The following is a 57,671-nucleotide window of genomic DNA, read 5'->3' on the forward strand; positions in this document are numbered from 1 at the left end:
CGCCACCTTATGCTGCGCCAGCTGCTGGCGAATCTTGAAATAAGGCTCGGCCATATTAATGCCGAGCAGTTTGGCGCTGGCGGAACGGGCGATCACGCAGCCGTCATTGTTGCTCAGCACCACCACCGGCCGGTCGCGCAGTTCGGGCCGGAACACCGTCTCGCAGGAGGCGTAAAACGAGTTGATATCCACCAGGGCGTACATGGTCAGCGCGCCGCATAAATAATGAATGTCACCACGCCAAACACTTCCACCTGATCATTATCCGCCAGCGCAATCGGCGCGTAGGCCGGATTCATCGGCAAGAGCTGCATCAGGGGGTGGAGTTGCAGGCGCTTAACGGTGAAGGCGCCGTCTACGGAGGCAATGACGATATCATGATGCCGGGGTTTGAGTGAGCAGTCCACCACCAGGATGTCCCCTTCGTGGATATTGCCTTCGATCATCGACTCGCCGGTGGCCCGCACAAAGTAGGTGCTGGCCGGATGGCGCACGCAGATATCGTTCAGGTCAATGCGGTTTTCCACATAATCCGCGGCCGGGCTGGGAAACCCGGCGGCCACCCGATCGCCAAACAGCGGCAACGGGATCGCTGCGGGGCATTCCAACGCGGGATATAACTTCATTTCGACCTTCTCCGGATACTGTATTTTTATACAGTATAGGCATTTATGTTGACGCTTGTGAAGGGGAGATAAGATAAGAAGGAGATAAGGAGTTGATTTGATGCAGGTTTAATTTTAGGCGCCGTCCGGCGGGCCGCGCCAGCGGCATGGAGCCGCTATCCCGTTATGGGTTGATCGGCGTTACAAGGTCTGGCCGAAATAGATTTGGTAACTTAAATCAACGTTTTCAACCCCCGGCTTGCCCGCGAGCCTTTTCAGTAATAATTCCGCCGCCGTCTTGCCGATATCAAACCGCGGCGTAATGACGCTGGCCAGTTTTTGCACATTGGCCCGCCCGATATCCAGGCCATGGAACCCCACGATAGCCATCCGCGCCGGGACGTCAATGCCCTGGGACTGGCATTCGAGCAACGCTCCCACCGCTAAATCATCATTAGTGCAAAAAATGGCGTCCACCGCGGGAAACTCCCGCTGCGCGCGGATAAACAGCTGGCTGCCCAACGTGATGGACGAAATGCTTTTCGGCAATAGCCGCATGGGGGTTCTGCCCGCTTCTTGCAGCGCATTGCATACGCCGAGATAGCGGCGGGCGTCCCGGGGATCGTCCATGGAGCCAATGTAAATTATATTCTCCTTACCGCTTTCCAATATGGCCTGGGTCATATCATAGCCGGCTTTTTCATTATCAAAGCCAACCTGGATATCCAAATACTCTTCGGTGAGATCCATTAATTCAGCAATAGGAATATTCGCCATCTGCAAAAATTGTTTTGTCCGATCGGTATGCTGTTTTCCGGTCAAGATAATGGCGTCGATATTATAAGATAACAAATTGATAATTCTTTCTTCTTCGATACCGGCGTCATAGTCATAATTGGCGATAATGGTTTGGTAATGATGGACAGAGGTGACAGATTCAATACCGGCCAATACATCGGAAAATATTTGATTTTTAAACGAAGGAATAAGAATGCCAATACATTTACTTCTTGAATTAAGTAAAATCTCGGGCGCGCGGTTAGGAATATAATTGATACCCTCTAATGCTTTGCCGATAAGCTCCCGATTTTTTTGAGAAACCTGATTGGGATCGCGCAGATAACGGCTGATAGTCATTTTTGTCACACCGGTTAAGGTTGCAATGTCCTGTAGCGTTATCCTGGTGCCTTTCATTCTCATCCCCATCGTTAAAGCATGCGCAATTATACATAACTTTGATGGAGGTGCCTATGATCGCGGGCCGGCGCGTAATGCGCCGGCCCGCTGACCCGCACTTAAGATGCGATACGTTTGCCCAGCGGCTTCGGCGCGGCGTTTTTAGGCGCCACGCGGACTTTCATCATAATTACCACCGACATGAGCAGCGCGGCGGCCATTAAACTATAAGAAATGCTGGGGTTGCCGGTAAGGCCGTTCAGATACCCCACCAGCCAGGCGCCGACAAACGCGCCCAAGGCCCCGACGCTGTTAATCAGGCCCATCGAAACCCCCGCGACATTCTTCGGCAGCAGTTCTGGAATCATGGCGAAGAACGGACCATAAGGCGCATACATACAGGCCGCGGCCACCACTAACAAGGCGTAGGAAAACCAGAAGTGCTCGTTACCGATCATATAAGAGGTAAAGAATGTGGCGGAGGCGATTAATAATAACGGCCAGATAAATAATTTGCGATTTTGTATTTTGTCCGATAACCACGATACGCTAAGCATAGCAATAATAGCGGCCAAATAAGGCAGCGCCGATAGCCAGCCAACGGCGACGATATCCACTGAAGCGGCTGACTTGATAATAGACGGCATCCACATCATAAACCCATAAACGCCGATGCTCCATAACGCATGTACCAAACATAGCATAATGACATTACCGGAGCGCAGGGCTTCGCCGTAATTACGCACCGGCTTGATATTTTGCTGTTCCTGATCCATCACCGCTTGTAAATCGGCTTTTTCCTGCGCGCTCAGCCAGCTAACCTGCGAAGGCTTATCCCTGACCAGAAACCACCAGAACACCGCCCAGATAACCGCGGGGATACCTTCGAAAATAAACATCTCGCGCCAGCCGAAGGCATTAATCAGATAGCCGGAAACGATGGACATCCACAGTACGGTAACCGGATTGCCCAGAATGAGAAACGTATTGGCGCGCGAGCGCTCCTGTTTGGTAAACCAGTTGCTGATATAAATCAGCATCGCCGGCATCACCGCGGCTTCGACCACGCCCAGGGTAAAGCGGATGATCAATAACATGGGTATATTGCTGACATAACCGGTGGCCGCCGCGCAAACGCCCCAAAGAATCAAGCTGCAAAATATCAGCTTTCTTACGCTGCGTTTTACCGCATATATCGCTCCCGGCACCTGGAAAAAAAAGTAGCCGAGGAAAAACAGGGCGCCAATCAGCGAAGAGACACCCTTGGTAATACCGAGGTCTTCTTGTATGCCTGACGCTGCGGCAAAGCCAAAATTCGCCCGATCGAGATACGCCAAGCTATAGGTAATAAATATTATCGGCATTAAATACCACCAGCGCCGAACGGCCAACTTTCTCTGTTGCATGATGCCAGTCCCCTACTCTGAGATAATGATTTTTTCGACGGCTGGAGCAGCCAGCCATCATAATGGAATGATTGTGTTATTATTTTTTATTAGACCGCGGCCAGCATGCCGCCATCGACAAATATAATATGTCCATTTACAAAACTGGACGCGGGCGCGGATAAATAAACGGCCGCGCCAATAAGTTCTTCAGGGTTGCCCCAGCGCGCCGCGGGGGTGCGTTTAAATAACCAATTTGAAAATTCCGTATTATCAACCAAGGCCTTGGTCATGTCGGTGGCAAAATATCCCGGAGCAATACCATTTACCTGGATATCATAGGGCGCCAGTTCAACACACATGCCGCGCGTCAGCATTTTCACCGCGCCTTTGGATGCGGCATAAGGCGTAATCGTTTCGCGGCCAAGTTCGCTTTGCATGGAGCAAATATTAATGATCTTGCCGCTACGGCGCGCCATCATCCTTTTTGCCACTTGCTGGGAAACCAAAAATACCGATTTTTGATTAACGTCGATAATTTTGTCCCACTCGCTTTCCGGGAAATCGACAAAAGGATAGCGGCGCTGGATACCGGCATTATTGATTAAGATATCAATTGGCCCCTGCTCCGCCTCGATTTTCTCAATCGCGGCGCTAATCTCCGCCGAGGAGGTGACGTCAAAACCATAACCCGACGCCTGAATATCCAGATGACGCAGGCTATCCGCCGCCTGATCCGCGCGCTGCTGGGTGATATCGTTGATCACGATACTGGCGCCGGATTCCCCCAGGCCGCGGGCCAAAAGATAGCCTATGCCCTGGGCGGAGCCGGTAATTAATGCGCGCTTGCCCTCAAGATTAAACAAATTTTTCACAAAAACCTCTTTTTCAAAAACTGTTACGCGTAACTTTATATGCGTAACAGTTATTGAAAAAGCGAATTGATCACATTTTTAATAAATTCCTTCTCCGGATAGCACCATTTTGAAGCCGCCATCACGTTCTTGCGCTTACGCACGTTAACCGCCCAGGCGGCGCGCGGCTAATGACGGCAAATTTGTCCGGGGACAATATTCGCTGGTGGTTTTTCATTCATTATCAGGAAGTATTTTGATAACCACAGTAATAATAAGGTTTCATTAGATTCGGCGCGTAGCGACGAGCCATGGTGAGCAATAAAATGGGTGACCGATGAAAAACAAATCATTAACCATGCCGGACTGCCCGCGCATCAGCCGGCGCAATCTGGTAAAAGGCGGCATGGCGGCCGGCGGCCTGCTGCTGGCCAGCCGGGCGCTGGATCTGCCGTTCCGATCGGCTTTCGCCGGGGAGTCGCCGGCGCAACCCATGGCCAACGCCGCCGACAAGCTGGTCTGGAGCATGTGTTCGGTCAACTGCGGCAGCCGCTGCGCCCTGCGTTTGCATGTGCGCGACGATGAGGTGTACTGGGTGGAGACGGATAATACCGGCCAGGATGAATATGGCGACCACCAGGTTCGGGCCTGCCTGCGCGGACGGTCGATCCGCCGCCGGATGAACCATCCCGATCGCCTGAAATATCCGATGAAACGGGTAGGCGAACGCGGGGAAGGTAAATTCCAGCGCATCAGTTGGGACGAGGCCCTGGACATCATCGCCGGTAACCTTAAGCGCATCGTCAAGGACTACGGCAACGAAGCGGTATATATCAATTACTCTTCCGGCGTCACCGGCGCCAATTTCGCCCGCTCGTCACCGTCGGGGTCGCTTATCACGCGCCTGATGAACTGCTACGGCGGCTACCTGAATCAGTACGGCACCTACAGCACCGCCCAGATCAACGCCGCAATGCCCTATACCTACGGTAGCAACGACGGCAATAGCACCTCGGATATCGTCAATACCAAACTGGTGGTAATGTTCGGCAACAATCCGGCGGAAACCCGCATGAGCGGCGCCGGCATCACCTACCATCTTGAACAGGCGCGCGAACGCTCTTCCGCGCGCATGATCGTTATCGATCCGCGCTATACCGATACCGCCGCCGGGCGCGAGGATGAATGGATACCGATTCGTCCCGGTACCGATGCCGCGCTGGTGTCGGCTATCGCCTGGGTGTTGATCACCGAAAACCTGGTGGACCAGGCGTTTCTGGATACCTACTGCGTAGGTTATGATGAAAAAACCCTGCCGGCCGGCGCGCCGGCCAACGGTCATTACAAAGCCTATATCCTTGGCCAGGGCGACGACGCCACCGCCAAAACCCCGCTGTGGGCCGAGAGAATCACCAGTATTCCCCGCGACCGGATCATCAAGCTGGCCCGTGAAATCGGCAGCGCCAAACCGGCGTATATCTGCCAGGGCTGGGGACCGCAGCGCCAGGCCAACGGCGAGCAAACCGCACGCGCCATCGCCATGTTGCCGATCCTGACCGGCAACGTGGGCATCAACGGCGGCAATAGCGGCGCCCGGGAGTCCACCTATACCATTACCATCGAACGGCTGCCGGTATTAACCAATCCGGTGAAAACCCAGATCCCGGTATTCTTGTGGACCGACGCCATCTCCCGCGGCAGGGAAATGACCGCGCTGAAAGACGGGATAAAAGGCAAGGACCGGCTGGACGTACCGATTAAATTCATCTGGAACTACGCCGGCAATACCCTGGTCAACCAGCATTCGGATATCAATCGCACCCACGAGGTCCTGAAAAAAGACCGGGACTGCGAAATGATCGTGGTGATCGAAAACTTTATGACCTCATCGGCGAAATACGCCGATATCCTGTTGCCGGATTTGATGACCACCGAACAGGAAGATATTGTCCCCAACGATTACGCCGCCAATATGGGGTATCTCATTTTCGGCCAGCCCGCCACCACGGCAAAATTCGAGCGCCGCTCGATTTACCAGATCACCAGCGATATCGCGCAGCGCCTCGGTGCGGATGTGGCGCAGAAATTTACCGAAGGGCGCACCCAGTCCGAATGGCTACAGTTTTTATATGCCAAGATGCTGGCCAAGGACCCCCTGCTGCCGTCCTACGAGCAGTTGAAAGCCCAGGGGATTTATAAACGCAAGGACCCCGACGGCCACTTTGTCGCCTACCGTAAATTCCGCGCGGACCCGGCGGCCAATCCGCTGAAGACCCCTTCCGGTAAAATTGAAATCTACTCGGCGGCGCTGGAAGAGCTTGCCGCCACCTGGCAACTCCGGGCGGATGAAAGCATCAGCCCGCTACCCCGGTATGTCCCCACCTTCGAGGGTTGGGACGATCCGCTGCGTGCGCGTTTTCCGCTGCAAATGGCCGGTTTTCACTATAAGGCGCGCACCCATTCCAGCTACGGCAATATCGACGTGCTGCAGGCCGCCTGTCCGCAAGAAGTGTGGATTAACCCTCTCGATGCCGAAACCCGCGGCATTCGCAACGGCGATAAAGTGCGGGTATTCAACGACCGGGGCGAGATCAGGATCGACGCCAAAGTGACGCCGCGCATCCTGCCCGGCGTTACGGCCGTCAGTCAGGGCGCGTGGCATCAGGCCGATATGGCGGGAGACAAAATCGATCATGGCGGCTGTATTAATACCCTGACCACCCAGCGGCCGTCGCCGTTGGCCAAGGGCAATCCGCAGCATACCAATCTGATTCAGATCGAAAAGGCGTAGGAGCGGTAGATGAGTACGCAATATGGTTTTTATATCGATTCAAGCCGCTGTACCGGCTGCAAGACCTGCGAGCTGGCCTGCAAGGACTACAAAAATCTGGGGCCGGACGTCAGTTTCCGCCGCATTTATGAATATGCCGGCGGCAATTGGCAGGCGGACGGCGGGGCTTATCACCAAAATGTTTTTGCCTATTATCTATCGATCGCCTGCAACCACTGCGAGGACCCCGCCTGCGTTAAAGTGTGCCCCAGCGGCGCGATGCACAAAGGCGAAGACGGATTTGTGGTGGTTAATGAAGACATCTGCATCGGCTGCCGCTACTGCCATATGGCCTGCCCCTACGGCGCGCCGCAATTTAACGAAGCCAAAGGACATATGACCAAGTGCGATGGCTGCCATGAGCGCGTGGCGGTGGGGCAAAAACCCATCTGCGTGGAATCCTGCCCGCTGCGCGCGCTGGATTTGGCGCCCATCGGCGATCTGCGGGATAAATACGGCGATCTGGCGGCGGTGGCCCCGCTGCCCGATCCCATGTTCACCCTGCCCAACCTGGTGATCAAACCCAACGCGAACAGCAGGCCGGTGGACGATGCCAGCGGCTTCCTGGCCAATCCGAGGGAGGTGTGAAATGGGTAACGGATGGCATGAATGGCCGCTGATGTTTTTTACCGTCGCGGGCCAAAGCGTAATCGGCGGTTATCTGGTAATGGCCACGGTGCTGTTGGCCGGCCGCCTGACGGCGGAGAGTACCCGCCGGGTGCACCGCGCCATGTTTTTCCTGTGGCTGCTGATGGGGCTGGGGTTTATCGCCTCGATGCTGCACCTGGGCTCGCCCCTGCGCGCCATGAACGCCCTTAATCGCCTGGGCGAGTCGCCGCTCAGCAATGAAATCGCCGCCGGTTCGCTGTTTTTTGCGCTCGGCGGCATTTACTGGCTGCTGGCGGTGCTCAATTACCTGCCGCGGGCGCTGGATAAACTGTGGCTCGCACTGACCGCGTTGTCCGGCCTGGTGTTTCTGTACGCCATGGGCCGGGTCTATATGATAGATACCGTGCCGACCTGGGATAATGTTTATACCCCGCTCGGCTTTGTCTTAACGGTATTTATCGGCGGTCCGCTGCTGGGTTACCTGCTGTTGCGGGTGGCCGGCATTTCCGGGCCGGGCTGGCGCTATCTGCCGTGGGTCAGCGTGATGGCGGTGATGATAAGCGTAGCGGCCATTATGATGCAGGCCGCCGCGCTGGCGGCGATCCACAGCTCGGTGCAACAGGCGTCCGGGCTGGTGCCGGATTACGGACTGCTGATGGCGGGCCGGGTGCTGCTGCTGTCCCTGGGGCTGGCCTGCTGGCTGCTGCCGCTGGTGCGCGGCAAAACGCCGCCGGTGGCCGGCCTGGCGCTGGGGTTGGTGCTGGTGCTCGGCGGCGAGCTGATCGGGCGGGCGATATTTTATGGCCTGCATATGACCGTGGGCATGGCGGTAGCCAGTTGACCCGGGGGACGCCGCGCGGTTTATCCGCGCCGCGGGCCGCCATTTTACCGGAGATGTCATGACCGACGCGACCATTGCGCTTACCGGACGGACCCTGGGAGCATTGCTCTATTATCCGCCCCTGTCGCCGCACAATGCCGGGCTGCTGGAAGCCCTGGCCGGCAGCGACTGGGAGCTGGAGTGGCCGGCGGTGCCGGAGCTCTATGCCGCCGCGGCGTTAATCCGCACGGGGCTGGCCGCCCCCTGGTTTGACGCCCTGGAAGAGACCTGGCAGCGTCTGTTTATCGGCCCGCACGCACTGGCGGCCCCGCCGTGGGGCTCGGTTTACCTGGATCGGGAAGGCGTGGTGTTTGGCGAGTCAACCGTGGCGCTGCGCCGCTGGCTGGGACAACAGGGAATCGCCCCGCAGCGGCAGGACCGGGAACCGGAAGACCATATCGGCCTGCTGCTGATGCTGGCCGCCTGGCTGGCGGAAAATAACGAGGCGCCGCTGGACGACCTGCTGGAGCAACATATCCTGCCCTGGTCGGGGCGTTACCTGACGCTGCTGGCGCAGGGCGCGGATCATCCGTTTTATCAGGGCATCGCGCAACTGGCCCAGGCCACCCTGGATAGCTGGCAGCGCCAGCGCCGGTTAGCGCCGGCGCTGCAACCACTACGGCAGTAATCCCCGCCAGGGCTCATCGCTTTACTTATTCCCCGGACCAATGACATACCCCGTCCGGCGGGATAATCAATCGGATGATGAAACCGCACCGGCTCCACGGTAGTATACGTAACGTATCGGGCGCTTAAGGGCGCCTGTCGTGCGTTATAACGTATAATAACTCCAGGAGAGTGAGGCTTATGGCGTCCCGTTCCGCGCTGCGTGATTTGTCGTTTTCCGCGGTTATCGCCGGATTTATCGCCGTCCTGGTCGGTTATACCAGCTCGGCGGCCATTGTTTTCCAGGCGGCGCAGGCCGCGGGCGCCAGTCTGGCGCAGATCGGCGGCTGGCTGAGCACGCTGGGGCTGGCCATGGGGGTTACCTCGCTGGGATTGTCGCTTTATTACCGCACCCCGATTCTCACCGCCTGGTCGACGCCCGGCGCGGCGCTCTTGGTCACCAGCCTGCCGGGAAGCACGGTCAACGAAGCGATAGGGGTGTTTATTTTCGCCTCGGGGCTGATTTTGCTGTGCGGCGTGACGGGGATATTTTCGCGGCTGATGCAGCATATTCCGCAGGGGATTTCGGCGGCGATGCTGGCGGGCATATTGCTACGCTTCGGCCTGGATGCCTTTGTCTCGCTGCAAAGTCATTTTTCCCTGGCGGCGGCAATGTGCCTGGCGTTTTTTATCGCCCGGCGCCTACTGCCCCGCTATGCGATCCCGGTGGCCTTATGCGCCGGGCTGGCCTGCGCGGGCCTGCAAGGGGATATCGCCCTGGCCGGCAAGCACCTGACCCTCGCCGTGCCGCAGTTTGTCATGCCGCATTTTACCTGGTCCTCGCTGATGGGCGTCGGGATACCCTTTTTCATCGTGACCATGGCCTCGCAGAACGCGCCCGGGGTGGCCACCCTCAAGGCGGCCGGATATGTGGTGCCCACCTCGCCGCTGATGACCTGGACGGCGCTGGTGGCGCTGATTTTAGCACCTTTCGGCGGTTTTTCGGTGTGTATCGCCGCCATTACCGCCGCAATTTGCATGAGCCCGGAAGCGCATCCCGATCCCGCGCGCCGATATATGGCGGCCGCGGCGGCCGGGGTATTTTATCTGCTGGCCGGGATGTTCGGCGGCTCTATCGGCCTGTTGTTCAGCGCCCTGCCCGCCGCGTTTATCCATACCATCGCCGGGCTGGCGCTGCTCAGCACTATCGCCGGCAGCCTGCACCGCGCCCTGGCGGCGGAAATCCACCGGGACGCCGCCATCGTCACGTTCCTGATTACCGCTTCCGGCATAACGCTGCTGGGCGTCGGCAGCGCGTTCTGGGGGCTGATCGGCGGTATCATGGTCTGGGGAATATTGGCGCTGCCGCGACGTCGGCGGGCGGCGAAAGGCTAATCGCGCCCGATATGCACGGGGCAAGCCTTGGTTTTTTTGCAACCGCAGGCGCTTGCGCCCAATGCCCCAGCGGCCGCCGGTTTCACGACGGCCGCCCCTCGCTGGCAAGGCAGTCCCTGATGATTCCCAACAGTTTCCCGGTGCCGCAGCAGGTATCGTCGTAACCGGGCACATGCCGGCGGTTAATCACCCGGTCATGGGGACATCCGCCCCGGCATAGGGCAAACCACGGGCAGTCGCGCATTTTTTCCGCGGCCGCCTTTTCCTCCGCGAGTGCCAGACGATTATGTCGCGACCGCGCCAGCAACTGGGCCAAATCGGTACTCAAGAGCGACCCATAACGGCCGCCGGCGTCACCGACATACTTGTCGCAGGGAGACACATCACCGTTCGGCTCCAGCGTTATCACCTCCTGTGAACAGTTGCCGGCCCAGTAACATGCGGAAAGACGGGTATCGGGTTTGGTCAGTACCTTGATAAAATCCGCAAACAGCGGGATACGCAGGCTGTGGCGATAATCATGCCACCAGATGACGAACGCGACGGATAAAAAAGTGATGAATTCGCCATAGCTGATATAACTTGGGCCGATATCGCCGCCGGGCGGCGTGCGGTTATCCGGTACGATATTCAAAAATTCGATATCCCGAAGCTCTATGCTGATGAAATAGTCGAACATGTTGCGGATATCGGTGTGGAATATCGCGCGGTCCACCACTATCAATGCGCCATAGGCGATCTCGTAGCGCCGCAGCCGCCCGATACTGCGCGCTACCCGTTCGGAGGTGCCCCGGCCGCGATAATCCACCCGCCGCGTATCATTGACGCCGGGAATACCGTCCAGGCTAATGCCGACACTCATGCCTATTCCTTTGATAAACAACAGCCATTCGTCAGAAATATTCACCGCATTGGACTGCATCGAATTGGTAATACGCTGCCCGGGCCGCTTGAATTGCTCCTGTAGCCAGATCAGCTTTTTGAAAAAATCGGGTTTGAGCAGGGTGACCTCGCCGCCGTGCCAGACAAATTCGAAACGGGTGATATTGGGAATCGCCAGAAGCCGGCGCACGCAGCGGATCAGGTTGCGAAATGTCAGCGTTTGGTTGGGGCCTTCCGCCCAGGAATGGCAGTAAGTGCATCTTAAATTACACAGCCGGGTCGCTTTAACCACCACCACCAGCCTGGCAGCGTCGATGGGCGGAGCGAGGATCTCTTGTGCCAGTTCATGATGATAGGTTTTTATTTCATCCTCGTTGAGCAAATTTTCGGCGGGGATGCGGCCGATCAGGCTGGCGCTGAGCTGCCGGTAATCATTAAACGCCAACTGCCGTAGATCCTGCATGCTGACGCCGTCGATGCTGCTGCCATCGATACTTGTCACGGGAATGAGTCCTTTCATTATGTGTCATCCTCTCGGGGGATTAAGTGAGATAACCGTCACGCATAGTTACGATACGGTTGGCGTAATTCGACGCTTCGGGTGAATGCGTCACCATCACCACCGTCGTCCCTGCCGAATTAATGCTGGTCAATTGTTCCAGTACGTCACGGCTATGTTTGCTGTCGAGATTACCCGTGGGTTCATCGGCCAGGATCAGATGCGGGCGCGAAATCATGGCGCGGGCAATGGCCACCCGCTGCTGCTGACCGCCTGAGAGCTGCGCCGGATAGTGGCCCGCGCGGTGCGCCAGGCCGAAGGTATCCAGCGTTTGGTCAACCCGCTGCCTACGCTCGTTTTTAGGTACGCTGCGGTATTTAAGCGGCAGTTCGACATTATCAAATACCGACATATGAGAAATCAGATTAAACGATTGGAATATATAGCCGATAACCTGGCGCCTTAAGGCTATTTTTTGCGCATAGTTGAGAGAGGCCACCGCTTCCCCCGCCAGCGCCAAACTGCCCTGGTCCAGCGATTCAAACATGCCCAGTACGTTTAGCAGCGTGGATTTCCCAGATCCGGAAGGCCCCATGATTGACAGGAAGTCCCCCCGCTCGACGGTGAGATTCACCTGGTTGAGCACCAGGGTCCTGATGGTTTTGGTAGTGTAGGACTTGCCGCCGTTTTCCAGAGTTATCATGTTATTCAAACTCGATGATATTGGGTTTTTCATAGTCATTATCCGCAAAAGCGACCACCTGCTGCCCTTCGGCAAGGCCACTGGTTATTTCTGACTGCGCCGCGCCCTGGCGCTTGATTTGCACCGGGGTTTTTACCGCCCGCCGACCGATTTCGTCATAGGCATACACCAAGGCCTGGCCGTCCTGGAAAAACACCGCCTCCGAAGGGGCTAGCAGCGCCTCCCGGGCAGCATCCAGCGAAACGCGCAGATCGAGGGATTGCCCGCGCTTCAAGGCCAGCTGCTTCGGCTGGGGCGAGGTTAATTTGGCTTTGAATTTGCCGTTATCCACCACCGAGGAGACAGATTCGATGGTCAAGGGGATCTCGATGCCCCCCGATTCCGCCACCACACTCACCTGGGGTTTGATTTTATCGAGGTAGTATTCGCTGAAATCGGCTTCGAAATGGTAAGAATGCGGGTTATCGACGATGGTCACCTTCTCGCCGGGTTTGATTTGCTGGCCGATTTTAATATCCAGCGACGAGAGCGTGCCGTCGATGGGCGACACAATGGTCAACTGCTCCAGCCCGCCCTTGATCAGGTCCATCAACTTGCCGAGGCGCTTGACGGATTCATCGATCTCCATAAACTGCTGGGGCAAAATTTTATCCTGCTGCGCTTCGTGTTCGGCCAAAATGGCGTAGGTCTTTTCCCAGTGCGTTAATTCGTCCAGCAGGTTTTCATATCTGGCTTTTTCAATAATCGCATTTTCATAGAGCTTTTTATTGCGCTTTATCTCTTTGCCGATCTTCAGCAGGTTGTAATGGGATTTCTGCAATTCCACCTTGGTGTCGCGGCTGTTGCGCTCCAACAACATGCGCATATTGCGCAAATTATTAATTTGCTCAGTGGCGTCGGCGATGCGCGACGTAACTTGCAGGACAAAATCATAATTTGACAGCCGGGCGATAACCTCGCCTTTTTTGACAAAATCCGACGATGCCTTGTAAATTTCAAGCACCTTGCCCCCGCGCTCGGAAGAGACGAAAACGCTCTCGTTCGGGATGGCGATGGCGCGGGTTACCAGCGTGTCGGTATAGACCCCCCGTCTAACGGTATGAAACGTCGCGCTGGCCACAGGCAGGGTCAGATAATTATCGGCAGTGGCTAACCGGTACATCACCGCGCACAGCAGGATAAACACCGCCGCGGCAAGCCAGGTGAGCCACTTGGCGCGTAAATGCACCGCCAGTTTTGAGTCGATGTTGACATCCATCGGCTCTACCCGCGCCCGGCGCGAAACGGGACGCGCCTTCCGCCGCCGGCCAGCAGCGCCATGGCCATTACCGCCACCACTACCAGCGCCAACGCAATCAGGGCGCAGCAAGCGTAGGTGTAGGTCAGGCCGGCCACCACGTCATACCGGCCCAGCCAGCGGCGCAATAGCCACAAGCCCAGGCCAAACGACGCCAGCAGCGCCACGACCAGCGGGATAACGTTCTGCCGCAGGAAAAAAACGATGCTGGTATAGACCGAACCGCCCACCGCCTCCATGATTTTAAGGGTATCGTTGAGCCGCCGCGCTTCTGACAGCCCGATAATAATGGCGCTCACCAACATCAGGAACAGCGACAGCGAGACGGACAGCTGGATGATATCCAGCATCAGCAGGCTATTTTTGAAATGTCCGGCGTAAAGCTCGGTCACGGTGCGCATACGCTGATCCTCCAGGCCATAGTCCTTGAGGGCGGTGACAATGCGTTCCCGCTGCTGCTGGCCGGGAAAGGTCAGCGCCGCGTATTTCTCCATGCGGTCATTAATAAAAATCATCAAGGGCTGCGGGATTTTTGTCCGATCGCCCAGATAAAAGTTATCGACGACGCGCAATACGCGCAGGGCGCGCTTGCCGCCGTCGACCTCGGTATAAAATGTCGTATTGAGCACGTCGTCATAGGAGGACCGGCCCATCAGGCCCATAAAGGCCCGGGTAACGATAACGTGGCGAACCCCCGGATCGTTGCTCACCGCGATGGCATTCTCCTTGCCCGCCAGGGTTTCCAGCCCCCAGATCTGCGGGAAATTATGATCGGCGGACAGGACGTTGACGGTCGCATACCGATCCCTGGCCTGCTGCTGCGCATGCTGGATGGACAGCACGCTGCGCGACATATCGAACGGACGCCAGCTGGCCAAGGCAATATTGGAGCTGCCCGCCGTCTCTTTTAGCCGGTTTTGCAGGCCGCGTAGCGCTTCGGTGGAATTAAGCTGCTCGCTGACCTCGAAGGTCAGCAGGTTTTTTTTACGGTAGCCGAAATCGGTGTCCATAATAAAATGGCTTTGCGTCATCACGCCGGCCCAAAGATAAACCATGATGCCGGAGATCAATAACTGCATTACCAGGGTAAAACGATTGATATAATACGCGGTGGTGGTTTCGTGGCGGTTATGCGCCCGCCCCGCCCGGGGGGATAATACCAACCAGTAGAGGCAGGCCAGATGGGACGCCGCCACCGCACAGCCAATCACCAGCGCCACCCCCAGGAATACCGCGGCCACCACTCCGCCGTCCTGGCCGAGCAGCAGTGTGCCGGGGTACCCCGGTACGGCCGCCACCCCCCACAGCATCAACAGCGCCAGCGCGCAGATACTCAGGAACTGCGGGATAATAATTGACGATGCCTCCGCCAGCAGTTGCCCATTGGACGCTCCCAGGCTACGTTTAACGCGCAGGCTGTTTTTCTTCGCCGAGTTAACGATGCCATTCACATTGAAAAAATTCACCACCGTGGTTAACAGTACAAACAGCGCCGCCCCGTACAGGGTGTGCAGCAATGGTTTGGAAATGACGGAGGCGACCTCGTCGGCATATCCCCCGTCGTAATGGATGGCAAGAATATTCTTGGCGCTGAGGTGGATAAATTGTTCGGGGGTGAAGGGCGCGCCGGGGAGCTGCGGCGCATAATTGCGCACCAGCTTGTCCAGCCACCGGTTATCGAACGGCGCCGCGGACGCCGTGCGGATAAATGCGTACAGATGGGTGTCATACCAGTCCCCCCGCTTATCGTGATAACCCGCCACCCTGCCCGGCGAAAAAGCAATCATCGCCGGCAGGTCCAGGCTGCTGTCCTGCCGCGGGTCGAGTACATCCTTGATAATAAAGCGGCCCAGGCGGCCCAAATCGACCGCCTGCCCTTTAGGCGAGGCCATACCCAGATATTGGCGATTAAATGCCGGCGTGATGTATATTTCATTCGCCCCCAGCGGCGAGGGCGACTGCCGGTAGGGATTAAGGCGCGCGAGAAAGTCCTGGCTCACCGCGAATATCGCCACCCTGGGCATGAGACGGCCCTGGCTGCGGACGTCGGCCAGCAGGCGAAAGGCATAACTCACGCTGTCAATGCGGGCGTCTTTTTGCAATGCGTCAATCAGCGGCAGGGGAACCTGGGCCGAACGGATATTATCGCCGTTAGGCAAGACAAAACGCGTTTCGATGCGATACATCCGCTGGGGTTCGGAATAAAACCGGTCGGTATTATAATCGGCCATAAACAGTAATACGATTAGCAGCGTGGTTACCAACCCCAGGGCGGTAATGACAATAGCCAGCAGCGCGGCCAGCGGATTGGATTTTATATCGTTAAAAAAGGCGTCCAGGGGCATCAGCGGGTTATCTCAGGGTGAAAAACAACAAGCCACTATGATCAATAATTATTTTAAAGCCATATAATTCGCAAAATATCCACATGATAAATATCATTTTATTAAAGCAAATAATTGCACAAAGAATAATTACTATTTTTTATAACGATGGTTTCAAAAAACCCGGCTTATATATGCCGCCCAGGATGGTAATTTAAACATAATTACCACCTTAGGCATAAAATACGGCCAGCCGCTAACCAGACCCGGGAGCGGCCCGCAGGAGCGGAGCCGGACCGGGGTATTGACTCGATTATGCCGAGCCAAACCCCTTGGACCAGTTCCATGCCATCATTTCCGGTATGGAATTATTATCTTCCCCCGCTGATTTCAAAGCATTAAGAGTCACAAGAGGAAATTGGCGCGCAAAGGAATTTTGCAGCGCCTGGAGCTTGGCCTGAAGTTCCCGGATACTGGCAGCGCCATGATTAACCGGCGATATCGAGTTCATTATTACCTCCAACCTTTTCAGATAAAATGGATTTATAGGCGAATTAAATGCCTCTCATTTATAGAAAAAACCATCTATCGTTTAATTTAAAGATCTATACAGAAAGCCGTCAATGTACGCTGTTTATTTATTAATCTTATTTAAACTACGTTTAACTTGCGGCTATTTAACCTGAAAGCGCCATGGCATAAAAAAGCCGCCCTGAGGCGGCCCATCATCCGCGGGAAATCACGCCCGTTTTTTGGTCGCCGTATCCATCCATACCGCCAGCAGCAAAATAGCGCCCTTGACGATATATTGCCAGAACGTCGGCACATCCAGCATGCTCATGCCGTTATCCAGCGACGCCATGATAAATGCCCCCATCACCGCCCCGGCCACGCTGCCGACGCCGCCGGCCAGGCTAGTGCCGCCGATGACGCAGGCGGCAATGGCGTCCAGTTCGGCGATATTGCCGGCGGAGGGCGAGCCGGCGCCCAGGCGGGAGCTGAGGATCAGCCCGGCAATGGCTACCATCAGGCCGTTAATGGCGAACACCGCCAGCTTGGTACGCTCCACATTTACGCCGGACAGGCGGGCGGCGTCGATATTACCGCCGATGGCGTAAACCCGGCGGCCAAAGGCGGTACGCGACGCCATAAACAGGCCGCCCAGCATCAGCGCCACCAGAACCAGTACCGGCGTGGGCACGCCCCGGTAGTCGTTGAGCAGATATATCGCGCCCAGCACCACCACGGCGGTAATGGCCTGCCGGGTCATATCGCCGGTGCGGGAGGGCACGGACAGCCCAAGACGCTGGCGGTTGCCCCGCCGGCGCCACTGCCATGCGATAAATAACAGCAGGCTGATAAAACCGATGCCGAACCCCACGCCGCCCGGCAGATAGCTTTGCCCGATCTGCGACATCGCCGGCGAGGTGGGCGAAACCGTGGTACCGTTGGTAACCCCGATCAAAATGCCGCGAAACGCCAGCATCCCGGCCAGGGTGACGATAAACGAGGGCACTTTGCGATAGGCCACCCACCAGCCGTTCCAGGCGCCCAGCAACAATCCCAGCACCAGCGTCACGGCAATGGTCAACGGCAATGGCCATCCCAGCCAGACATCGAAAATCGCCGCGGCGCCCCCCAGCAATCCCATCATGGAACCCACGGACAGATCGATTTCCGCTGAAATAATCACAAAAACCATACCTACCGCCAGAATGCCGGTAATGGCGGTTTGCCGCAGCAAGTTGGAAATATTGCGCGCGCTGAGATAAGAGCCTTCGGTGGTAAACGTGAAAAATAACATGATGACCACAATCGCGGCCAGCATCACAAACACCTGCAAATTCATGGATTTTAGTTTACCGCCGGCGGCGGCGGGCGCCGTGGCGCCGTCGGTTCGCGTGATTTTAGACATTGGAGTCACTCCTGAGCGCCGCTTCCATCACCTGTTCCTGCGTCAGGTCGCGGTTAATAAGATCGGCTTTAATGGCGCCTTGATGCATGGCCAGCACCCGGTCGCTGATACCCAGCACCTCCGGCAGCTCGGATGACACCACGATCACCGCGATTCCCTGCCGCACCAGTTGATTAATCAAACGATAGATCTCCTGTTTGGCCCCGATATCGATGCCGCGGGTCGGCTCATCCAAAATAAGGATGGCGGGATTAAGCAACAGGCATTTCGCCAAAATCGCCTTTTGCTGATTGCCGCCGCTAAGGCGGCCGATGGCCAGTTCCGACGACGACGTTTTCACCTTGAGCCGCTCGATGGCATCGCGGATGGCGGCATGCTCGCCGGCCTCGTCCACGATACCGAACGGGCCGCTAAACTGATTAAGCGCCGCCAGGGTAATATTGGAACCGACGCTCATGACGGGCACAATACCGTCTTTTTTGCGATCCTCCGGCACCATGGCGATGCCCTTGCGCATCGCCTGCCGGCAATTATTGAAACGAACCGGTTCGCCGTTGAGGGTGATACGTCCTTCCCAGCGGCCGGGATAGCTGCCGAACAAACATTGCACCAGTTCGGTACGTCCCGACCCCACCAACCCGGCAATGCCGAGAATTTCCCCTTTATGGAGAGTAAAGCCGGCATTGTTGACCCGCCGGATATGTTGATTAACCGGATGCCAGGCGCTCACGCCTTCGACGCGCAGGATCTCCTCGCCAATCACATGGGGCTCATGGGGATAGAGCTCGGTCAGCTCGCGGCCGACCATCATGGTGATCAGCTCATCCTCGCCGAGTCCTTGCGCCGGCCGCGTGGCGATATGCTTACCGTCGCGGATCACGCAGATCACATCGGAAATGGCTTTCACTTCATTGAGCTTATGGGAAATATAGATGCAGGCGATATCGTGGTTGCGCAGGTCGTCGACGATATCGAGCAGGATCGCGGTTTCGCTTTCGGTAAGCGAAGCGGTGGGCTCATCGAGGATCAGCAGCCGGACCTGCTTGTTCAGCGCCTTGGCGATCTCCACCAGTTGCTGCTGGCCCAGCCCCAGTTCTCCCACCCGGGTATTGGGATCGATATTCAGTTTTACCTGCGCCAGCATGCGCACGCAGCGCAGGTACATATTGTCATAATCCATGACGCCGTATTTGGCCCACTCGGCGCCGAGGAAAATATTTTCCAATACCGTCATTTGCTTCACCAGCGCCAGTTCCTGGTGAATAATCGCAATGCCTTTTTGTTCGGTATCACGCACTCCATGGGCTACCAGGGGTTCGCCGCCAAACAGGATTTCGCCGTCGAAGGTGCCGTGCGGATAGACCGCCGACAGCACTTTCATCAGGGTGGATTTGCCAGAGCCGTTTTCACCGCATAACGATAACACCTGACCGGCTTCCAGGGTCAAAGAGACATTATCCACCGCTTTCACCTGGCCGAACCGCTTGGTGATGTTTTTCATTTCCAACAGATTTAACGCCATGATACTCAACCTCCGCAACCCGGCCGCCCTATCCGGCGGCCAGGTTTAGTTCACGTCACAGATAACAGCCGGCGTTCAGGCGGATTAATTCAGATCGGATTTTTTATGGAAACCATCGGCAATCACGGTGCTGTCTATATTGCTTTTATCCACGGAAATCGGCGTCAGCAAATAAGAAGGAACATCCTTCAGGCCGTTGTTAAGCAAGGCGTTGGATTGCGGTTTTTCCCCCTTGCCCAGTTGCACGGCGATCTCGGCGGCGCTGGTGGCCAATTGTTTAATGGGTTTATAGACCGTCATGGTCTGGGTGCCCTGGACAATACGTTTAATCGCGGCCAAATCAGCATCCTGGCCCGAGATGGACACTTTGCCCGCCAGTCCTTGCGCGGCCAGGGCCTGAATGGCGCCGCCGGCGGTGGCGTCATTGGATGCCACTACCGCATCGATTTTATTGTTATTGGCGGTTAAGGCGTTTTCCATAATTTTCAGGGCATTTTCCGGTAACCACCCGTCGGCCCATTGGTCGCCGACCACTTTTATTTTACCGCTATCAATCAGCGGCTTGAGCACGGTCATTTGCCCGGCGCGGAACATTTTGGCGTTATTATCCACCGGTGAGCCGCCCATCAGGAAATAATTACCCTGCGGCACCAGCTTAACCAGGCTTTGCGCTTGTAATTGGCCGACTTTTTCATTATCAAAAGAGATATAAAAATCTACGTCCGCATTATTTATCATGCGGTCATAGGCTAGAACCTTGATCCCTTCCCGCTTGGCTTCAGCAATTACATTGCTTAAGACTTGCCCGTTGTAGGGAATAATCACCAGCACATCGACGCCGCGATTAATCATATTTTCTATTTGCGACATCTGCGTTTCTTCATTGCCGTTGGAGGACTGCACAAACACATCGGCACCCAAGGACTTCGCTTTGTCGACAAAGATATCGCGATCTTTTTGCCAGCGTTCAAGACGCAGGTCGTCAACCGCCATGCCGATTTTTATTTGTTTGGCCATGCCCGGCTGGCTGGCGATCAGCAGCACCGCGCAGATTGAAAGCAGTAGGGTTTTCAGTTTCATCTTTAATTCCTTATGTTGCTTTTATAAGAACATATTCGGCAATATAATTCGCCGTCAACGGGATAAGAATCAAAACTTTACACAGTAAGATACAAAGGACGCCCGGCGACGCGGCGTATTTAACGTCAATAGTATTAGTAGCGAAAATTATCAGGGGCAATTGCAAATTTTCACAACGCTATTACGATATTTTACTCAAATGTGGGTTCTGTGACCTGCCGCTTATTTTATTCACGGCATGACGCCGTTCCGGGCCCAAAGCTTTAACATTTCCCGTACCGGATAGGTTTTTTTCAGTCATTCCCCGTGATCGCGCGCACAATTAATAATTTCATGAACACCGATGTGAAATAACGTAATTGATCGCGGCGCCGGTTATTACCAGAATCAGTCACAGTTAATTATTTGATGTCCGCCGTCATTACCGGTAGCGGCATTAAATCCTGTCCGCTTCAGAACGGACCCAGTATTTCCAAGGAGCCAGCCACATGTCTCAATTTTTTGATCAAGTCGAAAAAATCCGTTTTGAAGGTCCGCAAAGCACCAATCCCCTGGCGTTCCACCATTACAATCCGGATGAAATCATTCTCGGCAAACGCATGGAAGATCATCTGCGTTTGGCCGTCTGCTACTGGCATACGTTTTGCTGGGGCGGTACCGATATGTTTGGCATCAACGCCTTCGATCGTCCCTGGCAGCGCACGGGTGACGCCAAGGCCCAGGCGCGGTTAAAAGCCGAGGTGGCCTTTGAATTCTTCGGTAAATTAGGGGCGCCTTATTATTGCTTCCACGACACCGACGTGATACCGCAAAGCGATACCGTCAAACAGTATCTCGATAATATGGCCGCCATGACCGAGCTGCTGGCGCAAAAACAGCAGCAAACCGGGACGAAATTACTCTGGGGCACGGCCAACTGCTTTAGCCATCCGCGCTACGGCGCCGGCGCCGCCACCAACCCGAATCCGGAAGTGTTTGCCTGGGCCGCCACCCAGGTTAAAAGCGCCATGGAAACCACCCTGAAGCTGGGCGGGGAAAACTATGTGATGTGGGGCGGGCGCGAAGGCTACGAAACCCTGCTCAATACCGATTTGCGCCAGGAACGGGAACAAATCGGCCGCTTTATGCATATGGTGGTGGAGCATAAACATAAAATAGGCTTCCAGGGCGCGCTGCTGATCGAACCCAAACCCCAGGAGCCCACCAAACACCAATACGATTATGACGTGGCGACCGTCTACGGCTTCCTTAAACAGTTTGGACTGGAAAAGGAAATCCGCGTCAATCTGGAAGCCAATCATGCCACGTTGGCCGGCCATACGTTCCAGCATGAAATCGCCAGCGCCATCGCCCTGGGGATTTTCGGTTCGGTGGATGCCAACCGCGGCGACCCGCAATCCGGCTGGGATACCGATCAGTTCCCCAACAGCGTGGAAGAAAACGCGCTTATCATGTATGAAATCCTCAAGGCCGGCGGATTCACCACCGGCGGGCTGAATTTCGATGCCAAGGTGCGCCGGCAAAGCACCGATAAATACGACCTGTTCCACGGGCATATCGGCGGCATGGACGTTATGGCGCTATCGCTTAAAGTGGCCGCTAAATTGATTGAGGACGGCCGGCTCGATCACATGGTCAAAGCCCGTTACAACGGCTGGAACGGCGATCTGGGGCAGCGCATACTCCAGGGCAATCTCTCCCTGGCCGAACTGGCGCAGTTTACCGAAACACACGCGCTGGCGCCGGAGCACCAAAGCGGACAACAGGAACTGCTGGAAAATATTGTCAATCAGGTATTGTTTCGCTAAACCGGAAGCGGCGGGCAGGGGTCGCCGCCCGCCAGCCGGCGCGATGGCGCCGTGGCATGATTTGATAAGGGATACCTTATGTATATCGGCATTGATTTGGGGACGTCCGGGGTCAAAGCCCTCCTGTTGGACGAGGAACAACATATCCTGGGCAGCCATACGGAACAGCTGCCGATCTCCCGGCCGCAGCCGTTATGGTCGGAGCAGGACCCGGAGCACTGGTGGCAGGCCGCGGACCGGGCCATGCTGGCGCTGGGCGCGCAGCATGGCCTGGGCGCGGTGCGCGCGCTGGGTCTGACCGGCCAGATGCATGGCGCCACCCTGCTGGACCGCCGTCAGCAGGTATTGCGCCCGGCGATCCTGTGGAATGACGGGCGCAGCTTTCCGCAGTGCCAGGCGCTGGAAGCGGAGGTCCCCCGATCGCGGCAGATTACCGGCAATCTGATGATGCCCGGTTTTACCGCGCCCAAGCTGCGCTGGGTGGCCGAGCATGAACCCGGGATCTTCGCCCGGGTGGATAAAGTGCTGCTGCCGAAGGATTACCTGCGCTGGCGCATGACCGGCGATTTCGCCACCGATATGTCCGATGCGGCCGGAACGATGTGGCTGGATGTGGGCCGCCGGGACTGGAGCGATGAATTGCTCGGCGCCTGCGGCTTATCCCGGGCGCAGATGCCCGGCCTGTACGAAGGCAACCAGGCCACCGGCACGCTGTTGCCCGATCTGGCCTCGCGCTGGGGCCTGCCGGCGGTGCCGGTGGTGGCCGGCGGCGGCGATAACGCGGCGGGCGCCATTGGCGTAGGATTATATCGGCAGGGGCAGGCCATGCTGTCGCTGGGCACCTCCGGCGTCTATTTTGCCGTTAGCGACGGTTTTCTCAGCAACCCCGAACGGGCGGTACACAGCTTTTGCCATGCGCTGCCCGGCACTTGGCATCTGATGTCCGTGATGCTGAGCGCCGCGTCCTGCCTGGACTGGGCGGCAAGACTGACCGGGCTGGGCAGCGTACCGGCGCTGCTCGACGCCGCCGCGGCGTGCCGCGCCGACACCCCGCCGGTGTATTTCCTGCCCTATTTATCCGGCGAACGCACGCCTCATAACAATCCTACCGCGGCCGGGGCGTTCTGGGGGTTCACCCATGAACACGGACCGGCGGAATTGGCGCGGGCGGTGGTGGAAGGCGTCAGCTTCGGCCTGGCGGACGGCATGGACGCCCTGCATGATACCGGACTGCGGCCCGACAGCATTACGCTTATCGGCGGCGGCGCGCGCAGCGCCTATTGGCGCCAACTGTTGGCCGATGTCGGCGGACACCCCCTGGACTACCGCACCGGCGGCGATGTGGGGCCGGCGCTGGGGGCGGCGCGGCTGGCGCAAATCAGCTGCCACCCGGGCGTGGCCTGGTCCGAGATGCTGCCCGCCCTGCCGCTGGAAGCCCGTTATATGCCGGATAAAGCCCGGCACGAGGCCTACCGGGAACAGCGTCATTTGTTCCAGCGATTCTACCGCCAGGTGGCGGACCTGGGCCGCTGAGGCGGGCTGGAACTCTCCGCGGCGCGCGCCGTTATACAGGTATGCGGGGACCGTCATGGCCCCGTTTTCCCGGCCGGGTTTTATGGCGAATTTGTTAGCCGGCGCACAGCCCGCTAATTCTTTCTCCAGGTCCAAAGGTATAAGCTGGCCTTCGGCAGAATTCCGTGAGAACCCCTCTATGTTTGAGAAACGTTATCGTATAACTCTATTTTTTAATGCCAATAAAGTATACGACCGCCAGGTTGTCGAGGGGGTGGGCGAATATTTACAGGCATCGCAATGTGATTGGGATATTTTTATCGAAGACGATTTCCGCTGCCGGATTAATCAAATCGACGAGTGGCTGGGAGACGGCGTTATCGCCGATTTTGACGATAAAGAAATGGAGCAATTGCTAAGCGACGTTAAAGTGCCCATCGTCGGCGTCGGCGGCTCTTACCAGCGCAGCGAAGAGTATCCGCCGGTGCATTATATCGCCACCGATAACCATGCGCTGGTGGCCAGCGCCTTTTTGCATTTGAAAGAGAAGGGACTGAACCGTTTTGCCTTCTACGGACTGCCGGCCAGCAGCGGCAAACGCTGGTCCCATGAACGCGAGCAGGCATTTCGCAAGCTGACGGCGGACGAATACTACCAGCCGATTGTCTACCAGGGCGTGGAAACCGCGCTGGATAATTGGCAGCACGCCCAGAACCGGCTGGCCGACTGGCTGCAATCGCTACCGCCGCATACCGGCATCATCGCGGTAACCGACGCGCGCGCCCGCCATTTGCTCCAGGTGTGTGAACATCTCAACATCGCCGTGCCCGAAAAGCTGTGTATTATCGGTATCGATAACGAAGAGCTGGCCCGCTGCCTTTCGCGGGTGGCGTTATCATCGGTGGCCCAGGGCACCCGCCAGATGGGCTACCAGGCCGCCAAATTGCTGCATCAGTTGCTCAATAAAGTCCGCCTGCCGCTACAGCGGATATTGGTTCCGCCCCTCAAGGTCATGGAGCGCCGCTCCACGGATTTCCGCTCGCTGCGCGATCCGGCGGTAATACAGGCGATGCACTATATCCGCTATCACGCCTGCAAAGGCATCAAGGTGGAGCAGGTGCTGGACGTGGTCGGCATGTCGCGCTCAAATCTGGAAAAACGCTTCAAGGACGAGACCAGCAAAACCATCCACAACGTGATTCACGAAGAGAAACTCGAAAGCGCGCGCAATTTACTGACCTCGACTTCCCTGACCATTAATGAAGTCTCGCAAATGTGCGGCTATCCGTCCCTGCAATATTTTTATTCGGTATTTAAAAAAGGGTTTGATATTACGCCCAAGGACTACCGGGAAAAATATGGCGAGATTCCGTTTTAACCGGCCCGCCGGAGCTCGCGCGTCCGCATGATAAGCGGCATGCGGGTTTCAATCCAATCGGTCAGTTGCGTCACTATCGGCCCCACCTCCGTGCCCAGCTCGCTAAGGCTGTATTCAACATGGGGAGGCTTGACCGGAAAGGATTGGCGGATCACCAGCCCATCGTCTTCCAGGCATGCCAGGGTTTGCGCCAGCATTTTTTCGCTGATCCCGCCCACTTTGCGCCGCAGTTCGCTAAAGCGCAGCGTGCCCTGGGCGAGGGCGATAAGCACCAGCACTCCCCAGCGGCTGGTCATATGCTTGAGCACCTCCCTGGAGGGGCAATCGATATTGAACAATTCGCCGCGCTGCATGCGCTGGGCCAGGGACGAATCCTGCACTTGGTTATGTTTCAGATACTTACCTATTTGTTAGTACTTACTTAAAGTAAGTATAGAGGATATGATGGGCCTTCTGAATACCCAAGGAGAATATTTATGATCGTTATTACCGGTGCCACCGGCCAGCTGGGCCGCCTCGTAATTGCAGAGCTGTTAAAAACCCATCCGGCCTCGGAGCTGGTCGCCGCCGTGCGCAGCCCGGAAAAAGCGCGGGATCTCGCGGCGCTGGGCGTAGAAGTGCGCCAGGCCGACTACAGCCAGCCCGCTACGCTGGATATCGCTTTGCGCGGCGCGGAAAAATTATTGCTGATTTCATCAAACGCAGTCGGCGCGCGCGTAGAGCAGCATCGCAATGTTATCGACGCCGCCAAACGGGCGCATGTGAAGCTGCTGGCCTACACCAGCCTGCTGCATGCCGATACGTCCCCGCTGGGATTAAGCAAGGAGCATCTGGCGACGGAAGACCTGCTGGACGAGTCCGGCCTGCCGGTCGTATTGTTGCGTAACGGCTGGTATCACGAGAATTACACCGCCGGTATCCCCACGGCCCTGGCCCATAACGCGCTGGCGGGCTGCGCCGGCGACGGACGCATCGCCTCGGCGTCCCGCACCGACTATGCGGCGGCGGCGGCGGCCGTGCTGTCAAAGGAAAACCAGGCGGGCAAAATTTATGAACTGGCCGGCGACGAAGCCTATACCCTGACCGAGCTGGCGGCTGAAATTACCCGGCAGTCCGGCACCGCCGTCAAATACGTTAATCTGACGCAGCCGGAATACCAGGCCTTATTAAGCCAGGCCGGACTGCCGGATTTCCTGGCGGTGATGCTCTCCGACTCCGAAAGCGGCGCGTCGCAGGGCGGCCTGTTTGACGACGCCCGGCAGTTAAGCCAGCTGATCGGACGCCCGACGCAGCCGTTGGCCCAGGCGGTGGCCGCCGCGCTCAAAGCCGGTTAAAAGACGTCGCCCAGCGGTTTGATAACCACCAGCAGCACGCAGACGATCAGCGCCAGCAGGGTAAACCCGGCGGCATAACGCAGTATGCCCGGGGCCACCGGCCGGGATTGCCCCAGGCTGCGCCGCAGCGACCCCGACTGGATACCGTGCAGCCCCGACAGGGCGAGAACAAACAGGAATTTAACGATCAGATCCATTGACGGCGGCCAGTTGCCCATCATGGTCAGCGCCACGCCGGAGATCCAGGTCAATATCATGGCAGGCAGGGTGACCGTTTGATTCCATCGCTGGATGGCGCTAAAGATCCGCAGGCCGGGGGAAATCTCGGCCTGCGGCATCGTTTTCCATGCGGACATGGCGACCGCCAGCATAAACATGCCGCCGATCCAAACCGCGATGGCCACCAAATGCAGCGCTTTGATCCACATATAGCCCATTATACCTGCTCCTCATTGACCGGTACGTTAGCGACGCCCGGCCCGGCTTCACGCCGTTTGATCATACCCACATTGAAAAAGGTGCCGAAAGGAATAAACGCCAGGATCAACAGCCGCATCACCTGGGCCTTGCGCCACAATCCCGCGGAGGCGCTATTGATAACCATCCAGGCGTAGAACAAAAAGGCCAGGCCATGCACCGGTCCCATGACCGACGAGACCTGCGGAAAACCGCCAAGATGTTTTAGCGGCACGGCGATACACGCCAGAACCACCAGCGTGGTGCCTTCCACCAGCGAAGCGGCATGTAAGCGTTTTAGTAGCGATATATCCTGGCTATCCAGCCCGGGCGGCGCTTGGTGCGGTATGGCCACGTTGACCCTTTGCCGCTGCGGCGGCGAAATACAAAATGTAGGGTTATTCTACCGGCCGGGGGGGTTGGCGGCAAGGGCGCGGGTCAGGACATGGCCGTGTTTGACGGGGTGATATTCCCGTGGGGCGCGGCTATCGCAAATACGCTTATTCAAGAAATTAAAAAAGTAATAATATTATTATATTTCCTAAAAACTATTATTATAATTCAAGTGGTAATCTTGTGAAGAAAATCACGTTAAAATTTTAACTAAATGATGCTTTTTTCACACCGATGGCATAACTTGTACTTCCACACACAAGGAAGAATAAGCTTTATGCTTAACATTATTGATATTAACAATCATGCATCAGAGTTATTAATATCGGGCATAGCCCGAACTTATCATAATAACTTACCCAATAAACTTGAATCGCTATTAGAACTTATTAATAACGAATCGCTTTATAATAATTCGCCCCATGTCTCTTTTATGCCTTCAGCCAGAATTAATTCCGTCAACGAACAGACGGCCTGTCTGGCCATGATGGCCGAGGTGGTCAATTCCGGGCAGTTTGCCGGCGGCGATGCGATTATCCGGCTGGAAAAACTGCTGGAGGAGTATTACCAGGCAACCTCATGCATTGCCACCAGCAGCGGGGCAGATGCGCTGAAAATAGCGCTGGCCGCCATCGGCGTCGGAGCGGGTGATGAAATCATTATTCCACATAACGCTTTTGCGGCTACTGAAAACGCCATTTTTTCCATAGGGGCGAAGCCGGTCTATGCGAATATCGATGAGAGTTTTAATATCAACCCGACGGAGATTGCCCGGCTCGCCACGGATAAAACCAAAGCCGTGCTGGCGGTGTGCCTGTATGGCTCCATACGCAATATGCAGCAAATATCCCGCGAGGCGGAGTGCCACGAGCTGCGGGTCATCATCGATGCGGCGCAATGTTTCGGCATTCCCGAGATTTTGCGCTTCAGCGACGCCGTTGCGTTGAGTTTCAATCCGGTTAAAAATATCGGCGGTTTTGGCAAATCCGGCGCGTTATTGACCTATTCGACGGAGATAGCCAAACGGGCCAGGCAATTTTCTCATCACGGTATCGTCGAAGGCGAAATACACGTCAAAGCCCATGGCCGGGGTTTTAACAGCCGGATGGATAATATCCAGGCCTCGGCGATATTGGCGAAATTTGGGTTTTTTGAAGTGAATGCGCTTAAGCGCGCCTTTTTAGCTTATCGCTATATAAATCAGCTTACGCTGCTGGAGCGGAAAGGCCGGATTATCCTGCCTATCGAGCGGCTGGGAAACACCTGGCATTTATTCCCGATCCGGGTCAATGAGGCTAAACGCGACGAGCTGATACGCTATGCCAAAATAATGAATGTTGAATTCGATATTCACTGTACCCCGCCGGGGCATGGGGACGCGCATGATTATACTCCGCTCCATCGGGATAAAATCAGCTTCCCCATGAGCAGCTTCATTTACTTTTCCGTGCTCCATATCCCCTTGCACAATCATATGTCCCTTGAAGAACAGGATACGGTTATCAAGGTGATTTATGATTTTTTTAAATAAGCTAAACCCGGGCCAAACCAGGCCGGAGGGGCATAAGGCAGAAATGTTATAATTTTCTCAAAAAAACGAGCGGGACGCCCGCGCCCACCCTTTTGCCTGAGGGTCCGGGTGAGCCCCCCCCCCGCCCCGAGCGCCGGCCGGCGATGATTATCCTCTACGCCTCGCCCATAAATGCCTGATATAGTGCAAGGGCGTTGATTAGGCCACCTTTATTGCCTGCGAAACCATTCCCTGCGCAACCGGAGAAAAACGATGCAAACGATAGCCGTTGATATGGACGAGGTCATCGCTGACTTCAACACCAAAATGATTCGCCATTTCAATGCCGAGTTTGGCGAAAATATCGTGCTGGGCGATTTGGCCGGGCAAACCATCCAGCAATTGCGCCCCGCGCTGCGCGAGCAGATCAATCGCATGATCGGTGAACCGGATTTTTTCAGCGATTTGGATGTTATGCCGCATTCGCAGGAGGTAATCGGTCAGCTTACCGCCAAATACCAGGTGTTTATCACCACCGCCGCCATGGAGTTCCCCGCCTCGTTCGGCGCCAAGTTCCAATGGCTGAAAACCCACTTCGGCTTTATGAACCCCATGAATTTTGTGTTTTGCGGCAACAAAAGCATTCTTAACGCCGACTACCTGATCGATGACAATGTCCGTCATTTTACCCATTTTGTCGGCGAAGGCATCCTGTTCACCGCGCCGCACAATATCCACCAGACCGGCTATCGCCGGGTAGACAGCTGGCAAGAGGTCGCCGCGCTGTTTTTATAAACCTGTATTTATAAACCAATGTCAGCAGGGTATTGACTCGTGACCTGGCTCTCAATATAGTTAGCAAACTACCTAATTACATGCTAGCAACTTTGATGCCTATCGCAAAAAATCGTACCCAGGCCCTGATGGCCATTACCGTGGCATTGGGGTTATTACAACGGGGCTATCGGGCCAAAGCGGATAAAATCGTGGCCCCGCTGGGCCTGTCGGCGGCCATGGCCTGGCCGCTGGTGCTGATTGGCCGCCATCCGCAGGGTATCCGCCCGGGCAGTTTATCCGAAGAATTGGGTATCGAAGGACCGTCGCTGGTGCGCTCGTTAAATCAATTGGTCAAAGCGGAACTGGTTATGCGCCAGGAAGACGCGGTGGATAAACGCGCGAAAATTCTGTTTCTGACCCCGGCGGGCAGCGCTATACGTACGCAAATCGAAGCGCTGCTCAATGATTTTCGCGCCGCGCTGTTCGACGGCGTGCCGCCGGCGGATATCGACGCCTGCCTGCGCACGTTCAGCCTGTTGGAACGGCGGCTGGGGATTAATGGATCGTCGGCCATTGATGCCGACTCGGTAGCGATTAACGCGTAAATGGCCCTCACCCTGCCCACGGTGAAGTTATTCACCCGCAACGAGGTAATTTACTCGCTGAAGAGCTTTGCCGCCGCGATGCTGGCCCTATACCTGGCCAGCCGCGCCGGGCTGCCCAACACCTTTTGGTCGCTGCTTACCGTATATGTGGTCAGCCAGCCCCTGGCGGGCATGGTGCGCTCCAAAGCGGTATATCGCCTGTGCGGCACGTTTATCGGCAGCACCGCCACGGTATTTATCATCCCGGCGCTCTCCAACGCGCCCGTATTGCTGTCGCTGGCCATGGCGCTATGGGTCAGTTTCTGCCTGTTTATCTCCTTGTTGGACCGCACGCCGCGATCCTATGCTTTTATGCTGGCCGGCTATACGGCGGCGTTGATCGGTTTTCCTTCCGTGCAGACCCCGGATCTGATTTTTAATACCGCCATTACGCGCGTGGAGGAGATCAGCCTGGGGATTTTATGCGCCACCCTGGTCCATAGCATCGTGCTGCCCGCCGGCCTGTCGGCAAGCGTGATGGGACTGCTGGATAAAACCCTGACCGATACCCGGCGCTGGCTGACGGATATTTTCTCTCCCGCGGCGCCGGCTGAAGACAACGGCGCCCTGTCGGCGGTGCGCCTCAAACTGTCGGTGGATATCACCCAATTGCGCCTGCTGGCCACCCATATTCCTTTTGATACCAGCAACCTGGCCTGGACGACGGCGGCCATCCGCACCATGCAAGACCGGGTGGCGGAGCTGATTCCCACGCTGTCGGCGGTGGAGGATCGCCTGCAGGCCCTGTACCAGGCCGAAGGGGGCTGGAGCCCGGACGTGCTGGCGGTACAGTCGCATATCAACCAATGGCTGGAGGCCAACGCGTCGCTGCTGCCCGATGCCGCGGCGGATATCACGCTGCCGGCCGCCGACGGCGACGATTGGCGCCTGACGCTGCGCCAAGCGGTACAAGCGCTGGCGACCGGCGGCGACGGGACGCCCTGGACCCGTGCGCTGCGCATCTCCCTGGTCACCTATCTGGAAGAGTTGATGCGCCAATGGCAATCCTGCATCACCCTGCGCCAGGATATCAATACCGGTTTACGCGCGGGCGTCATGCCCCGGCGCCGCGGGGCCGCGGTCGGCAACCGCGTACTGCACCGCGATATCGGCATGGCGCTGCTCTCGTCGCTGGCGGCGTTTATCGCCATTGTCCTGTGCTGCCTGTTCTGGGTCCAGACCGGCTGGGCCGACGGAGCGACGGCGGCCATGATGGCGGCGGTGTTTTGCAGCTTTTTCGCCTTTATGGACGACCCGGTGCCCGCCATCAATATGTTTCTGAAATATACTTTTTGGTCGGCGCCGATTTCGGCCCTCTATATTCTGGTCCTGCTGCCCGCGGTGCAGGATTTCGGCATGCTGGCGCTGGTCTGCGCGCCGTTGTTCCTGATCCTCGGCTGCTACAGCGCGCGGCCGGCCAAGTTTATGATCGCCATGCCGCTGCTGTTCGGCGTGGCGGGCACCATGTCGCTGCACGACACCGCCCATGCGGATGTCACCAGTTTTATCAATACCACCACCGCCCAGCTCCTGGGCACGTTTATGGCGGCGCGGGTGACCCGGCTGTTCCGCTCGGTGGGCGCCGACTGGAGCGCGCGGCGCATTCGCAAAGCCATCCGCCGCGACCTGGTGCTGATGTCCAGCGGCGCCAAAGCGCAGCACCTGCAAATCTTCGCCGTCAGGATAGTCGATCGCATCGGGCTGCTGGTGACGCGCATCGCCCAGGGCGAAGTGGCCCGGCATAACAGCATCGCCCGGGAAAGCCTGCGCGATTTACGGCTGGGAACCAATATTATCGTGCTGCAACAGGTGCGCCGCGGCTTTCCGGACATCGCGTTTGAGGTCCTGCTCAGCCAGTTGGCCACGCTGTTCAAGGCCGCGGAAAACCTGCCCCCGGTATCATTGCTCACCACCATTGACGCAGCGCTGACCGCTATTCTGGCGCTGCCGGAAAAAACCGCCCAATGGCGCAACGCCATTACCGCGCTGGTGGGACTGCGCCATAACCTGTTTCCCGACGCCCCCGCCACCCTGACCGCCCCCGGAGAAACAGCATGATTGGCGAAGCCAGTTTTTACGGCCTTTATATCCCCTGGCTGATGTTGCTGGCGATGGCCGCCCTGGCGCTATTCTGGGCCGTGCGGCGTTTGCTGGTCTTCGGCGGTTTTTATCGGTGGGTCTGGCATCCGGCGCTGTTCGATATCGCCGTGTATTTACTTTTACTTTATGGGCTTACCCATGCCACCTATCTTTTACAGCGATAACTTCCGATGAAATCTGAAACCCTGGCTTTGCGCTCACGACAACTCATTCGCATTCTGGTGACCTTGGTGGTAACCCTGGCGGCCATTTGGGCGGTATTGCAATTATGGGATCACTATGAACTGGCGCCCTGGACGCGGGACGGACGGGTGCGCGCCAACGTGGTGGCCATCGCGCCGGATGTTTCAGGGCTGGTTACCGATGTGGCGATACATGACAACCAGCGGGTGGCGGCGGGCGAACTGCTATTCGTGGTGGACCGCACCCGCTACGAGCTGGCGGTGCGCCAGGCGGAAGTGGCGCTCAACTCGCAGCGTATCGCCATCGCCCAGGCCCAGCGCGAAGATAAACGCAACGCCCAGTTGGGCACGCTGATTCCCCAAGAGGAACGCGAACGCACCCGCACCCAGCTCGACCAGGCGCAAAACGGCCTGGCCCAGGCGGAAGTGGCCCTGGACAGCGCCCGGCTAAATCTACAGCGGGCCCAGGTGCGATCGCCGGTGGACGGCATGGTGACCAACCTCGATCTGCGCCAGGGCAGCTATGCCACCACCGGCAAACCGGTACTGGCGCTGGTGGATACCGGATCGTTCTATGTGGAAGGCTACTTTGAGGAAACCAAGCTGCCGCGCATCCACCTTGGCGACCCGGTCAGGGTGATTCCCATGGGCGGCAACGGCCCCTTTACCGGCACGGTGGAAAGCATTGCCGCGGGCATCGCCGAACGCGACCGGTTGACCGGCGATAACCTCCTGCCAAGCGTCAATCCCACCTTTAACTGGGTGCGGCTGGCGCAGCGCGTACCGGTGCGGGTAAAAATCGGCGTCCTGGCGCGGGACCAACGCCTGGTGGCCGGTCAAACCGTCACCGTCGAGGTCACGGCGTCCGCCACCGGCCTGGTGGCAACCAAACCCGCCAGGCAGGAGCCATAACCATGTCGCTGCGCACCGCTATCGTCGTGCTGTCTCAGCGCCTCGGCCTGCGAACCGGGATACTGCTGCTTACCCTGGCCGGACTGACCGCCTGTTCGCTAACCCCCGTCGGACCGGATTACCGACCGCCGTCCTCGGCGACGCTCGGCCGGGCGGCCAGTCTGCCGTTGACCAGCGCGGAGCAAACCCCCACCGCCGGTTCGCAGCCGTTGCCCGACCATTGGTGGCGGCTCTACCAGGATGCGAAACTCGACGCGCTGGTGAGCCGGGCGCTGGCGCACAATACGGATTTACGCGTGGCCATAGCGAATCTGGAACGCGAGCAGGCCCTGCTCAAAGAAGCCGGCAGCGCCCAAAACCCGACGCTGAACGCCAACGCCAAACCCTACTACGGCCACCCGTCGGGACTCTCGACCCTACAGCCCGATTACGTGCCGGATAACGCCTGGCGCTACGATAGCGGCTTGAGTCTCTCTTACCAGCTGGATTTATTCGGACAGATCCAGCGGGCCATCGAGGCTGCCAACGCCGACAGCCAGGCCGCGCAGGCCGCCCTCGATTTGGTGAAAATCAACGTGGCGGCCAACACCGCCCGCGCCTATGCGGAAATCTGCACCACCGGCCTGCGGCTGCAAACCGCCCGCCGCTCCATCGACCTACAGCAACAATCCGTCGAACTCACCAACCGCCTGTTGCAAGCCGGCCGCACCGGCGAACTGGACACCGTACGCGCCCGCGCGCAGCTCGAACAGCTTAAGGCCGCCGTGCCGCCGCTCCAGGCCCAGCGGCAAAATGCGCTTTATCGCCTGTCCACCCTCACCGGCGCCTTGGCGCAGGATTTCCCGCGCGACATCGCCGATTGCGTTACGCCGCCGCATATCGCCCGGATCATCCCCATGGGCGATGGCACCGCCCTGCTGCGCCGCCGGCCAGACATCCGCCAAAACGAACGCCAACTGGCCGCCGCCACCGCCCGCATAGGCGTCGCGATGGGGGATCTCTACCCCAAAATAACCCTCGGCTTATCCGGCAGTTCCGCCGGGCTGATGAACGGCCTCGGCCAAAAAGACACCTACGGCTGGAGCCTCGGCCCGCTCATCTCCTGGACCGTCCCCAACACCGGCGCGGTCCAGGCGCGCATCGAACAGGCGCAGGCCGGCGCCAAAGCCGATCTGGCCCGTTTTGATGGATCGGTACTTACGGCGGTCAGGGAAGTGGAAACCGCCCTGAACAACTACGCCCGAGAATTGGATCGGTACCAGGCGCTGGCCAGCGCGGGGCAAGAGACTCAAGACGTGGCCGGAAAAACCCGCCGGCTCTACGCCAGCGGCAAAATCGGCTACCTGGATGTACTGGACGCCGAACGCGGCCTCGCTTCAAGCAACGCCGCGCTGGCGCAATCGGAAGGCCAACTGGCCGATGACCAGGTCATGCTATTCCTGGCCCTAGGCGGCGGCTGGCAATAACACCCTCCCCGGCGCATATACCCGCCATCACCGAACCCGCAATGAGCTGCATTTGTGTTCAAGGGAAAGCGCGCCGTAGGGGTTGAGGCGGCCATTTCCCGGGCCGTCCGACGCCCCTTGGCGCGCTAAGCCCGCTAGCACCCAAGCCGCCAGCGGACCCTGTTAAAGGGGGAGCATGCCAGTGGGGCCGAAGCAGCCCTTTTTCAGGCTGCCCGAGCGCCCCACGGCATGGTAGACCCGCCATCACCGAACCCGCAATGAGCTGCATTTGTGTTCAAGGGAAAGCGCGCCAGCGCACCGACTTTTACGCCGTTTTTTTCAGCGACGCCATATCAATCACAAAGCGATATTTCACATCGCTTTTCAACATGCGCTCGTACGCCTCATTGATATACTGAATATCGATCATTTCCACATCACACGCGATACCCTTCTCGGCGCAAAAATCCAGCATTTCCTGGGTTTCCTTGATCCCGCCGATCAACGAACCGGCGATGGACTGGCGCCCCATAATCATCGGCCCGGTCTGCACCGGCGGCACCAATGCCCCCAGCAACCCCACCAGCACCAGGGTGCCGTCAAGATTCAGCGTGGACATATAAGGATTAACATCATGCTCGTAAGGCACGGTATCGATAATCAGCTCGAACTGACCGGCCGCGCCTTCCATCTGTGCCGGCACGGTGGACAATACGACATGATCCGCGCCCAGACGGCGCGCCTCGTCCTCTTTACCCGCCGAACGGGTAAACAGCGTAACCTCCGCCCCCATCCCCTTGGCCAGCTTCAATGCCATATGGCCCAAACCGCCGAGTCCAATCACCGCCACCTTGCTACCGGGCTGCACATTCCAATGGCGCAACGGTGAATAGGTGGTAATACCGGCGCACAGCAGCGGGGCGGCCGCCTTGATATCCAGCTTTTCCGGCACCCGCAGCACAAACTTCTCGGAAACGACAATCTTTTCCGAATAACCGCCAAAGGTCGGCGAACCATCATGGCGATCTTTGTCATTGTAGGTCTGGGTCGCGACTTCCTTACAATATTGTTCCAGGTCGTGCTCGCACGACACGCAGTGCTGGCACGAATCCACCAGGCACCCGACGCCGACCAGATCCCCGGCTTTAAACTTCTTCACCCCGGACCCGACGCGCGTCACTTTGCCGATGATCTCATGCCCGGGCACCATGGGAAAAACGCTTACGCCCCAGTCGTTGCGGGTTTGGTGCAAATCGGAATGGCACACGCCGCAATACAGGATATCGATCACGACATCGTCGGCCCGCGGGTCGCGTCTGGCGAAATGATGTTCAGCCAGCTTGGAATCGGCGGATTGCGCCGCATAACCTAAAATTTCTATAGACATGATTTTCTCCAGTTTTTTCCAATCCCCGCACACTCCGGATCGCCGTCAAGCGGGCGCTACCGGAAAAAAGGGGACTGAAACAAAAATTGACCGCGCTGCCGGGGGGCGAAATGGCCTATGTATCGCCATAGCCACCCTCTGGAGCTACCAGCCATTATCCATAACTACCCTCCGGCAAAGCAGGCGCAACGCGATAAGACAGACATAAATAGAGTGCTGTATCTAGGGGACAAGTGTAGAACATAGAACCTGGATGGGAATGATAATGATAAATATTGCTACGGGTAACCCAAAAGATGCGGCGACAATATACGTTATGATATATCATTACATATTCTCTGGTTTGTTCTATACAATAGGGCCATGGATATATTTCACCCCGGCCGGCAGATTGATCGGCCGATGAGGCAAATCATTACCCCGCACGTCAAGGTAGTTTAGCGTCCGCGGGAAATGGGCAGGAAGTTGATTAAAATTATTTTTGGCGATATTAATTGATTCTATACCGGGAGGCAGACCCGTATTGAAGGAATAGATATAATTTTCTTGTGCCGCCAGAATTTTTAACGAGTCCGGCAAAGGAGGCAGATACGTCAATAAATTCTTATTAACCCCGAGAAATCTGAGCTTATGGGGCAAATGATCTGGCAAAATAGACAATAAATTATTATCGGCATAGATATGGGTCATATGGGATGGCAGATTGTCGGGTAAATCGCTCATTAAATTCCCGCCAATTTTAAGCGTTTTTAGCTTGACGGGGAGTGGTGCTCCAATTTCTTTTATTTGATTATTAGTAACATCTAGATAAGTTAAACTCTTGGGCAGATTGTCCGGTAAATTTCTGAAATGGTTGTTAGCAAACGACAGATATTTTAACGAGGGCGGCCACGGCGTGGTCCAATCCGCCAGATGATTAAAATTGGCCTCTAAATACGTTAACGACGATGGCAGGGCCATTGTAAAATGCGTCACCTGATTGTGGTCCAATAGCAGATGATCCAGGCTATTAGGCAGGGCGCTATCCAAAACGGTCAGTTGATTGCCGCTTACATCGAGTCGTTTTAAGTTCTGCGGCAATTTGCCGGGCAGCCCGATCAGGGCATTTTGCCTGACTTCCAAGTCGATAAGAGTATCAGGCAAATTTTCCGGTAATAGCGTCAGCTGGTTATTACTCAGCTTGAGATGCGTTAACTCATGCGGCAAAGAACCGGTAAGAACCCGCAATCGATTGCTGGCGGCGTTCAGCCGGGTGATACCCACCGGCAGCACCGGCAATTCCGTAAGCGACAGAACGCTGAAATTTAGAGATGATTCAAAATGGGAGTAAAAAGCCTTCAATTTTGCTACCGCCATCGATCTACGCTCCATTCCCTCCCCGCCGAGTTGCCAGGCATCCCACAAGGCATAATGCGAGTTCTTTAAAATATCAAATTCCCTCATTGCCAGGTTGCGCATAGTGGTCAATCTTGAATGTTCAAATGCGCCTTCCGGCAACGCGAGCAGCATATTGTTCAACGAACGCGCGTCCAGCGGGCGCAGGATTTCAATTTGCAGCTCAGGCGGTAAGCCATATAAGTAACTCCAGACCGGCTCCGCGGATTGTTGCAGCAGCAGATTGCCGCTATAGGTCAGCGCACCTTCCGGGGTAATATAATAGCGCCAGTTGCTCTCGGCCAGGTTATTTCTGCCCAGGAATTCCGGCAGGCTTAGAGGGGCCTCGCCGAGATGGTTTCGCGTCCATGCCAGCAGTTGATTGGGGGATATCTGCACGCGCGCGGAACTGATTGAGGGCGCGGGCAAGGCCGGCCGGGCGCCCTGCGCGGCCATGGCCCTACCGGCCTTGCCCGCGCCTCTGCCTCCAAGCCCCTCGGTTTGCAAATTCCTTAACTTTTTGGCGAAAGGCAGCGGTACCGGTTGTAAAACGTTAGCGGCGGAAAGCGTATATTTTTTCCCGAAAAGTTGCTGGGTCTCCAAATTGACGCGCACGTATATGTCTTGGCCTTTAAACCTATCCCCGTGCAGTTTGAACACGGGAACATCTTTATCCAACTCGGCCAGCCGCCCCATGGGATAGGTTTCGCTCAGCGGCGCCGGGGCGCGATCCAACAGGCGGCTTTCCAGCTGCGGCAAAACTTTTTGCCAGACCGGCACCCGCGCTTCGATGGTTTTCACTACCCGGACTATTTGCCGTATGGCTTTGGTACCCAGCATCGCCGTCGGCTCTATACCTGGGTCCAGGGTTCTTAGGGCGGCAACGCCGAGTTCGATGAGCGCACCGCGATTGAGCTCTTGCGCCGCCGGCAATATGACATAACGCATGAGATGTCGGCCGCCGAGCTTGAGCGCCGCTCTAAGCGATTGGCGGGCCGCGATGGCGCCCAGGCTGGCTTTAAAAGCCATCGTGCCGCCGCCCAAGCCGATTTCCGCTATCCTGCCGCCGAGGGCAATACCTTTGCCGGCTACGGGCATGAACGAAAACGCATCGAATGAACAGGGAATCAACGCATCGCGGCGCCCGGCCTGAATGCCGATAATACAATCATGAAGAGGGATAAGACCGAGCAAAATTCTTTTGGCTTGCTCACTTGCGGTTTCTTCATAACCATAGTCGTGCAATTGGCGCGAAACTTCTTCCCGGTGTTTTTGTACCAGCTTGCCAACCAGAACGGCAAGTTTATCCGCCGCATGTTTTAACACCGGTACCTCCGGGCCGTCGGCATAGATTTTAAATTTATAGTCTTTATCTTTCTTGCATGTCACGCTGTCGGTCATCAGCGCGTAATAACGTTCTTCATCTTGGTCGACGCGTTCCAAAACATAACCGTCGCTATTTGATTGCAGCGCAAAGATTCTTTTTTCATCCCCGTTTACCGCCAGCAGCAAATCGACATTAGGCAATAATGCTATGGTATAACCCGATCGGGGTACATGCTGGCTAAAACGATAATATTTAATGTGGTCAAACGCTGAAAACGCCGCGGAAATGCGCGTTATCGCAGCATGGAGCAGAAAATTAAATTCGCCGGGGTCCGCCCGCTGCAAAACATCGATTATCATTAATTCGTCCACCACCGCATATTTTTCAGCGATATTGGCGTTTTGCCGGTTAAACAGCTCGTTGATATCAGCGTTCTGGATATCTTGTTGCTCGGCCAGTTTATGGCGTGTCCGATAACCTTGCAGCGCCTCCTGCAAATGATGAAAAGGATTATTGGCGGCCTGGATTTTATCATTGGCGGCAAAAAATGCCTCCAGCGCATATTGACGGTTTTTTTCTTGCTGCAATACATCATACGGCCCAGCGTCAGCCCCGGTTTCCCTATTGAACCTGATGTAATGCAGCTTGGCGGCCAGCTCAAAAAATGCAATATATTCTGTTGAGATCACGCTCTCGCTGAGCATATCGTCCAATGAATGCCCCAGGGCGGCCAGCTCTTGTATGGATAGCTGCTGGCGGCTAATGCCGATGCTATTGGCAAAAAGCAGGCCCGCGTGGAAATACCCCCAATCAATCGTCCCGATGGATAGATACGCCGCGGCATTTCGGTCGCCGTGAAAACGCAGGGTTGGCATTGCGGTAAACACCAGCTCATCAAAAATATAATTTTTTGCCGTTTCACTTAGGGGAGTATTTATTTTAAGGGAAATATCTTCACTTTGTTCCCACGATTTTAACTCGGCGTTGATCCTGGCGTATAAAACCTCAAGGGAATAATCGCTGTCATTATGCGCCGCGTCGCCGTTTTGTAACTGCATCATCACATTGATGACTAATTCATCAACCCCTTGGTTAAATATCATCGAGCTCAGCCAATGATTGATGGTCTGATATTGCCGTTCATGGCTGATAATCTCTTCTTTATAGGAGCCGTATTCCCCGGATGGTTTGATTAATTCCCGGGCGAAAATCGCCAATCCATCGGGAACGGTCATGATAAAGTCGATACTCAGGTTAACCAGGCCGGCTTTAGGCAGTTCGCGCTGCTCCGGTATGCGCTTTTCGTCAATCAGGCCATATTTTATCAACAACCGGACAATACGGCCGGAACGCGCACCGGTCAGCGTTTGCCCGCCGGGCTGCGCTTCGGCCAAGTGCCTCTTGGGTCGCGCAGGTCCAGCGCGGGAAGCGCGGCCCGGAACCGGCCACGATTGATGCTGTTGCACCGGCACCGGCGGTAAATGCCCATGTCGCCGCGCCGGCGGCCGGGCGGCAACGAACGGCGCAAGCATGCCGTTACCCGTTACCGGCGTGGGTAGCCCGATCGGCTGCGGGCTCTCTTTCCGCCGCGGCAACAGGGTTTGCGACGGCAGGTTTTTTTTCGATATAATCGCCGGATCGCCACCTGCCATATTGGAAATAAATAACAGGCTTTGCAGCATTAATTCCGCCCGGGCCCGTTTAACCGGATCGCCTGGAAACCTGGCCATAAGACTGATGAGCCGCCGTTGATTTTTTTGTTCCCACTTATTATCGGTTTCGTTCTGGTAATTTCCAATATTTTTCCTATAGGCTCCAACGGATAGCGGCATGACGGACTCCATCTCAGATTGATGAATTAAATAATTTTACGGTGAAATAATCAATGCTATTAATTTAAAATAATTAATACTTATAGAATGATTGTTTTGTTGAGTGTAATTATTTTTAATATAATTAAAACCCAGACGCAGACCTTCTATATTTACGGACATCGTTATTTATATTTTTTAAAACCCACAATGTCAATTCCTGACGTTCATTAATCCGGTTGGCGCCATGGCGATAATTAAACCATAATAAGGAAATAAAAACGGCCGTGCCGTACGGCCGGCGGGGCTGACAGGGGAATGTATAAAATGGAGCGCATCAGATAACCGCCCGGGCGATAATGTTCGCCTATCGCCCGGGCAGCGGCCTTTATTGGACAGGGAAACGCAGGCTATTGTTGGTTGGCGTCACGCAAACGCTGCTGGCGTTTTTCACCCTGGCGCTCAAGCATCCATCCAGGATATTCAGCCGGCAGCGCGCTGACCTGATCCAACCTGGCCAGCTCATCTCCCGACAAAGAAATGCCGGTAGCCGCAATATTATCGTCCAGCTGTTCGATTTTTTTCGCGCCGATAATCACGCTGGTCACGACCTGCTGGTGCAGCAGCCACGCCAGGGCTATCTGCGCCACCGAGACGCCTTTGGCCGTACCGATCTCACGCATCACATCAATGCAGTCATAAGCGCGATCTTTATTCACCGGCGGAAAATCGAAGGTGGTGCGGCGGCTACCCTCAACCGTTTCGGTGTCACGGCCATACTTGCCGCTGAGCAAACCGCCCGCCAAAGGACTCCAGGTAAGCAGGCCGACATTTTCGCTTTGCAGCAGCGGCACCAGTTCCCGTTCGAGATCGCGGCCGGCGATGGTGTAGTAGGCTTGCAGGGATTCAAACCGCGCCAGGCCCAAACGCTGTGAAATACCCAAAGCCTTCATAATCTGCCAGGCGGCCCAGTTGGAAACCCCGATATAACGCACATGGCCGTGCTGCACCAGATTGTCCAGGGCATACAAGGTTTCTTCGATGGGCGTGGCGGGGTCAAACCCGTGCACTTGATACAAGTCGATATGATCGAGCTGCAGGCGCTTGAGGCTGGCCTTGACGCCTTCCATGATATGGAATCGCGACAGGCCGGACGAATTGACCCCCTGGGTGCCGCTGGCGCCAAACACTTTGGTGGCCACCACCACATCTTCACGGGGCACCTTCAGGTTCTTCAGCGCCTGGCCGGTGATGATTTCCGAACGTCCTTCCGAATAGACATTGGCGGTATCGATGAAATTGATGCCCGCCTCCAGCGAGCGGCCCATCAGCCGTTCCGCCTCCGCCTGCTGTAAATTACCGATTTGTCCCCACATTCCGCCCTCGCCGCCAAACGTCATGGTGCCAAGGCAAAGTTCCGAAACGAATAGGCCGGTATTACCAAATTTGCTATAACGCATAGTTCCTCCAAAATGAATAGTTCTTCCGAAAATGAAATGTCGCACTATCCTTTCCAGGGTCTTTAGCCGCGTTAATTCACCCCTTTAGAAATAATACGGATTATGGGCGGAAAATTCCCCAATCATAGGTATCTAAGTGTTACCTGCGACGCGGGCCCCGGTTGTTAGCAGTGTGACCTCGATCCCTACATTTTCCCTATGATTGCTTATGCTGAAAACACCTGATATTCAAGAGGGTATTTTTTACCCGCAAGGGGTAAGCACCATGCAAAATGTCAAACCCAAGTCCAGCGCACCGCTTCTCTATGTTATTCGCAACGAACGGCTCACGCCGCCGCCCCATCTGCTGGCCGGCGAACGCGTAATGCTGTTTGACGGGGAATGCGTGTTATGCCAGCGATTGATTAGGGTGTTGATTCGCGCGGATCGCGCGAAAAAAATCCATCTGGCCACGGCGCAATCGCCGGCGGGCCAGGACCTTTTGCGCTGGGCGGGTTTACCCACCGATAACTTCAATACCATCGCCTATATCGCCAACGGCGAAGTCTCGGTAAGATCGCAGGCGTTTATCGCAGCTCTGGGACAGCTTGGCTGGCCCTGGCGCGCCCTGAAAATCCTGCGTTTTTTCCCCCGGGCGCTGCGCGACGGCATCTATAACGGCATTGCCCGTAATCGCTACCGGTGGTTCGGCAAGCTGCCGGCGGGCACCCCGCCGCCGCACGACGGCCAGGGGCGGCGGTATCTTGACGGCGGCCAAGGCTGAGCCGGCCCGCCATTGATGTTTAGTAACCCGCGGTAACAGATACAGGCAATTTTTATGAAGGCAAGCTTGGTAGTTTACCTTCATACCTGCTAGTTTTCATTCATGACGATCAATAATAAGCCATCAAACAATCCTGCCAACGCCGGCGCTTTGCTGCTGGCGGGGGAACTGCGCGTACTGCTCGGCCGCTTAAAGCGGCGCCTGCGCGAAGAGACCCATCCCAAGGGGCTGACCGCGGCCCAGATCTCGGTGCTGAGCCATTTATACCGCGAAGGCCCCGCGACGGTAACCGACCTTGCCAAGACCGAAGGGGTGCGCCCGCAGTCCATGGGCGCCACCGTATCCGCCTTGCTGGCGGCCGGATGGGTGAGCGGCGCGGCCGACCCGGCCGACGGGCGCCGAACCATCTTATCCCTCACCGCCGCCTGCCGGGATACGATTGCGGCCAATCTGGCGGCGCGCGAGGATTGGTTATATCACGCCATCGCCAGCCAATTCACCCCGGCCGAGCAGCAGGACATCGCCAATGCCGTAGAACTGCTCAAGCGCCTGGTCAGTCCGTAGCCCCGCGCCGCGTACCCCGGTTCATATCACAGCAGGAGAACGCCATGATCGCTATCGCTTTTGATCCGCACACTGTCCTTGCTGCCGGCTGGCTGCCCAAGGGCATACGCCGATGAATCCCGCGGGCGGTATGCTCAAAGGGATGTTTCGCTCCCTGGGCAATTACAATTACCGGCTCTGGGCCGGCGGGTCGCTGGTATCCAATATCGGCACCTGGATGCAACGCACCGCCCAGGACTGGCTGGTATTGACCCAATTGACCCACAATAATGCCACCGCGGTCGGCGTGGTTACCGCGCTGCAATTTGGACCACAGCTGCTGCTGTTGCCCCTGACCGGCTTTGCGGCCGACTATTTCGATCGCCGTAAACTGCTGATCGCCACCCAGGGAGCCATGGGACTGCTGGCCCTGGGACTGGGCATCCTGACCGTGGCCGGCCTGGCCCAGTTATGGCACGTCTACGTCTTTGCCTTGCTGCTTGGGTGCGTCGGGGCGTTTGACGCGCCCGCGCGCCAGACATTTGTCAGCGAGCTGGTGGCCGAAGCCGATTTATCCAACGCGGTGGCCTTAAACTCCACCTCGTTTAACGCCGCGCGCATGGTGGGCCCGGCCGCCGCCGGCGCGCTGATTGCCGTCGTGGGCTCCGGCTGGTTATTCCTGATTAACGCCGCCTCGTTCGCGGCGGTGATCGCCTCGCTGAAGTTCCTGCGTTTGGATGAATTACATGCCCGCCGCTACGGGGGCAGGGCGGCGGGAAGCCTGGTCGGCGGGTTTCGCTATGTCTGGCAGTATCCGCAACTGAAAACCATTTTGTTGATGATTTTTTTGGTGGGAACCTTCGGCCTTAATTTCCCGATATTTATTTCCGCCATGGCGGTGAAGGTGTTCCATGCCGGGGCCGGCCAATACGGGCTATTGACGTCAATCATGGCCTGCGGCTCGGTGGTCGGCGCGCTGCTCGCCGCCAGACGCACCGCCACCGGCGTGCCCCTGCTGTTCACCAATACGCTACTTTTCAGCCTCGGCCTGGCGCTGGCCGCAATCATGCCCAACTATATCCTGTTCAGCGCCGTGCTGGTGGCCATCGGCATAACGGCCCAGACCTTGACCACCACGGCCATCAGCCTGGTGCAGTTGTCGACCGAACCCGCCATGCGGGGCCGCGTCATGGCGATCTTTCTGGCCGTATCCCTGGGCGGAACCCCCATCGGCGCCCTGATTATCGGCTGGGCCGCGGATAATTACGGCCCGCGCCAGGCCATGGGAATCGGCGCCGCGTCGGGCTTTGCCGCCGTGCTGGTGGGACTGTATTACCTGATAACCTACCGTCATCTGCGCCTGCGCATCGACGCCGGCCGCCTGCGCATTATCCTCGACGGCGGCGATACCCTGACCGATTTGTAGCCAGCCGCCGCGCAGGCAAAATCAATTGCCGGCCAATCAGCGTACCTCGCCGTAGCCTACCGGCGTCCAGCGATAGCCCTGGCGTTGGTCGGCGCTCACATAACCGATACCGGGAAAGGTAATATGGGCGCCGGCGATTAGCGTTTGCTGATGCGCCATGAGTTTTAGCAGCGCGTCGCGGGTTTTGACCGCCTGTACGCCATCGGCGTCAAAACCCACCGCCAGCTCGGGATGGACCAGCTGTAGCGCGGAGTAGTGGACGATATCACCCCAGAATAGAATCCGTTGCCCGCCCTGTTCCAACACAAAACCGGTGTGCCCGGGCGTATGTCCCGGCAAGGCTATAGGCTGCACGCCGGGCAGCAGATCCTTGCCGGCGGTGAAAAACTTGAGTTTACCGGCGTCTTTAAACGGGGTCAGGATATCCCTGGCGCGCTGGAAACCGGCCTGCTGCGCCTTGGGCGCTTTGGCGGCATTGGCCGCTGACAGCCAGTAGTCCGCCTCGGCTTTTGACGTCCAGAGGGTGGCGTTAGGATAAGCCGGCCGGCCGGCCGCGGTAACCAGGCCGCCGATATGATCCCCATGCATATGGGTAAGCAATATGGTATCCACCTGTTCCGGCGAATAGCCGGCGGCCTTGAGGTTGGCCATAACCTGGCCGAATCCCGGCCCAAGCAGTTTGCCGCCGCCGCTATCAATCAGGATCAGATGTTCGCCGGTATTAATCAGGAAGCTATTAACCGAGCCGTTCACCACTTTGGGCGCATTGCCGTTGATCTCCTCGACATAACGGTCAAGGGTCTCGGGCGTGGCGTTTTTAAATAGCGTCAGGGGAAAGGTGGAACTGCCGTCATATAGCGCGGTGACCTCGGCGGTGCCGATCATCATCCGGTAATAGCCAGGCGCCTGGGTCTTGATTTGCGCCGTGGCGGCCGCATGGGCCATAGGCATCACCATCGCGGCGAGCAGCAGCAGGGCGGCGCGGGTGAAGGCTTTAACGATCATGGTTCGTTCTCCGATAAAAAGGTTATGGGGAAACAAGTCTTCCCTACCTTACCTGTAATCGGTCGCTTTTACATCAATACCATGATTTATCAAGAAACTGCCCCTCCTCCGCGCGCGGCGTTAACGCCCGCTGGCGGCAGGGTTTTACCCGCCCAGCAGCCCGGCCGGCGGATTGTCCCGCTGCAATAACCGCGCCGCGCCGTTGATGTCGGGCGCCAGCCAGCGATCGGCCGTATAGGCCGGTATGCCCTGGCGCAATAGCGCCCAGGCGCGCCGCGTGCCGTCGCCGCAGTTGTCCGGCCCGATAAACTCCAGCGCCTGGGCCGCCAGTAAATATTCAATGGCCAGGATTTTTGTCAGGTTCTCCAGCGACCGGTGCAGCTTCAGCGCCGCGCCGGTCCCCATGCTCAGGTGATCCTCCTGCAGGCCGGAAGTGACAAAATTATCCACTACCGCGGGCTGGGCCAACTGCCGGTTTTCGCCGGTCAGGGCGGCCGCCACGTACTGGGCGATCATCATGCCGGAATTGACCCCCGGTTCGCCGACCAGAAACGGCGGCAGTCCGCTGACCAGCGGATTCACTAAACGATCGATACGCCGTTCGGCCACCCCGCCGAATTCAGCGGCGGCCACCGCCAGCAGATCGGCGGCCATGGCCACCGATTCCCCATGGGGATTGGCCTGGGATATCACCCGAAAGTTATCCGGCGTCCCGAGAATCAGCGGATTATCGGTGGCGGAATTCAATTCAATGTCGATATGGCGCTGCGCATGGGCAATCTGGTCGCGGCAGGCGCCGTGTATTTGCGGTATCGAGCGGATGCTTAGCGCGTCCTGGGTGCGCAGACCGCGGCTGGCGGTGATATTTTTGCTGCCGTTAATCATCAGGCGCAGATGCCGCCCCACCAGTTGCATGCCGGGGTGGGGTTTTAACGCCAGAATTTCCGGGTCGAAGGCGTCGGCCTGGCCGCGCAGCGCTTCAAAACTCATGGCGCCGATGACGTCGGCCCAGTCCGCCAGGCGGACGATATCATCCAGCGCCAGGCAGCTCAGACCGGTCATGCAAGGAGTGCCGTTCACCAGGCACAATCCGTCCTTCGCGCCAAGCTGGACCGGCTTTAACCCTTCGGCCGCCAGCGCGTCGGCGGCGGCGCAAATGCCGCCGCGATAGCCCACCTCGCCGATGCCCAGCAGCGCCAGGCCGATATGCGCCATATGGGTCAGATAACCCACCGAACCCTGCGACGGCACCTGCGGCGTAATCTGGTGGTTAAGCAGATCGAGCAACCCCTGGACCACGCCGCGCTGGATACCGGATTTCCCCTGGCTGAAGTTGACCACGGCGGCGCAGATAATGGCGCGGGTCTGGTCCTCGCGCAGCGCCGGCCCCACCCCGCAGGCATGGCTGAGCAGGGTATTGCGCGACAGGGCGCCGAGCTGCTCGTCGCGCAGGGCCACATTGCACAGCGCCCCGAGTCCGGTATTGATGCCGTAAGCCCGCTCGCCGCTGGCCACCACCCGCCCGACGATGGCCCGGGCGTTATCGATCCGCGCCCAGGCGGAATCGGACAGCAAAAACCGCGCGCCGCGCCGCGCGACGGCGCTGACATCCCGCCAGCCCAGCGGCCCGTCGCCGCAGATAATCCTTGATAAAGACATAATGACCCACTCCCCTGCAATCCTGAACGCCGATCGCCTGTTATTGCGCGCGCTGATGGTGGCTGGAAATAAACTGCCGGAAACGATCGGATGAATGATGATTAAACAGATCATCCGGCGTGCCTTGGGCCTCGATATTACCCTGGCGCATAAACACGACCCGATTTGAAACGCCGCGGGCAAAACCCATTTCATGGGTGACCACCAGCATGGTGCGCCCCTCGTCGGCCAGGGCGCGCATCACTTTAAGCACTTCGCCCACCAGCTCCGGGTCCAGGGCGGAAGTGGGTTCGTCGAACAGCATCACTTCCGGGTCCATGGCCAGCGCGCGGGCAATGGCCACCCGCTGCTGCTGGCCGCCCGAGAGCTGCGACGGATAAAAATCGCGCCGGTCATACAGACCCACCTTCGCCAATAGCGCCTCCCCTTGCGCCACGCACTCCCTGCGCGGTCGCTTAAGTACATGGAGCGGGGCTTCAATCACATTTTGCAGCACCGTCAAATGGGACCACAGATTAAAATTCTGGAACACCATGCCGAGCCGGGCGCGAATCTTGTCGATCTGGCGGCGGTCGGCCGGCAGTTGATGGCCCAGGCGGTGGCGTTTCATGACAATGGTTTCACCGCCGATGGCCACCGTGCCTTCGTCCGGGGTCTCCAGCAAATTAATGCAGCGCAAAAACGTACTTTTGCCCGAACCGCTGGCGCCCAATATCGAGATGACGTCTCCTTGCCGGGCATCCAGCGAAATGCCTTTTAATACCAACTGGTCGCCAAAGGATTTGCGAATACCGATCATCGACAAGGTAATGGGGGCCGGTTTAATCACTGTTTATCCCTCAGCATGGTTTCGTCGCCGGGCCCGGAGGCGGACGGCGTAACGGTGGCGGGCGCCAGCGCCGGGCGTGGCCGCAGATGCCGCGAAAGCCGGGTCTCCCAGGCGGCAAACAGGCGCACCAGGATAAAGTTGAGCAGCAGATAAATCAGCGCTGCGCAGACAAACACCTCCATCGTCCGGTAAGTACGCTGGATAATCTGCTGGGCGACCCCGGTAACATCCCAGACGGTGACCAGGCTGGCGAGCGCGGTGGATTTCACCAGCAATATGGCCTCGGTGGAATAGGCCGGCAGCGCATAGCGCAGCGCGATGGGGCCGACAATGCGCCGCAGCAGTACCCAGCGCGACATGCCGTTGGCCATACCCGCCTCAATCTGGCCGTGGGGAATGGACAGCAAACCGCCGCGGATGATCTCGGCGGTATAACCGGCGGTGCATAACGCCAGCGCCAGCACCGCGCACAAATAAGGCGAGCGCAATACCGGCCAGAACAGACTGGCGCGCACCGCCTCAAACTGCCCCAGCCCGTAATAAATCAGGAACATCTGGATCAGCAGCGGCGAACCGCGGAACACCATCATATAACCGCGGCCAAAATAGCTCAGCGCCGGATATTGACTGACGCGCAGGGACACAATCAGCAACGACAGCAGGCCGCCGAGGATTAACGAGCTGAAAAACAGGCCCAGGGTGGTGGGCAGCGCCGCCAATAGCTTAAGCATCGTATCGCTGAGGAACGCAAAATCAATCATAGTGAATTTCCCGGCGGGGATAAGGGTTAGCGGGCGGCAAAATGGGTTTTCCCCGCGCGCCCCAGACGCCTTTCCGCACGATTGAACACGTGATTGGACAGGCCGGTCAAAACCAAATAACACGCGCCGCCAATAATATAAAATGTGAAATAGTGCCGCGTGGACCCCGCCGCCACCTGGCTGGCGCGCAGCAGTTCAACGATGCCGGTCACCGATACCAGCGCCGAATCCTTCAGGCTCATTTGCCAGACATTCGCCAGCCCCGGCAGCGAAAACCGCAGCACCTGGGGAAACAGTATCCGGCGTAAAACTCCCGTCCGGGTCATGCCCATGGCATAACCCGCCTCCAATTCGCCCGGCGCTATCGCCATCACCGCCCCGCGGTACACCTCCCCTTGATAAGACCCGGAAATCATGCCGATGGCCAGGGCGCCGATCAGAAACGCCGGTACCTCGATATACCCATCCGCGCCAAAGGCCTGGCCGATTAAGGTCAGCAGCCCGGAACCGCCGAAATAGAACAAATAAATAATCAACAGCTCGGGAATCCCGCGGAAAACCACCGAATACCCTTCGCCCAACCAGCGCAATACGCGCCGGCGGGACAGCCTGGCGGCGGCCACCAGCGCGCCGAACGCCGCGCCCACCAGCAGCGCGGCCAGGGTCAGGGCAACCGTCGTCAGGGCGGCCAGCAGCAACATACCGCCCCAGCCATGCTCACCGAATCCCAGTGCTTCCAGCATAATGTCAGCCTCTGCTCGCAACCGTCAGGATATACCCCGCGCCGCAATAATCCGGCGGGGGCAGCGATACGTCATGGACTACGGCGTGACGTCGGTTTTAAACCATTTTTCGCTGAGTTTTTTTACCGTGCCGTCGGCCAGGGCGGTTTTAATCGCCGCATCGAATTTGGCTTTTAATTCCGGATCGCGTTTACGTATGCCCAGCGCCTCCCCTTCACCCCAGATAGGGCCGCCGAGCTTGGGCCCGCTAAACCCGAGATTTTTATTTTCCGGACGGGACAAAATGGAGGTAAAGAAAGTCACATCATCAAACACCGCATCGATGCGCCCGGCCTGCAGGTCGAGCACGGCGTCCGCCGACGCGTTATATTCCCGCACGGTGGCGATATCCTTGAAATATTGATCGATAAACGGCGTATAAACCGTGCCTGAGGCGATACCGATGGTCTTGCCCTTTAACGCGGTACGCAAATCCGCGATGGCCGGGTTGATGGCCGCGGGATCGTTTGGCAACTTGATAATGGCGCCTGCGCCGGTGGCCTCGGGCATTAACTTACCCCCCACCGAGACGAAACTGGCGGCGGTAGCGGCATAAGGAACGGTAAAATCAATCACCTGCCGCCGTTCCGGGGTAATCACAATCGCATCCATCAACACGTCGAATTTACCCGCCTGCAGCCCGGCAATCATACCGTCCCAGTTTTGCACCACCAGCTTGCACTGCATCTGCATACGTTCACAAAGAATCGCCATCAACTCCGGTTCAAAACCACTCAACTTACCGCCGGGCAGGGTTAGATTCCACGGCTCATAGCTACCTTCGGTGGCGATGGTAACCTTGGTCCATTCCTTGGCCTGCGCAGGCAGCGCCAGCAAAACGGCCGTGGCGACCAATCCCCCCAACATAAAATTCGCGAACGTTTTTTTATGACGCATCAAGTGGCTCTCCGCAATAAATGGCTGATTATGTACATGTATATACAAGACCAAGCAATTAAAGGGCCAGAAATTAGCCACAGATGAAATTAACCCTTTGTTTACGAGGATCAAGCCATTACCGGCAACGCCGCAATAAGGCGCGCGCCAAAAGCGCGGCGAAAGAACCAAATTGGTGCAGAGGGGCCCTTCACTGCCCCATTTTAACGCCCACAGCTAAACGGCCGCGGCAGGCCCGCCAACACCTGGACCCGCAGCGAACCCTGTTAAAGGGAGACCGCGCCGTCGGGCGCGGCAGGCCCGCCAACACCTGGACCCGCAGCGAACCCTGTTAAAGGGAGACCGCGCCGCAGGACGCGGCAGGCCCGCCAACGTCCGAACCCGCAGCGAGCTCTGTTAAAGGGAGACCGTGCCGTAGGGGTCGAAGCGGCCATGGTTTTCCTGGCCGCCGGAGCACCCCTTGGCGCGGTAGGCCCGCCAACACCTGGACCCGCAGCGAACCCTGTTAAAGGGAGACCGCGCCGTCGGGCGCGGCAGGCCCGCCAACGTCCGAACCCGCAGCGAACCCTGTTAAAGGGAGACCGTGCCGTAGGGGTCGAAGCGGCCATGGTTTTCCTGGCCGCCGGAGCACCCCTTGGCGCGGTAGGCCCGCCAACACCTGGACCCACAGCGAACCCTGTTAAAGGGAGACCGCGCCGTAGGGCGCGGCAGGCCCGCCAACACCTGGACCCACAGCGAACCCCGTTAAAGGGAGACCGCGCCGTAGGGCGCGGCAGGCCCGCCAACACCTGGACCCGCAGCGAACCCTGTTAAAGGGAGACCGCGCCGTCGGGCGCGGCAGGCCCGCCAACACCTGGACCCGCAGCGAACCCTGTTAAAGGGAGACCGCGCCGCAGGACGCGGCAGGCCCGCCAACGTCCGAACCCGCAGCGAGCTCTGTTAAAGGGAGACCGTGCCGTAGGGGTCGAAGCGGCCATGGTTTTCCTGGCCGCCGGAGCACCCCTTGGCGCGGTAGGCCCGCCAACACCTGGACCCGCAGCGAACCCTGTTAAAGGGAGACCGCGCCGTCGGGCGCGGCAGGCCCGCCAACGTCCGAACCCGCAGCGAACCCTGTTAAAGGGAGACCGTGCCGTAGGGGTCGAAGCGGCCATGGTTTTCCTGGCCGCCGGAGCACCCCTTGGCGCGGTAGGCCCGCCAACACCTGGACCCACAGCGAACCCTGTTAAAGGGAGACCGCGCCGTAGGGCGCGGCAGGCCCGCCAACACCTGGACCCACAGCGAACCCCGTTAAAGGGAGACCGCGCCGTAGGGCGCGGCAGGCCCGCCAACACCTGGACCCGCAGCGAACCCTGTTAAAGGGAGACCGTGCCGCAGGGCGCGGCAGGCCCGCCAACGTCCGAACCCGCAGCGAGCTCTGTTAAAGGGAGACCGTGCCGTAGGGGTCGAAGCGGCCATGGTTTTCCTGGCCGCCGGAGCACCCCTTGGCGCGGTAGGCCCGCCAACACCTGGACCCACAGCGAACCCTGTTAAAGGGAGACCGCGCCGTAGGGCGCGGCAGGCCCGCCAACACCTGGACCCGCAGCGAACCCTGTTAAAGGGAGAACGTGCCGCAGGGCGCGGCAGGCCCGCCAACGTCCGAACCCACAGCGAACCCTGTTAAAGGGAGACCGCGCCGCAGGGCGCGGCAGGCCCGCCAACACCTGGACCCGCAGCGAACCCTGTTAAAGGGAGACCGCGCCGCAGGGCGCGGCAGGCCCGCCAACACCCTAACCCGCAGCGAGCCAAGTTAAAGGGAGACCGCGCCTTTCAGCTCATCTGCCGATCGTCGATATATTTACGCTTATCCGCCGGCGGCGGAAAATACTGATACAACCACGTCTCGCTCAATACCTGCCCCTGGGTACGCAAAAACATCCGCAGCTCCACCGGGTCCACCGAATCGCTATCCGGCGTCCAGTCAAACAGGATACGATAACCATCCATCGGCTCGACGAACAAAATCTCAATATTATCGATCTTACCGTGGGAAGGCGTAATCACCGGTTCGATCCCTTTGGGGGCGGCCGCCTTAATCTCGCCGCCGACAAAATCGATGGCGAAGCGGCGCGCCCATTTCTCCGGATAATGCTCGCCCGGCGCCCAACCTTCCGGGAAACCGCCCATGCCGGTACGCGTGGCTTTGACCCGCGCCAGCGGACTGCTGACCGGCGGTTCGCCGCTCCAATAAAGACGGTAGCTATAGCTATACTCCTGCCCCGCCTGGATCGGCTCCGCGGGCTGCCAGAAGCAAACAATATTATCCAGGGTCTCGCCCGTGGTGGGAATTTCCAGCAAATTAACCGACCCCTTACCCCAGGCGCCGGTCGGCTCCACCCACAGACTCGGACGCTTATTGTACCAACCGATCACATCCTGATAATTATCAAAATCATGATCTAATTGCAGCAGGCCGAACCCCTTGGGATTCTCATCGACAAAGGCATTGAACTGCAACTTTTGCGGATTATTGAGCGGGCGGCATACCCATTCGCCATTGCCGCGCCACATGGCCAGGCGGTCGGAGTCGTGGATTTGCGGATGGATAGTGTCGCAAGTGCGCCGCTCATTGGTGCCGCAGCTGAACATGCTGGTTATCGGCGTGATCCCGAGCTGCTTAATCGCCGTGCGCGCATGGATATGTTTTTCGATATCCATCACCACCCGTTCGGCTTCGCAATGAATGACAAACCGGTAAGCGCCGGTGGCGCTGGGGCTATCGAGCAGCGCGTACAGGGTAAACGTCGTATCGGCGGGCTTGGGCTTGTCGAACCAGAACGCCACGAAATCGGGAAACTCCTCGCGCCGGTCGGTAAAGGTGTCGATGGCCAGCCCGCGGGCCGACAGACCATACTGGTAAGTATCATCCACCGCGCGAAAATAGCTGGCCCCGAGAAAGGACACCACATCGCGCCGGGTCAATTCCGGCGCTTTATTTACCTTGAACCCGGCAAAACCCAGGTTATCGCGCCCTTCCAATTGGGCGGTATCCACCCCGGCGTTATGGTAATTGAACAATTCGGGCCGAAAATGGATTTCCTTCGCCGTATGGGCTTCGGGATCGACGGAGTACATGCGTACCCGCCGTTTGAACCCCATGCCCACATGGAACAGATGGACATCCAGCTGCCGCCCGTCCACATCATGCCAAAGCGAATGGCTGGCATCGTACTGGATATCGTTATAGGCCTGCGGCGTCAGTTCGGCGAGGGTCTTGGGCAATTCGGCCGGTGGGCCGCCAAAGGCTTGCCCCGCCAGATTGGCGGCCATGGTTTTCAGCGTGGAGAAATCGAAAGCGCTCGCGCTGCCGTCGGCAACAGTGTCGGCGGCCAGGGCCGAGCGCATAAACAACGAGGCCATGGCAGGGGTGCCGCAGTAAGCGGCCAGCGCCAATGACGCCTTAATAAATGATCTTCGTTCCATGCCGCAAAAGGTTCCTATGACTGGCAAAATTGTATCCGCGCGGAGCCGTTCGCCGGGTAGCGAGGCACCGGACGTCGGACATGATATTCCAACGTGGCTCCATCGGAGTTCGAAATTTTCGACATCGGGCGGCGTTAATAATTCCCCCCAATACCGGTTACAGCCTCAATGAGTTTACGATAACCGCTATCAACTGCAACGGGATTAACACCCGCAACGCTGCGTGTGCCCCGCCCGCCGCGAGAAGCGCCCATAAACCATGGGCGCAGCGGTTCGCCGGGCATACGTTTTTCTTATCACGATAATGGCGTGGCGGGACTACCCCAGGATTTATTTCTGCATTATCCTGAATGTCCGCGTGATTTCATTTATAGGCCAATAACGTGTCCACCCCCATCATCACCCTGACCGACGCCAACGAGGCGGATATGGCCGCCGTGCAGGACATCTATGCCTGGCATGTCCTGCACGGCATCGCCTCATTTGAAACCGAACCGCCAAGCCTTGAAGAAATGTGCCGGCGACGCAGCGCGGTCCTGGCCCACGGTCTGCCCTGGCTGGTGGCGAAGCTGGATGGCCGGGTAGCCGGCTATTGCTACCTGGGGTTATACCGCCCGCGCCATGCCTATCGTTTTACCGTGGAAGACTCGGTCTATATCCACCCGGAAATGGGCGGCCGCGGGCTGGGCTGCATGCTGCTGACCGAAGCGATAAACCGCGCCCAGGCCGACGGCCGGCGCCAGATGCTGGCGGTGATCGGCGACAGTGAAAACCACGCGTCCATCCGCCTGCATGAAAAACTCGGTTTCAGGCTAATCGGCACCCTATACGCCGTAGGGTTTAAACATGGCCGCTGGGTCGATACTTTATTGATGCAACGCCCGCTGGGCGCGGGCCAGGATACGTTACCCGCCGATAACCGGTAGTCTACGGCGGGGGCCCCTGACGCTCGCGGCCGTCGGCTCGCCGCCTTATTGCGCGGTATTATCCAGCAGACCCGGCGCTATCGCCGGCGGCGAGTTTTCAAAGATCATTTTCTGCGGGCTGGACAGCACGATGCCGGCGGCGCGCATCCGCTTAAGCATTTCAAACAGCAGATCGCTTTTGGTGGCGGCCACGATCCTGGGGGTGCTGACAAATCCCGTCACGCTAAGCACGATACCGCTGGGGCCAAGCTGGCTGAAGGTAACCGAAGGCGCGGGCGTCTCCTGGATCAACTCATTATCGCGATAGGTTTCAAGCAGCAGGTTGCGCACCTGTTCGGGATCGATATCCAGCGGGAACGTCAGGGCGATGGTGGCCACGCCTTGGGCATTGCCCATGGTGGCGTTGCGCACATTCTGCGAAATAAACTGTGAATTAGGCACGATGACGGTGGATCTGTCGCCCAGTTGAATCTCCGTCGCCCGGACGTTGATGCGCCGGATATCTCCTTCGACGCCGCTTATCGTGATCAAATCGCCCACTTTCACCGGCCGCTCAATCAGCAATATAATGCCGGAAATAAAGTTCTTCACGATCTCCTGCAAGCCAAAACCGATGCCCACCGACAGGGCGCTGACGATCCAGGCCAGGTTATTCCACTGAATGCCCAGAGTCGACAGCGTCAGCAGGGTGATCAAGACATATCCCAGATTGCTGAACAAGATCACCAGCGAGGCGCGCATGCCGGGTTCCATCATGGTCTTGGGCAGGAAATCCTTATCCAGCCAACGCCTGGCCGAGCGCAGCACATAGATGCCAATCGCCAGGAAAATCAGGGCATTCATCACGTGGGCCGGGACGATATTCAGCTTCTCCAGCCCTTTGCCCCCCCACATATCTATCGCCTTGTTCAACAGCGCCAGCGGGGTGGTGGAACCAAAGGTGCCGTTCAGCAACGCCACCGCCGCCAGCAGGATCAGCACCGTTTTGCCGATGGCCGAGAGCAGCGTCGAGGCCTGGCCCAAATGCCGGTCGTCAAGACCGAGCGAGTGCTTGATACGCTGGCCGACCAGGGTGGCGGGTGAAAACAGGCTGTCGGACAGATCCACCACCAGATGGATCAACAGGTACAGGCAGGACAGGACAATCCCCACCCACACCAGTTCGTAGGTCAGGAACCGGGCCAGGGCGATATAGCCGATCAGCAGCGACAGCAGGATGGCGACGGCGGTAATGGTAATACACAGGTTGATCAGCCCGGCAATCGTGGTGCGGCCTTCCGGCTGCCCGCCTTCGGCCAAGAGTTTGCGCCGGGTACGGTTGGTGCGCAGCGGGCCGTAGCCGGCGGTCAGCGCCACCAACAGCGCCGAGAGGCCGTTGCCGAAAATAGTGGTGGCCACGCTGGTGCCCACCAGGTTGTTCATCTGCTCCACCGCGCCGAAAATCAGGATGAACGAGGCCAGCATCGGCGGCAGGGGGCGCATCGCCAGCGCCACCGGGTCGGCAATGATCGGCAGGCGCCAGGAGGGACGTTTGATAGATAACAACGCCCGCCCAAGCCCGGCTATCAGCGCCGAAAACAGGGTAAGCTTGAATATTTCAATGGTAAAATCCATTACCAGCTGCGATACGTCGGGATGACGAAGAATCAGCAGCAAGATAAACTGCGCCCCCAGCCCGACGCTGAACACCGTGACCAGCGCGCTGGCGCACGCCAGGAAGCTGCGCCGCAGGCGTCCTTCCGGCAAGATATTGATGCTGAACCATGCCAGCAGCCTGTCCAGCAGGCGGGAACCGAACGCCCATACCGCCACCGCCATGATCAACAGCGCGGCGGAACCGAAGCGCCACTCGGGTTCCCAGGCGGCCAGCCACGCCTCTTTGAGCTGTTCGCCGAAGTTATCCAGGCGCCGGGTATCCTCAGGAGCGGTATCGAACAGCGGCGACCAGAAGCTCGCCGTCAGGATACTGCCCGAGTTCAGCGCCATCTGCGTACGCAGCGCATTTCGGCGAATATCGACAATCTGCACCGACAAATTCACGGCGCCGGCGCTGATGGCCTTGGCATGTTCGAGCTGCCCGTCGATTAGCGCCTTGCTTTTGTTGAGGGCGTTACGTTGCTGAGCGACCACGGCGGTTTCAGGCATCGCCCCTTCGGCGGGCGGCGGGCCAAGGATATCCAGCTGCGCCTGGACCTGCGCCCGATCCGGCTGGATGGCGGCCACCAGCGCGTCGGCATCGGCGGCCAGTT

47 protein-coding genes (2 of these 47 cut by a window edge) are annotated in these 57,671 nt (G+C 57.7%); 20 read left to right on the forward strand and 27 right to left on the reverse strand.

Features of this window, described 5'->3' with window-relative positions; genetic code table 11:
- The 5 genes from umuC to idnO form a co-directional block, all read right to left on the reverse strand.
- Positions 1–204, reverse strand: the beginning of a protein-coding gene (gene umuC / locus ACL2XP_RS23185; RefSeq protein WP_413735629.1) for a translesion error-prone DNA polymerase V subunit UmuC. Its footprint begins 1,065 nt before the window's first position; only the first 204 of its 1,269 coding nucleotides appear in the window; it begins with the start codon at positions 202–204; the stop codon falls past the left edge of the window.
- A gap of 2 nt (positions 205–206) precedes the next feature.
- Positions 207–626 carry a translesion error-prone DNA polymerase V autoproteolytic subunit gene (gene umuD / locus ACL2XP_RS23190; protein WP_413735630.1) on the reverse strand — a complete coding sequence of 140 codons (420 nt, stop codon included), beginning with the start codon at positions 624–626 and terminating at the stop codon, positions 207–209.
- Positions 627–806: 180 nt separating this feature from the next.
- Entirely contained in the window at positions 807–1,799 is a 993-nt protein-coding gene (idnR, locus tag ACL2XP_RS23195) for a DNA-binding transcriptional regulator IdnR (RefSeq protein WP_413735631.1), read from the reverse strand.
- Positions 1,800–1,900: 101 nt separating this feature from the next.
- Positions 1,901–3,187: an MFS transporter gene (locus ACL2XP_RS23200; RefSeq protein WP_413735632.1), complete on the reverse strand. Its 1,287-nt coding sequence runs from the start codon at positions 3,185–3,187 to the stop codon at positions 1,901–1,903.
- Positions 3,188–3,276: 89 nt separating this feature from the next.
- The gene (gene idnO / locus ACL2XP_RS23205; RefSeq protein WP_413735633.1) at positions 3,277–4,041 is read right to left on the reverse strand and encodes a gluconate 5-dehydrogenase; all 765 of its coding nucleotides are present in this window, start codon (positions 4,039–4,041) and stop codon (positions 3,277–3,279) included.
- A 337-nt stretch (positions 4,042–4,378) separates the two neighbouring features.
- On the opposite strand from idnO, the gene ACL2XP_RS23210 reads away from it, so the two are divergent.
- The 5 genes from ACL2XP_RS23210 (at position 4,379) to ACL2XP_RS23230 (ending at position 10,340) form a co-directional block, all read left to right on the forward strand.
- Entirely contained in the window at positions 4,379–6,811 is a 2,433-nt protein-coding gene (locus tag ACL2XP_RS23210) for a DmsA/YnfE/YnfF family dimethyl sulfoxide reductase (RefSeq protein WP_413739266.1), read from the forward strand.
- Between the two features lie 9 nt (positions 6,812–6,820).
- Positions 6,821–7,438 (forward strand): DMSO/selenate family reductase complex B subunit, encoded by a 618-nt coding sequence (locus tag ACL2XP_RS23215; RefSeq protein ID WP_413735635.1) that lies wholly within the window; start codon positions 6,821–6,823, stop codon positions 7,436–7,438.
- A gap of 1 nt (position 7,439) precedes the next feature.
- On the forward strand, positions 7,440–8,300 hold the full coding sequence (locus ACL2XP_RS23220; RefSeq protein ID WP_413735636.1) for a DmsC/YnfH family molybdoenzyme membrane anchor subunit: 861 nt from the start codon (positions 7,440–7,442) through the stop codon (positions 8,298–8,300).
- 58 nt (positions 8,301–8,358) lie between these two features.
- The gene (gene dmsD / locus ACL2XP_RS23225; RefSeq protein ID WP_413735637.1) at positions 8,359–8,967 is read left to right on the forward strand and encodes a Tat proofreading chaperone DmsD; all 609 of its coding nucleotides are present in this window, start codon (positions 8,359–8,361) and stop codon (positions 8,965–8,967) included.
- 179 nt (positions 8,968–9,146) lie between these two features.
- Positions 9,147–10,340 (forward strand): benzoate/H(+) symporter BenE family transporter, encoded by a 1,194-nt coding sequence (locus ACL2XP_RS23230; RefSeq protein WP_413735638.1) that lies wholly within the window; start codon positions 9,147–9,149, stop codon positions 10,338–10,340.
- An 82-nt stretch (positions 10,341–10,422) separates the two neighbouring features.
- Here ACL2XP_RS23230 and darE read toward each other — a convergent pair whose 3' ends face one another.
- From darE to xylF, 8 genes are all read right to left on the reverse strand, one after another.
- Positions 10,423–11,742, reverse strand: coding sequence for a darobactin maturation radical SAM/SPASM protein DarE (gene darE / locus ACL2XP_RS23235; protein ID WP_413735640.1), 1,320 nt, complete (start codon positions 11,740–11,742; stop codon positions 10,423–10,425).
- A 22-nt stretch (positions 11,743–11,764) separates the two neighbouring features.
- On the reverse strand, positions 11,765–12,424 hold the full coding sequence (darD, locus tag ACL2XP_RS23240; RefSeq protein ID WP_413739267.1) for a darobactin export ABC transporter ATP-binding protein: 660 nt from the start codon (positions 12,422–12,424) through the stop codon (positions 11,765–11,767).
- Position 12,425: 1 nt separating this feature from the next.
- Positions 12,426–13,682 (reverse strand): darobactin export ABC transporter periplasmic adaptor subunit, encoded by a 1,257-nt coding sequence (gene darC, locus ACL2XP_RS23245; protein ID WP_413735642.1) that lies wholly within the window; start codon positions 13,680–13,682, stop codon positions 12,426–12,428.
- Positions 13,683–13,687: 5 nt separating this feature from the next.
- On the reverse strand, positions 13,688–16,066 hold the full coding sequence (gene darB / locus ACL2XP_RS23250; protein ID WP_413735644.1) for a darobactin export ABC transporter permease subunit: 2,379 nt from the start codon (positions 16,064–16,066) through the stop codon (positions 13,688–13,690).
- Between the two features lie 292 nt (positions 16,067–16,358).
- Positions 16,359–16,556, reverse strand: coding sequence for a hypothetical protein (locus ACL2XP_RS23255; RefSeq protein ID WP_413735645.1), 198 nt, complete (start codon positions 16,554–16,556; stop codon positions 16,359–16,361).
- Between the two features lie 228 nt (positions 16,557–16,784).
- Positions 16,785–17,960, reverse strand: coding sequence for a xylose ABC transporter permease XylH (gene xylH, locus ACL2XP_RS23260; protein WP_413735647.1), 1,176 nt, complete (start codon positions 17,958–17,960; stop codon positions 16,785–16,787).
- Positions 17,953–19,482, reverse strand: a complete 1,530-nt coding sequence (locus ACL2XP_RS23265) for a xylose ABC transporter ATP-binding protein (protein ID WP_413735649.1) — start codon at positions 19,480–19,482, stop codon at positions 17,953–17,955. The genes xylH and ACL2XP_RS23265 overlap by 8 nt, the downstream gene beginning before the upstream one ends.
- An 84-nt stretch (positions 19,483–19,566) precedes the next feature.
- Positions 19,567–20,562, reverse strand: a complete 996-nt coding sequence (gene xylF, locus ACL2XP_RS23270; protein ID WP_413735651.1) for a D-xylose ABC transporter substrate-binding protein — start codon at positions 20,560–20,562, stop codon at positions 19,567–19,569.
- A 488-nt stretch (positions 20,563–21,050) separates the two neighbouring features.
- On the opposite strand from xylF, the gene xylA reads away from it, so the two are divergent.
- The 3 genes from xylA (at position 21,051) to xylR (ending at position 25,260) form a co-directional block, all read left to right on the forward strand.
- The gene (xylA, locus tag ACL2XP_RS23275; protein WP_413735653.1) at positions 21,051–22,370 is read left to right on the forward strand and encodes a xylose isomerase; all 1,320 of its coding nucleotides are present in this window, start codon (positions 21,051–21,053) and stop codon (positions 22,368–22,370) included.
- Positions 22,371–22,448: 78 nt separating this feature from the next.
- Positions 22,449–23,903 (forward strand): xylulokinase, encoded by a 1,455-nt coding sequence (gene xylB, locus ACL2XP_RS23280; protein ID WP_413735655.1) that lies wholly within the window; start codon positions 22,449–22,451, stop codon positions 23,901–23,903.
- A gap of 178 nt (positions 23,904–24,081) precedes the next feature.
- Positions 24,082–25,260, forward strand: a complete 1,179-nt coding sequence (xylR, locus tag ACL2XP_RS23285; RefSeq protein ID WP_413735656.1) for a D-xylose utilization transcriptional activator XylR — start codon at positions 24,082–24,084, stop codon at positions 25,258–25,260.
- Here xylR and ACL2XP_RS23290 read toward each other — a convergent pair.
- The gene (locus tag ACL2XP_RS23290) at positions 25,257–25,613 is read right to left on the reverse strand and encodes a winged helix-turn-helix transcriptional regulator (protein ID WP_413739268.1); all 357 of its coding nucleotides are present in this window, start codon (positions 25,611–25,613) and stop codon (positions 25,257–25,259) included. The two genes, xylR and ACL2XP_RS23290, sit on opposite strands and share 4 nt — an antisense overlap.
- A 123-nt stretch (positions 25,614–25,736) precedes the next feature.
- Between ACL2XP_RS23290 and ACL2XP_RS23295 the strand changes: the two genes are divergently transcribed.
- Entirely contained in the window at positions 25,737–26,594 is an 858-nt protein-coding gene (locus ACL2XP_RS23295; RefSeq protein ID WP_413735658.1) for an SDR family oxidoreductase, read from the forward strand.
- Here ACL2XP_RS23295 and ACL2XP_RS23300 read toward each other — a convergent pair.
- On the reverse strand, positions 26,591–27,031 hold the full coding sequence (locus ACL2XP_RS23300; RefSeq protein ID WP_413735659.1) for a CopD family protein: 441 nt from the start codon (positions 27,029–27,031) through the stop codon (positions 26,591–26,593). The two genes, ACL2XP_RS23295 and ACL2XP_RS23300, sit on opposite strands and share 4 nt — an antisense overlap.
- Complete coding sequence (locus ACL2XP_RS23305) at positions 27,031–27,405, reverse strand: DUF3817 domain-containing protein (protein WP_413735660.1); 375 nt, start codon at positions 27,403–27,405, stop codon at positions 27,031–27,033. The genes ACL2XP_RS23300 and ACL2XP_RS23305 overlap by 1 nt, the downstream gene beginning before the upstream one ends.
- Positions 27,406–27,876: 471 nt before the next feature.
- Between ACL2XP_RS23305 and ACL2XP_RS23310 the strand changes: the two genes are divergently transcribed.
- The 7 genes from ACL2XP_RS23310 to ACL2XP_RS23340 all read left to right on the forward strand — a co-directional run bounded on the left by ACL2XP_RS23310 (position 27,877) and on the right by ACL2XP_RS23340 (position 35,034).
- Complete coding sequence (locus ACL2XP_RS23310; RefSeq protein WP_413735661.1) at positions 27,877–28,974, forward strand: aminotransferase class I/II-fold pyridoxal phosphate-dependent enzyme; 1,098 nt, start codon at positions 27,877–27,879, stop codon at positions 28,972–28,974.
- 252 nt (positions 28,975–29,226) lie between these two features.
- Complete coding sequence (locus tag ACL2XP_RS23315) at positions 29,227–29,748, forward strand: 5' nucleotidase, NT5C type (RefSeq protein ID WP_413735662.1); 522 nt, start codon at positions 29,227–29,229, stop codon at positions 29,746–29,748.
- Positions 29,749–29,843: 95 nt separating this feature from the next.
- Entirely contained in the window at positions 29,844–30,335 is a 492-nt protein-coding gene (locus ACL2XP_RS23320; RefSeq protein ID WP_413735664.1) for a MarR family winged helix-turn-helix transcriptional regulator, read from the forward strand.
- A complete protein-coding gene (locus ACL2XP_RS23325; RefSeq protein ID WP_413735666.1) occupies positions 30,336–32,432 on the forward strand; it encodes an FUSC family protein in 2,097 nt (698 codons plus the stop codon).
- On the forward strand, positions 32,429–32,638 hold the full coding sequence (locus ACL2XP_RS23330; protein ID WP_413735667.1) for a DUF1656 domain-containing protein: 210 nt from the start codon (positions 32,429–32,431) through the stop codon (positions 32,636–32,638). The genes ACL2XP_RS23325 and ACL2XP_RS23330 overlap by 4 nt, the downstream gene beginning before the upstream one ends.
- Positions 32,639–32,644: 6 nt before the next feature.
- A complete protein-coding gene (locus ACL2XP_RS23335; protein WP_413735669.1) occupies positions 32,645–33,568 on the forward strand; it encodes an efflux RND transporter periplasmic adaptor subunit in 924 nt (307 codons plus the stop codon).
- A 2-nt stretch (positions 33,569–33,570) separates the two neighbouring features.
- A complete protein-coding gene (locus ACL2XP_RS23340) occupies positions 33,571–35,034 on the forward strand; it encodes an efflux transporter outer membrane subunit (protein WP_413735670.1) in 1,464 nt (487 codons plus the stop codon).
- Positions 35,035–35,338: 304 nt separating this feature from the next.
- Here the strand turns inward: ACL2XP_RS23340 and ACL2XP_RS23345 are convergent, their stop codons facing one another.
- The 3 genes from ACL2XP_RS23345 to ACL2XP_RS23355 all read right to left on the reverse strand — a co-directional run bounded on the left by ACL2XP_RS23345 (position 35,339) and on the right by ACL2XP_RS23355 (position 42,372).
- Positions 35,339–36,400, reverse strand: coding sequence for an NAD(P)-dependent alcohol dehydrogenase (locus ACL2XP_RS23345; RefSeq protein ID WP_413735672.1), 1,062 nt, complete (start codon positions 36,398–36,400; stop codon positions 35,339–35,341).
- A 348-nt stretch (positions 36,401–36,748) separates the two neighbouring features.
- Complete coding sequence (locus tag ACL2XP_RS23350; protein WP_413735673.1) at positions 36,749–40,831, reverse strand: hypothetical protein; 4,083 nt, start codon at positions 40,829–40,831, stop codon at positions 36,749–36,751.
- 491 nt (positions 40,832–41,322) lie between these two features.
- Positions 41,323–42,372, reverse strand: coding sequence for an aldo/keto reductase (locus ACL2XP_RS23355; RefSeq protein WP_413735675.1), 1,050 nt, complete (start codon positions 42,370–42,372; stop codon positions 41,323–41,325).
- A 208-nt stretch (positions 42,373–42,580) separates the two neighbouring features.
- Between ACL2XP_RS23355 and ACL2XP_RS23360 the strand changes: the two genes are divergently transcribed.
- The 3 genes from ACL2XP_RS23360 to ACL2XP_RS23370 all read left to right on the forward strand — a co-directional run bounded on the left by ACL2XP_RS23360 (position 42,581) and on the right by ACL2XP_RS23370 (position 45,104).
- Positions 42,581–43,135 (forward strand): thiol-disulfide oxidoreductase DCC family protein, encoded by a 555-nt coding sequence (locus ACL2XP_RS23360; protein WP_413735677.1) that lies wholly within the window; start codon positions 42,581–42,583, stop codon positions 43,133–43,135.
- Between the two features lie 102 nt (positions 43,136–43,237).
- Entirely contained in the window at positions 43,238–43,699 is a 462-nt protein-coding gene (locus ACL2XP_RS23365; RefSeq protein ID WP_413735678.1) for a MarR family winged helix-turn-helix transcriptional regulator, read from the forward strand.
- Between the two features lie 112 nt (positions 43,700–43,811).
- Complete coding sequence (locus ACL2XP_RS23370; RefSeq protein ID WP_413735680.1) at positions 43,812–45,104, forward strand: MFS transporter; 1,293 nt, start codon at positions 43,812–43,814, stop codon at positions 45,102–45,104.
- A 36-nt stretch (positions 45,105–45,140) separates the two neighbouring features.
- Here ACL2XP_RS23370 and ACL2XP_RS23375 read toward each other — a convergent pair whose 3' ends face one another.
- The 7 genes from ACL2XP_RS23375 to ACL2XP_RS23405 all read right to left on the reverse strand — a co-directional run bounded on the left by ACL2XP_RS23375 (position 45,141) and on the right by ACL2XP_RS23405 (position 54,496).
- Positions 45,141–46,109: an MBL fold metallo-hydrolase gene (locus ACL2XP_RS23375; protein WP_413735681.1), complete on the reverse strand. Its 969-nt coding sequence runs from the start codon at positions 46,107–46,109 to the stop codon at positions 45,141–45,143.
- Positions 46,110–46,253: 144 nt separating this feature from the next.
- Complete coding sequence (locus ACL2XP_RS23380; protein WP_413735683.1) at positions 46,254–47,768, reverse strand: HAL/PAL/TAL family ammonia-lyase; 1,515 nt, start codon at positions 47,766–47,768, stop codon at positions 46,254–46,256.
- A gap of 40 nt (positions 47,769–47,808) precedes the next feature.
- Positions 47,809–48,567 (reverse strand): ABC transporter ATP-binding protein, encoded by a 759-nt coding sequence (locus tag ACL2XP_RS23385; protein WP_413739269.1) that lies wholly within the window; start codon positions 48,565–48,567, stop codon positions 47,809–47,811.
- Positions 48,568–48,593: 26 nt separating this feature from the next.
- On the reverse strand, positions 48,594–49,358 hold the full coding sequence (locus ACL2XP_RS23390) for an ABC transporter permease (RefSeq protein WP_413735685.1): 765 nt from the start codon (positions 49,356–49,358) through the stop codon (positions 48,594–48,596).
- Positions 49,359–49,384: 26 nt separating this feature from the next.
- Positions 49,385–50,101: an ABC transporter permease gene (locus tag ACL2XP_RS23395; RefSeq protein ID WP_413735686.1), complete on the reverse strand. Its 717-nt coding sequence runs from the start codon at positions 50,099–50,101 to the stop codon at positions 49,385–49,387.
- A gap of 78 nt (positions 50,102–50,179) precedes the next feature.
- Entirely contained in the window at positions 50,180–51,037 is an 858-nt protein-coding gene (locus ACL2XP_RS23400; RefSeq protein WP_413735687.1) for a transporter substrate-binding domain-containing protein, read from the reverse strand.
- 1,806 nt (positions 51,038–52,843) lie between these two features.
- The gene (locus tag ACL2XP_RS23405) at positions 52,844–54,496 is read right to left on the reverse strand and encodes a glucan biosynthesis protein D (protein ID WP_413735688.1); all 1,653 of its coding nucleotides are present in this window, start codon (positions 54,494–54,496) and stop codon (positions 52,844–52,846) included.
- A 383-nt stretch (positions 54,497–54,879) separates the two neighbouring features.
- Between ACL2XP_RS23405 and ACL2XP_RS23410 the strand changes: the two genes are divergently transcribed.
- The gene (locus tag ACL2XP_RS23410; RefSeq protein ID WP_413735689.1) at positions 54,880–55,422 is read left to right on the forward strand and encodes an N-acetyltransferase family protein; all 543 of its coding nucleotides are present in this window, start codon (positions 54,880–54,882) and stop codon (positions 55,420–55,422) included.
- 45 nt (positions 55,423–55,467) lie between these two features.
- Here ACL2XP_RS23410 and ACL2XP_RS23415 read toward each other — a convergent pair whose 3' ends face one another.
- Positions 55,468–57,671 carry the 3' portion of a DUF3772 domain-containing protein gene (locus tag ACL2XP_RS23415; protein ID WP_413735691.1) on the reverse strand. The gene runs 247 nt beyond the window's last position, so 2,204 of the gene's 2,451 nt are visible here — the last part of the coding sequence; its start codon lies beyond the right edge, outside the window; it ends in the stop codon at positions 55,468–55,470.

The organism is Sodalis sp. RH21 (genome assembly GCF_047324175.1).
Lineage (GTDB): Bacteria > Pseudomonadota > Gammaproteobacteria > Enterobacterales > Enterobacteriaceae > Acerihabitans.

Bases quoted from the DNA above. Each gene is read 5' to 3' on its own strand.
- ACL2XP_RS23405 (WP_413735688.1), bottom strand. From the start codon at position 54,496: ATGGAACGAAGATCATTTATTAAGGCGTCATTGGCGCTGGCCGCTTAC.
- ACL2XP_RS23385 (WP_413739269.1), bottom strand. From the start codon at position 48,567: ATGATCGGTATTCGCAAATCCTTTGGCGACCAGTTGGTATTAAAAGGC.
- ACL2XP_RS23255 (WP_413735645.1), bottom strand. From the start codon at position 16,556: ATGAACTCGATATCGCCGGTTAATCATGGCGCTGCCAGTATCCGGGAA.
- ACL2XP_RS23355 (WP_413735675.1), bottom strand. From the start codon at position 42,372: ATGCGTTATAGCAAATTTGGTAATACCGGCCTATTCGTTTCGGAACTT.
- ACL2XP_RS23220 (WP_413735636.1), top strand. From the start codon at position 7,440: ATGGGTAACGGATGGCATGAATGGCCGCTGATGTTTTTTACCGTCGCG.
- ACL2XP_RS23370 (WP_413735680.1), top strand. From the start codon at position 43,812: ATGAATCCCGCGGGCGGTATGCTCAAAGGGATGTTTCGCTCCCTGGGC.
- ACL2XP_RS23365 (WP_413735678.1), top strand. From the start codon at position 43,238: ATGACGATCAATAATAAGCCATCAAACAATCCTGCCAACGCCGGCGCT.
- ACL2XP_RS23300 (WP_413735659.1), bottom strand. From the start codon at position 27,031: ATGGGCTATATGTGGATCAAAGCGCTGCATTTGGTGGCCATCGCGGTT.
- xylF (WP_413735651.1), bottom strand. From the start codon at position 20,562: ATGAAACTGAAAACCCTACTGCTTTCAATCTGCGCGGTGCTGCTGATC.
- idnR (WP_413735631.1), bottom strand. From the start codon at position 1,799: ATGAAAGGCACCAGGATAACGCTACAGGACATTGCAACCTTAACCGGT.
- ACL2XP_RS23215 (WP_413735635.1), top strand. From the start codon at position 6,821: ATGAGTACGCAATATGGTTTTTATATCGATTCAAGCCGCTGTACCGGC.
- ACL2XP_RS23340 (WP_413735670.1), top strand. From the start codon at position 33,571: ATGTCGCTGCGCACCGCTATCGTCGTGCTGTCTCAGCGCCTCGGCCTG.
- ACL2XP_RS23295 (WP_413735658.1), top strand. From the start codon at position 25,737: ATGATCGTTATTACCGGTGCCACCGGCCAGCTGGGCCGCCTCGTAATT.
- darC (WP_413735642.1), bottom strand. From the start codon at position 13,682: ATGGATGTCAACATCGACTCAAAACTGGCGGTGCATTTACGCGCCAAG.
- ACL2XP_RS23230 (WP_413735638.1), top strand. From the start codon at position 9,147: ATGGCGTCCCGTTCCGCGCTGCGTGATTTGTCGTTTTCCGCGGTTATC.
- ACL2XP_RS23210 (WP_413739266.1), top strand. From the start codon at position 4,379: ATGCCGGACTGCCCGCGCATCAGCCGGCGCAATCTGGTAAAAGGCGGC.
- darD (WP_413739267.1), bottom strand. From the start codon at position 12,424: ATGATAACTCTGGAAAACGGCGGCAAGTCCTACACTACCAAAACCATC.
- ACL2XP_RS23335 (WP_413735669.1), top strand. From the start codon at position 32,645: ATGAAATCTGAAACCCTGGCTTTGCGCTCACGACAACTCATTCGCATT.
- xylA (WP_413735653.1), top strand. From the start codon at position 21,051: ATGTCTCAATTTTTTGATCAAGTCGAAAAAATCCGTTTTGAAGGTCCG.
- darE (WP_413735640.1), bottom strand. From the start codon at position 11,742: ATGAAAGGACTCATTCCCGTGACAAGTATCGATGGCAGCAGCATCGAC.
- ACL2XP_RS23320 (WP_413735664.1), top strand. From the start codon at position 29,844: ATGCCTATCGCAAAAAATCGTACCCAGGCCCTGATGGCCATTACCGTG.
- ACL2XP_RS23380 (WP_413735683.1), bottom strand. From the start codon at position 47,768: ATGTCTTTATCAAGGATTATCTGCGGCGACGGGCCGCTGGGCTGGCGG.
- ACL2XP_RS23310 (WP_413735661.1), top strand. From the start codon at position 27,877: ATGCCTTCAGCCAGAATTAATTCCGTCAACGAACAGACGGCCTGTCTG.
- ACL2XP_RS23360 (WP_413735677.1), top strand. From the start codon at position 42,581: ATGCTGAAAACACCTGATATTCAAGAGGGTATTTTTTACCCGCAAGGG.
- xylR (WP_413735656.1), top strand. From the start codon at position 24,082: ATGTTTGAGAAACGTTATCGTATAACTCTATTTTTTAATGCCAATAAA.
- ACL2XP_RS23265 (WP_413735649.1), bottom strand. From the start codon at position 19,482: ATGGCGTTAAATCTGTTGGAAATGAAAAACATCACCAAGCGGTTCGGC.
- ACL2XP_RS23390 (WP_413735685.1), bottom strand. From the start codon at position 49,358: ATGATTGATTTTGCGTTCCTCAGCGATACGATGCTTAAGCTATTGGCG.
- ACL2XP_RS23395 (WP_413735686.1), bottom strand. From the start codon at position 50,101: ATGCTGGAAGCACTGGGATTCGGTGAGCATGGCTGGGGCGGTATGTTG.
- dmsD (WP_413735637.1), top strand. From the start codon at position 8,359: ATGACCGACGCGACCATTGCGCTTACCGGACGGACCCTGGGAGCATTG.
- ACL2XP_RS23315 (WP_413735662.1), top strand. From the start codon at position 29,227: ATGCAAACGATAGCCGTTGATATGGACGAGGTCATCGCTGACTTCAAC.
- umuD (WP_413735630.1), bottom strand. From the start codon at position 626: ATGAAGTTATATCCCGCGTTGGAATGCCCCGCAGCGATCCCGTTGCCG.
- ACL2XP_RS23350 (WP_413735673.1), bottom strand. From the start codon at position 40,831: ATGGCCAGGTTTCCAGGCGATCCGGTTAAACGGGCCCGGGCGGAATTA.
- ACL2XP_RS23345 (WP_413735672.1), bottom strand. From the start codon at position 36,400: ATGTCTATAGAAATTTTAGGTTATGCGGCGCAATCCGCCGATTCCAAG.
- ACL2XP_RS23290 (WP_413739268.1), bottom strand. From the start codon at position 25,613: ATGCAGCGCGGCGAATTGTTCAATATCGATTGCCCCTCCAGGGAGGTG.
- ACL2XP_RS23400 (WP_413735687.1), bottom strand. From the start codon at position 51,037: ATGCGTCATAAAAAAACGTTCGCGAATTTTATGTTGGGGGGATTGGTC.
- ACL2XP_RS23330 (WP_413735667.1), top strand. From the start codon at position 32,429: ATGATTGGCGAAGCCAGTTTTTACGGCCTTTATATCCCCTGGCTGATG.
- ACL2XP_RS23200 (WP_413735632.1), bottom strand. From the start codon at position 3,187: ATGCAACAGAGAAAGTTGGCCGTTCGGCGCTGGTGGTATTTAATGCCG.
- ACL2XP_RS23325 (WP_413735666.1), top strand. From the start codon at position 30,336: ATGGCCCTCACCCTGCCCACGGTGAAGTTATTCACCCGCAACGAGGTA.
- darB (WP_413735644.1), bottom strand. From the start codon at position 16,066: ATGCCCCTGGACGCCTTTTTTAACGATATAAAATCCAATCCGCTGGCC.
- ACL2XP_RS23375 (WP_413735681.1), bottom strand. From the start codon at position 46,109: ATGATCGTTAAAGCCTTCACCCGCGCCGCCCTGCTGCTGCTCGCCGCG.
- xylH (WP_413735647.1), bottom strand. From the start codon at position 17,960: ATGTCTAAAATCACGCGAACCGACGGCGCCACGGCGCCCGCCGCCGCC.
- xylB (WP_413735655.1), top strand. From the start codon at position 22,449: ATGTATATCGGCATTGATTTGGGGACGTCCGGGGTCAAAGCCCTCCTG.